This window comes from Streptomyces sp. NPDC058534, from assembly GCF_042717365.1.
GTDB lineage: Bacteria > Actinomycetota > Actinomycetes > Streptomycetales > Streptomycetaceae > Streptomyces.
The window spans coordinates 1-46,108 of the sequence record NZ_JBHXNW010000005.1 but is presented as its reverse complement, the minus strand read 5'-3'; the positions used below and the strand labels follow the sequence as shown (position 1 = coordinate 46,108).

Annotated in this window: 41 protein-coding genes and 4 pseudogenes; 18 read left to right on the top strand and 27 right to left on the bottom strand. The window is 71.7% G+C overall.

Annotation, left to right across the window (positions count from 1 at the left end; all coding sequences use genetic code 11):
• The first annotated feature begins 186 nt into the window (after positions 1–186).
• On the top strand, positions 187–1,485 hold the full coding sequence (locus ACFWR9_RS04155; protein ID WP_383835178.1) for a DUF6986 family protein: 1,299 nt from the start codon (positions 187–189) through the stop codon (positions 1,483–1,485).
• Here ACFWR9_RS04155 and ACFWR9_RS04150 read toward each other — a convergent pair.
• Positions 1,466–2,329: a hypothetical protein gene (locus ACFWR9_RS04150; protein ID WP_383835175.1), complete on the bottom strand. Its 864-nt coding sequence runs from the start codon at positions 2,327–2,329 to the stop codon at positions 1,466–1,468. The two genes, ACFWR9_RS04155 and ACFWR9_RS04150, sit on opposite strands and share 20 nt — an antisense overlap.
• A gap of 7 nt (positions 2,330–2,336) precedes the next feature.
• On the bottom strand, positions 2,337–3,413 hold the full coding sequence (locus tag ACFWR9_RS04145; RefSeq protein ID WP_383835172.1) for a LacI family DNA-binding transcriptional regulator: 1,077 nt from the start codon (positions 3,411–3,413) through the stop codon (positions 2,337–2,339).
• A 227-nt stretch (positions 3,414–3,640) separates the two neighbouring features.
• Here ACFWR9_RS04145 and ACFWR9_RS04140 point away from each other — a divergent pair, with 227 nt between their 5' ends.
• The 3 genes from ACFWR9_RS04140 (at position 3,641) to ACFWR9_RS04130 (ending at position 6,296) form a co-directional block, all read left to right on the top strand.
• On the top strand, positions 3,641–4,594 hold the full coding sequence (locus ACFWR9_RS04140; protein ID WP_383835169.1) for an ROK family protein: 954 nt from the start codon (positions 3,641–3,643) through the stop codon (positions 4,592–4,594).
• A gap of 317 nt (positions 4,595–4,911) precedes the next feature.
• Positions 4,912–5,106 carry a hypothetical protein gene (locus ACFWR9_RS04135; protein ID WP_383835166.1) on the top strand — a complete coding sequence of 65 codons (195 nt, stop codon included), beginning with the start codon at positions 4,912–4,914 and terminating at the stop codon, positions 5,104–5,106.
• A 146-nt stretch (positions 5,107–5,252) separates the two neighbouring features.
• Positions 5,253–6,296, top strand: a complete 1,044-nt coding sequence (locus ACFWR9_RS04130; protein ID WP_383835163.1) for an NUDIX domain-containing protein — start codon at positions 5,253–5,255, stop codon at positions 6,294–6,296.
• Positions 6,297–6,298: 2 nt separating this feature from the next.
• On the opposite strand, the pseudogene ACFWR9_RS04125 reads toward ACFWR9_RS04130, so the two are convergent.
• Positions 6,299–6,918 (bottom strand): annotated as a pseudogene (locus ACFWR9_RS04125) (MBL fold metallo-hydrolase).
• A 73-nt stretch (positions 6,919–6,991) separates the two neighbouring features.
• Positions 6,992–8,347, bottom strand: a complete 1,356-nt coding sequence (locus ACFWR9_RS04120; protein ID WP_383835160.1) for a dipeptidase — start codon at positions 8,345–8,347, stop codon at positions 6,992–6,994.
• Positions 8,348–8,491: 144 nt separating this feature from the next.
• Here ACFWR9_RS04120 and ACFWR9_RS04115 point away from each other — a divergent pair, with 144 nt between their 5' ends.
• From ACFWR9_RS04115 to ACFWR9_RS04105, 3 genes are all read left to right on the top strand, one after another.
• On the top strand, positions 8,492–9,736 hold the full coding sequence (locus ACFWR9_RS04115) for a geranylgeranyl reductase family protein (protein ID WP_383835157.1): 1,245 nt from the start codon (positions 8,492–8,494) through the stop codon (positions 9,734–9,736).
• Between the two features lie 206 nt (positions 9,737–9,942).
• The gene (locus ACFWR9_RS04110) at positions 9,943–11,181 is read left to right on the top strand and encodes a histidine kinase (protein WP_383835154.1); all 1,239 of its coding nucleotides are present in this window, start codon (positions 9,943–9,945) and stop codon (positions 11,179–11,181) included.
• On the top strand, positions 11,178–11,843 hold the full coding sequence (locus tag ACFWR9_RS04105) for a response regulator (RefSeq protein ID WP_383835151.1): 666 nt from the start codon (positions 11,178–11,180) through the stop codon (positions 11,841–11,843). Before ACFWR9_RS04110 ends, ACFWR9_RS04105 begins: the two co-directional genes overlap by 4 nt.
• Here ACFWR9_RS04105 and ACFWR9_RS04100 read toward each other — a convergent pair.
• The gene (locus ACFWR9_RS04100) at positions 11,804–12,088 is read right to left on the bottom strand and encodes a DUF6332 family protein (RefSeq protein ID WP_383835147.1); all 285 of its coding nucleotides are present in this window, start codon (positions 12,086–12,088) and stop codon (positions 11,804–11,806) included. The two genes, ACFWR9_RS04105 and ACFWR9_RS04100, sit on opposite strands and share 40 nt — an antisense overlap.
• Positions 12,089–12,161: 73 nt before the next feature.
• Between ACFWR9_RS04100 and ACFWR9_RS04095 the strand changes: the two genes are divergently transcribed.
• Positions 12,162–12,554: a MarR family winged helix-turn-helix transcriptional regulator gene (locus tag ACFWR9_RS04095; protein ID WP_383835144.1), complete on the top strand. Its 393-nt coding sequence runs from the start codon at positions 12,162–12,164 to the stop codon at positions 12,552–12,554.
• A gap of 22 nt (positions 12,555–12,576) precedes the next feature.
• On the opposite strand, the gene ACFWR9_RS04090 is transcribed toward ACFWR9_RS04095, so the two are convergent.
• The 4 genes from ACFWR9_RS04090 to ACFWR9_RS04075 form a co-directional block, all read right to left on the bottom strand.
• A complete protein-coding gene (locus ACFWR9_RS04090; protein WP_383835141.1) occupies positions 12,577–13,749 on the bottom strand; it encodes an MFS transporter in 1,173 nt (390 codons plus the stop codon).
• 92 nt (positions 13,750–13,841) lie between these two features.
• On the bottom strand, positions 13,842–14,669 hold the full coding sequence (locus ACFWR9_RS04085) for a carbohydrate ABC transporter permease (protein WP_383835138.1): 828 nt from the start codon (positions 14,667–14,669) through the stop codon (positions 13,842–13,844).
• Between the two features lie 6 nt (positions 14,670–14,675).
• Positions 14,676–15,581, bottom strand: a complete 906-nt coding sequence (locus ACFWR9_RS04080; protein ID WP_383835135.1) for a carbohydrate ABC transporter permease — start codon at positions 15,579–15,581, stop codon at positions 14,676–14,678.
• 11 nt (positions 15,582–15,592) lie between these two features.
• Complete coding sequence (locus ACFWR9_RS04075) at positions 15,593–16,807, bottom strand: ABC transporter substrate-binding protein (RefSeq protein WP_383835132.1); 1,215 nt, start codon at positions 16,805–16,807, stop codon at positions 15,593–15,595.
• 285 nt (positions 16,808–17,092) lie between these two features.
• On the opposite strand from ACFWR9_RS04075, the gene yicI reads away from it, so the two are divergent.
• Positions 17,093–19,363: an alpha-xylosidase gene (yicI, locus tag ACFWR9_RS04070; protein ID WP_383835129.1), complete on the top strand. Its 2,271-nt coding sequence runs from the start codon at positions 17,093–17,095 to the stop codon at positions 19,361–19,363.
• A 22-nt stretch (positions 19,364–19,385) separates the two neighbouring features.
• On the opposite strand, the gene ACFWR9_RS04065 is transcribed toward yicI, so the two are convergent.
• Both ACFWR9_RS04065 and ACFWR9_RS04060 read right to left on the bottom strand, forming a co-directional pair.
• Positions 19,386–20,591, bottom strand: coding sequence for a cysteine desulfurase-like protein (locus ACFWR9_RS04065; RefSeq protein WP_383835126.1), 1,206 nt, complete (start codon positions 20,589–20,591; stop codon positions 19,386–19,388).
• 178 nt (positions 20,592–20,769) lie between these two features.
• Complete coding sequence (locus ACFWR9_RS04060) at positions 20,770–21,705, bottom strand: NADP-dependent oxidoreductase (RefSeq protein ID WP_383835123.1); 936 nt, start codon at positions 21,703–21,705, stop codon at positions 20,770–20,772.
• 160 nt (positions 21,706–21,865) lie between these two features.
• Here ACFWR9_RS04060 and ACFWR9_RS04055 point away from each other — a divergent pair, with 160 nt between their 5' ends.
• Entirely contained in the window at positions 21,866–22,333 is a 468-nt protein-coding gene (locus ACFWR9_RS04055; protein WP_383835121.1) for a MarR family winged helix-turn-helix transcriptional regulator, read from the top strand.
• Positions 22,334–22,352: 19 nt separating this feature from the next.
• Here the strand turns inward: ACFWR9_RS04055 and ACFWR9_RS04050 are convergent, their stop codons facing one another.
• Positions 22,353–23,414, bottom strand: coding sequence for an ABC transporter permease (locus tag ACFWR9_RS04050; RefSeq protein ID WP_383835118.1), 1,062 nt, complete (start codon positions 23,412–23,414; stop codon positions 22,353–22,355).
• A gap of 118 nt (positions 23,415–23,532) precedes the next feature.
• Complete coding sequence (locus tag ACFWR9_RS04045) at positions 23,533–24,126, bottom strand: Dps family protein (protein ID WP_383835115.1); 594 nt, start codon at positions 24,124–24,126, stop codon at positions 23,533–23,535.
• A gap of 179 nt (positions 24,127–24,305) precedes the next feature.
• Here ACFWR9_RS04045 and ACFWR9_RS04040 point away from each other — a divergent pair, with 179 nt between their 5' ends.
• Complete coding sequence (locus ACFWR9_RS04040) at positions 24,306–25,175, top strand: NPCBM/NEW2 domain-containing protein (protein ID WP_383835112.1); 870 nt, start codon at positions 24,306–24,308, stop codon at positions 25,173–25,175.
• Between the two features lie 364 nt (positions 25,176–25,539).
• Here ACFWR9_RS04040 and ACFWR9_RS04035 read toward each other — a convergent pair whose 3' ends face one another.
• Genes ACFWR9_RS04035 through ACFWR9_RS04020 form a run of 4 tightly spaced genes read right to left on the bottom strand, consistent with a single transcriptional unit; the run spans position 25,540 to position 29,058 of the window.
• Positions 25,540–26,343 carry an ABC transporter permease gene (locus tag ACFWR9_RS04035; protein ID WP_383835110.1) on the bottom strand — a complete coding sequence of 268 codons (804 nt, stop codon included), beginning with the start codon at positions 26,341–26,343 and terminating at the stop codon, positions 25,540–25,542.
• A gap of 5 nt (positions 26,344–26,348) precedes the next feature.
• Positions 26,349–27,191 carry an ABC transporter permease gene (locus tag ACFWR9_RS04030; RefSeq protein WP_383835107.1) on the bottom strand — a complete coding sequence of 281 codons (843 nt, stop codon included), beginning with the start codon at positions 27,189–27,191 and terminating at the stop codon, positions 26,349–26,351.
• Positions 27,178–28,197, bottom strand: a complete 1,020-nt coding sequence (locus tag ACFWR9_RS04025) for an ATP-binding cassette domain-containing protein (RefSeq protein ID WP_383835105.1) — start codon at positions 28,195–28,197, stop codon at positions 27,178–27,180. The genes ACFWR9_RS04030 and ACFWR9_RS04025 overlap by 14 nt, the downstream gene beginning before the upstream one ends.
• Before the next feature lie 3 nt (positions 28,198–28,200).
• Positions 28,201–29,058: a glycosyltransferase family 2 protein gene (locus ACFWR9_RS04020; RefSeq protein WP_383835102.1), complete on the bottom strand. Its 858-nt coding sequence runs from the start codon at positions 29,056–29,058 to the stop codon at positions 28,201–28,203.
• 142 nt (positions 29,059–29,200) lie between these two features.
• Between ACFWR9_RS04020 and ACFWR9_RS04015 the strand changes: the two genes are divergently transcribed.
• Complete coding sequence (locus ACFWR9_RS04015; RefSeq protein WP_383835099.1) at positions 29,201–30,061, top strand: phytanoyl-CoA dioxygenase family protein; 861 nt, start codon at positions 29,201–29,203, stop codon at positions 30,059–30,061.
• Here the strand turns inward: ACFWR9_RS04015 and ACFWR9_RS04010 are convergent.
• A complete protein-coding gene (locus tag ACFWR9_RS04010; protein WP_383835096.1) occupies positions 30,058–30,804 on the bottom strand; it encodes an SDR family oxidoreductase in 747 nt (248 codons plus the stop codon). The two genes, ACFWR9_RS04015 and ACFWR9_RS04010, sit on opposite strands and share 4 nt — an antisense overlap.
• Positions 30,805–30,931: 127 nt before the next feature.
• On the opposite strand from ACFWR9_RS04010, the gene ACFWR9_RS04005 reads away from it, so the two are divergent.
• Together ACFWR9_RS04005 and ACFWR9_RS04000 are read left to right on the top strand one after the other, a co-directional pair.
• Positions 30,932–32,245 (top strand): aspartate aminotransferase family protein, encoded by a 1,314-nt coding sequence (locus ACFWR9_RS04005; RefSeq protein WP_383835093.1) that lies wholly within the window; start codon positions 30,932–30,934, stop codon positions 32,243–32,245.
• A 196-nt stretch (positions 32,246–32,441) separates the two neighbouring features.
• Positions 32,442–33,461 carry an ROK family protein gene (locus ACFWR9_RS04000; protein ID WP_383835090.1) on the top strand — a complete coding sequence of 340 codons (1,020 nt, stop codon included), beginning with the start codon at positions 32,442–32,444 and terminating at the stop codon, positions 33,459–33,461.
• A 233-nt stretch (positions 33,462–33,694) separates the two neighbouring features.
• On the opposite strand, the gene ACFWR9_RS03995 is transcribed toward ACFWR9_RS04000, so the two are convergent.
• Entirely contained in the window at positions 33,695–34,480 is a 786-nt protein-coding gene (locus ACFWR9_RS03995) for a DeoR/GlpR family DNA-binding transcription regulator (RefSeq protein WP_383835087.1), read from the bottom strand.
• A 462-nt stretch (positions 34,481–34,942) separates the two neighbouring features.
• Between ACFWR9_RS03995 and ACFWR9_RS03990 the strand changes: the two genes are divergently transcribed.
• A complete protein-coding gene (locus tag ACFWR9_RS03990; RefSeq protein WP_383835084.1) occupies positions 34,943–35,281 on the top strand; it encodes a hypothetical protein in 339 nt (112 codons plus the stop codon).
• A gap of 24 nt (positions 35,282–35,305) precedes the next feature.
• Here the strand turns inward: ACFWR9_RS03990 and ACFWR9_RS03985 are convergent.
• The 5 genes and pseudogenes from ACFWR9_RS03985 to ACFWR9_RS03965 form a co-directional block, all read right to left on the bottom strand.
• Positions 35,306–35,671: pseudogene (locus ACFWR9_RS03985) on the bottom strand (alpha/beta fold hydrolase); the annotation flags it as partial.
• Positions 35,672–36,170: 499 nt separating this feature from the next.
• Complete coding sequence (locus ACFWR9_RS03980; protein WP_383835081.1) at positions 36,171–37,706, bottom strand: sialate:H+ symport family MFS transporter; 1,536 nt, start codon at positions 37,704–37,706, stop codon at positions 36,171–36,173.
• Positions 37,707–37,783: 77 nt separating this feature from the next.
• The gene (locus ACFWR9_RS03975) at positions 37,784–38,500 is read right to left on the bottom strand and encodes an N-acetylmannosamine-6-phosphate 2-epimerase (RefSeq protein ID WP_383835078.1); all 717 of its coding nucleotides are present in this window, start codon (positions 38,498–38,500) and stop codon (positions 37,784–37,786) included.
• A complete protein-coding gene (locus tag ACFWR9_RS03970) occupies positions 38,497–39,525 on the bottom strand; it encodes an ROK family protein (RefSeq protein WP_383835075.1) in 1,029 nt (342 codons plus the stop codon). The genes ACFWR9_RS03975 and ACFWR9_RS03970 overlap by 4 nt, the downstream gene beginning before the upstream one ends.
• Positions 39,522–40,496 (bottom strand): dihydrodipicolinate synthase family protein, encoded by a 975-nt coding sequence (locus ACFWR9_RS03965; RefSeq protein WP_383835072.1) that lies wholly within the window; start codon positions 40,494–40,496, stop codon positions 39,522–39,524. The genes ACFWR9_RS03970 and ACFWR9_RS03965 overlap by 4 nt, the downstream gene beginning before the upstream one ends.
• Before the next feature lie 154 nt (positions 40,497–40,650).
• Between ACFWR9_RS03965 and ACFWR9_RS03960 the strand changes: the two genes are divergently transcribed.
• A complete protein-coding gene (locus ACFWR9_RS03960; protein WP_383835069.1) occupies positions 40,651–41,352 on the top strand; it encodes a FadR/GntR family transcriptional regulator in 702 nt (233 codons plus the stop codon).
• A 152-nt stretch (positions 41,353–41,504) separates the two neighbouring features.
• The gene (locus ACFWR9_RS03955) at positions 41,505–44,306 is read left to right on the top strand and encodes a family 20 glycosylhydrolase (protein WP_383835066.1); all 2,802 of its coding nucleotides are present in this window, start codon (positions 41,505–41,507) and stop codon (positions 44,304–44,306) included.
• A gap of 317 nt (positions 44,307–44,623) precedes the next feature.
• On the opposite strand, the pseudogene ACFWR9_RS03950 reads toward ACFWR9_RS03955, so the two are convergent.
• Positions 44,624–44,800, bottom strand: a pseudogene (locus tag ACFWR9_RS03950) (DUF4913 domain-containing protein); the annotation flags it as partial.
• Positions 44,801–44,937: 137 nt separating this feature from the next.
• Entirely contained in the window at positions 44,938–45,108 is a 171-nt protein-coding gene (locus ACFWR9_RS03945) for a hypothetical protein (protein ID WP_383835063.1), read from the bottom strand.
• Positions 45,109–45,483: 375 nt separating this feature from the next.
• Between ACFWR9_RS03945 and ACFWR9_RS03940 the strand changes: the two genes are divergently transcribed.
• Positions 45,484–45,777, top strand: a complete 294-nt coding sequence (locus ACFWR9_RS03940) for a histidine phosphatase family protein (RefSeq protein WP_383835060.1) — start codon at positions 45,484–45,486, stop codon at positions 45,775–45,777.
• 36 nt (positions 45,778–45,813) lie between these two features.
• Here ACFWR9_RS03940 and ACFWR9_RS03935 read toward each other — a convergent pair.
• Positions 45,814–46,108: pseudogene (locus ACFWR9_RS03935) on the bottom strand (MFS transporter); the annotation flags it as partial.

The following is a 46,108-nucleotide window of genomic DNA, read 5'->3' as shown; positions in this document are numbered from 1 at the left end:
GTGGTGTGTCTCTCTTTATCCTACCCCCCCGCCCCGCGCGCCCCCCCGCGGCGCCGCGCCCCCGCCCGCCCGGGGGCCTCGGTGTCTGCGCAGGATGGTGTTGACCGGCGACGAACCGCCGGATAACTTCGCTCTACGGATTATTGATTCCGTTCAGCGGAAAAGTGGAAACCAGGAGGGTGTGGGATGGGTCAGCAGGAGAAGGTGGCCACGAGCCTCGCGGGCGCCGTCGGCGAGGAGATCAGTGCCTCCCTCGCACCGGTCGACGCGGAGCTGGAGCGCCGCTACCCCGGAGACCCGGGCACCCGCCAGCCCGTCCACACCGTGTACGTCCCCGGTGACGCCTTCGCCGCGGACACCATCCGCTCCTGGGGCGACCGGGCGCTCGCCGCCCTCGACGAACACGCCCCGGACGCCGCCTCCTTCGCCGCCGTCCTCGGCCTCACCGACGACCTCGCCGAGCCCGTGTACACGCGCGTGCGCGCCAAACTGGAGCGCGAGCCGATCGAGGACCTGCGTGTCGACTTCGAGGACGGCTACGGCAATCGCACGGACGCCGAGGAGGACGAGGCCGCCGCCCGTGCCGCCCGTCTGATCGCCGAGGCGTACGAACAGGGCACGGCGGCCCCGTACATGGGCATCCGGATGAAGTGCATGGAGGCCCCCGTGCGGGCCCGCGGCATCCGCACCCTCGACGTCTTCCTCAGCGGCCTGATGGAGGCCGGCGGCCTGCCCGAGGGGCTGGTCCTCACGCTGCCGAAGGTGACCTACCCCGAGCAGGTCACCGCCATGGTGCGGCTCCTGGAGGCGTTCGAGAACGCGCGCGGCCTGACGCCGGGCCGGATCGGCTTCGAGATCCAGATCGAGACCAGCCAGTCCATCCTGGCCACCGACGGCACCGCCGCCGTCGCCCGCATGATCCAGGCCGCCGAGGGCCGCGCCACCGGGCTGCACTACGGCACCTTCGACTACAGCGCCTGCCTCGGCGTCTCCGCCGCCCACCAGGCCAGCGACCACCCCGCCGCCGACCACGCCAAGGCGGTCATGCAGGTCGCCGCCGCGGGCACCGGCGTGCGCGTCTCGGACGGTTCCACCAACGTCCTGCCGGTGGGCCCCACGGCCAAGGTGCACGACGCCTGGCGCCTGCACTACGGTCTCACCCGCCGCGCCCTCGCCCGCGCCTACTACCAGGGCTGGGACATGCACCCCGGCCACATCCCCACCCGGTACGCGGCGGTCTTCGCCTTCTACCGCGAGGGCTTCGAGCAGGCCGCCGCCCGCCTCGCCCGCTACGCCAACCACACCGGCGGCGACATCGCGGACGAGCCCGCCACCGCCAAGGCCCTCGGCGGCTACCTGCTGCGCGGCCTGGACTGCGGCGCCCTCGACATCGGCGAGGTCGCCCGCCTCACCGGCCTGACCCGCGCCGACCTGGAGGGCTACTCCGCGCCCCGGCGGGGCGACCTCACGGCGTCGGCGCAGTAGGCGGCGGGTGGGTTCCGGTGCGGGGGTCTGCGGTCCGGCCGGAGCGCACGTATTTCTCCAGGCCGGACGCCATCACGCGCCGCTCCTCGGCGAACAGCCGCGTGCCCCGGTCGCACAGGGACCGGTCGGCCCGGGCCCGTGCGCTGAACTCCTCGGGCGTCGTCCCGAAGAGCGCGCGCAACCGGGCCGACCCGCGCAGCAGCTCGGTGATGAGGGGCCGTTGCTCGCCCGGGTGCCGCCGTGGCGCACCGGTGCCGTCGTGCAGGACCCCGTGACGGTTGACGTAGATGTACGCACCGCGCAGCACCGTGCCGTCGGGCGGCTCGACCCGTACGTCGGGCGCGGGGAGCCAGGCGCGGTCGAAGTTGCCGCGGGCCATGGGCACGCCCTCGCTCGCGTCGATCACGGCGAGCTGCTCGGGGTCCAGCCACAGGACGAACAGTTCCCGTACGACGCCCGGGGCGCCCACCGGTGAGGCGGAGACGTAGCCCATGCGGCTCACGTGGGCGGAGACCCCGATGTCCAGGCCGGTGACTCGGGCCCGGACCATCGGGATCGGCGAGTCGATGCCGAACTCGGCCATCTTGTGGCGCAGCTGGCCCGGGCTCGCGTTGGAGCCGATCGCCAGCACCGGGACCCGGTCGACCCCGTCCTCGTGGACCGGCCCGTCCAGCGGCAGCAGCCGGTCGCCGTCGAGCAGCCCCGACTCCCGCGGCCACGCGCCCGGGTACAGCAGCGGCTCCTCACGGGGCACCCCGGCCAGACCGAGCGCCTCCAGCGTCCGGTCGTCGCCGCCGGCCCGTGCGGGCGCGCGGGCAGGGCCCTCGCCCACCGGCTTCGGCACGGCCGCCTCAGCCCGTCGGCGGCAGCTCGCCCGAGCCGCGGGTGACGAGCCTGGTCGGCAGTTCGATGCGGTCCGGCGCGAGGAGGGTGCCGTCCAGCTGCCGGAACAGGCGCTCGGCGGCGGTGCGGCCGAGGGCGGCCGCGTCCTGCGCGACCACGGTGACGCCCGGCTGCAGCAGGTCGGCCAGCTCGATGTCGTCGAAGCCGACGAGGGCGACGCCCGGGGTGTGCTCGGCGAGGACGCGGATGACGGTGACGGTCACCCGGTTGTTGCCGGTGAAGATCGCGGTGACCGGCTGCGGGTCCGCGAGCATGTCCTCGGCCGCCCTGCGCACCCGCTCGGGATCGGTGACGCCCAGGGACATCCAGGAGTCCTTCACCGGGATGCCCGCGTCCTCCATGGCGGCCTTGTAGCCGCGCAGCCGCTCGGCGGCGGTGTGGATGCGGGGCATGTCGCCGATGAAGCCGATCCTGCGGTGCCCGTGCGCGATGAGGTGCGCCACACCGTCGCGGGCACCGCCGAAGTTGTCGGACACCACCACGTCCGCGTCGATCTGCCCCGCCGGGCGGTCCACGAACACCGTCGCGACGCCCGCCTTCAGCTCGGGCTCCAGGTACCGGTGGTCGTCCCCGGCCGGGATGACCACAAGGCCGTCGACGCGCCGCGCGCACAGCGCCAGCACCAGCTCCTGCTCGCGGTCCGGGTCCTCCGCGCTGGACCCGTTGATCAGCAGCGCGCCGTGCGCCCGGGCCACCTCCTCCACGGCACGGCTGAGCGGCCCGTAGAACGGGTCGGCCAGATCCTCCAGGACGAGGCCGATGCTCGCGGTCCGGCCCTTGCGGAGCACCCGCGCGCTGTCGTTGCGGCGGAAGCCGAGGGCGTCGATGGCCTCCTGGACGCGGCGCTCGGTCTCCGGGGTGACGCCGGGCTCCCCGTTGACGACCCGGGAGACGGTCTTCAGGCCGACCCCGGCCCGGGCCGCGACGTCCTTCATGGTCGGGCGATTGCCGTAGCGGTTCCCGGGGAGGCGGTCTGCGCGGCGGGTCGTGTCGGGCACGATGCGGTGTCCTGTCCTGTCGTCCACGGGAGTGCGTCGGCTCCTGTCGTCCACGGGGGATGTGTCGGTCATGCGTTTGTATGAGGATGTGGCGTCGAGCATAGAGCCTGGACAACGTTGTCAGATGCGGGAGACACTGTCCATCGCACTCTCCGGTCCTCGTCCCCACCTGGGACCGGTCCACGGTGCGCACTTGTGTTCGCCTTTTTTCGCTTTCTTTTTCGTTTTCGGTCCGACGGGGAGATCCGACTCTGATGCACACCGACCTCGTGGCAGCGCTGGACATCGGCGGCACCAAGATCGCCGGCGCGCTGGTGGACGGCGACGGCCGCATCCACGCGCGCGCCCAGCGTGCGACGCCTGCCCGGGAGGACGGCGACACCGTGATGGCGGCCGTCGAGGCCGTACTCGCGGAGCTGACGGCGTCGGCGCTGTGGGGGCGGGTCACGGCCGTCGGGATCGGCAGCGCGGGCCCGGTGGACGCCTCCGCCGGCACGGTCAGTCCGGTGAACGTGCCCGGCTGGCGCGACTACCCGCTGGTCCGGCGGGTCCGGGACGCCGTCGGTGAGCTGCCCGTCGAGCTGATCGGCGACGGGGTGGCCATCACGGCGGCCGAACACTGGCAGGGCGCCGCGCGCGGGCACCACAACGCGCTGTGCATGGTGGTCTCGACGGGTGTCGGTGGCGGCCTGGTGCTGGGCGGTCGGCTGCACCCCGGCCCGACGGGCAACTCCGGCCACATCGGCCACATCAGCGTGGACCTGGACGGCGATCCCTGCCCGTGCGGTGCCCGCGGCTGCGTCGAGCGCATAGCGAGCGGCCCCAACATCGCCCGTCGCGCCCTGGACGCCGGCTGGCGGCCCGGCCCGGACGGCGACACCTCCGCCGCCGCGGTCGCCGCCGCCGCCCGCCTGGGCGACCCGGTCGCGGTCGCCTCCTTCGAACGTGCCGCGCAGGCACTGGCCGCCGGCATCGCCGCCACCGCGACCCTGGTCGAGATCGACATCGCCGTGGTGGGCGGCGGCGTGGCCAAGGCGGGCGACGTCCTTTTCGCGCCCCTGCGCAAGGCCCTGACCGACTACGCGACCCTCTCCTTCGTCCAGCGCCTGGTGGTCGTCCCCGCCCAGATGGGCACGGACGCGGGCCTCGTGGGCGCGGCAGCGGCGGCACTCACCAGGGCGACCGGCGTGCCGGCGGCGCACGTCTGAGCGCCGGCGCGCCTGGGCGACTGCGTGGCCCCTGGTCGGTGCCGGGGTGCCGGGGTGCCGGGGTGCCGGGGTGCCGGGGTGCCGGGGTGCCGGGGTGCCGGGCCGTGGAGCCGGGCTCCGGTGGGCGGCGGCGGTGGCGCACCCGCGGCGCCTGCGCAGCGGGCGAGGTGGTCGGGGCCGGCGTGCCCGAAGAGGCCCCGGCCCGGCGCGTCCTGGGCGTGGGGCGGGCGCGCGTGCACGGCAGGCCGGTGCCGGTCGGACCGACGACTTCCCGGGGCGTACCCGTGACCATGGCGTCGCCCCGTAGTTGAACGGGCATGAAGAAGCGCAGCATGCTCGCCCTCGCCACCCTCGCCACCGGCTTCGCCGTCGCGGCCGTCACCCCGTCCCACGCCGCGCCGAGCGAGCTCCCGCTCGGCCTCGACGTGCAGGACACCGTCAGCACCGTCGAGGACACGGTGGCCACCGACAGCCTGCCCCTGGACGACGACGCCCTGGGACAGCTGGGCTGACGCCCGCCGCACCACCCGCACCCACGGCGCCGGCGCCCCTCTCCCCGGGGGCGTCGGCGCCGCTGTCGTACGCCCTCAACTGGGCCTGGTTTCCGTGGCAGGGTGGAGCGGGCAAGCCACAGGGGGCCAACAGAAGAGGGGGACCTGTGACCGTCGTCTGGATCAACGGCGCGTTCGGTGCGGGGAAGACCACCACCGCACGGGAACTGATCGAACTGATCCCGAACAGCACGCTCTTCGACCCCGAGGTCATCGGCGGGGCACTCGCACACCTGCTGCCGCCCAAACGCCTCGCCGAGGTGGGCGACTTCCAGGACCTGCCGATCTGGCGCCGCCTCGTGATCGACACGGCGGCCGCGATGCTCGCCGAGCTCGGCGGGACCCTCGTGGTCCCGATGACCCTGCTCCGCCAGGAGTACCGGGACGAGATCTTCGGCGGTCTCGCCGCCCGCCGGATCGAGGTCCGGCACGTCCTGCTGGCCCCGGCCGAAACGATCCTGCGGGAGCGGATAGCGCGCCGCGAGATACCGGAGGGCCTGCCCGACGGCGAGATACGCGTGCGGCAGTGGTCGTACGACAACATCGAGCCGTACCGGTCCGCCCTCGCCTCCTGGCTCACGGCCGACGCCCACCCGGTCGACACCGGCACCCTCACCCCGTACGAGGCCGCCGCCCGGGTCGCCGAGGCCGTCGGCACCGGCGCCGTGCCGGCCTGCGAGATCGTGCAGACACCGGAGCCCACCGGTGAGACCGTCGCCGCCGGTGTCCTGCTCTTCGACGAGCGGGACCGCGTGCTGCTCGTCGACCCCACCTACAAACCGGGCTGGGAGTTCCCCGGCGGTGTCGTCGAACCCGGCGAGGCGCCCGCCCGCGCGGGCATGCGCGAGGTCCACGAGGAGACCGGCATCCGCCTCGACGACGTCCCCGCCCTGCTGGTCGTCGACTGGGAACGGCCCGCGCCCCCCGCCTACGGCGGTCTGCGGCTGCTCTTCGACGGCGGACGGCTCGACTCCGCCGACGCCGGCCGGGTGCTGCTCCCCGGCCGGGAACTGCGCGACTGGCGCTTCGTCACCGAGGACGAGGCGGCCGGCCTGCTGCCCCCGGTCCGCTACGAGCGGCTGCGCTGGGCCCTGCGGGCCCGGGAACGCGGAGCCGCCCTCTACCTGGAGGCGGGCACACCCGTCGGCTGACGTCAGACGTCCGCCCCGTAGCCCCGCGCCGACTCCCGCAGTGCCTCCCCGGCCCGGACGGTCACCGGATCCCCGTGACCGACGCGGACCAGCTCCGAGTCGAGGGCCGCCAGCCGCCCGAAGGAGGCGACGGCCCGGTCCCGGTCGGTGTTGAGCACGCCGAGGATCACCCTGCCGTCGACCGGCGACGCGGCGACGGCGTCCCCCGTGAACAGCACGCCGTGCCGCGGGAGGTGCAGTCCGATGCTTCCGTCCGTGTGGCCCGGCGCGTGGACGACGCGCGCCCCGCCGCCGAAGTCCAGAACGTCGCCGTCGGACACCTCGGTCACCCGCGCCGGCCGGTCGAAGCCGCCCTGCGGGAGCAGCCGCAGCGCGTTCTCGTGCAGCGGACGCTCCCAGTCCTCGTACACGGGCGGCGGCCCCGGTACCTCGCCGCGCACGACGGGCGCGTCGACGACACGCCGTACGCGCCCGAAGGAGGCGGCCGACGCGGCGAGGCCCGCACCCGACCCGGCAGGCCCGGCGTCGATCAGCGTCAGGTCGTCGCCGTCGCGCAGAGGTAGGCCTGGCCGACCGGGAAGCGCAGCAGGTGCAGGTGCGGCAGGAGCTCGATGACGTCCATAAGACGACCGTAGGCAGGGCCCCGCGCGGTGGCGAGGCCCCTCTGCCGACGGCAGAACCCGAGCCGCCCCGGCTCAGCCCGCCGCGTAGTTGCGCAGGAACAGCGCCTCCGCCACCGACAGCCGCTCCAGCTCCTCCGGGGACACGCTCTCGTTCACCGCGTGGATCTGCGCCTCCGGCTCGCTGAGGCCGATCAGCAGGATCTCGGCCTCCGGATAGAGCGCCGCCAGGGTGTTGCACAGCGGGATGGAGCCGCCCTGACCGGCGTACTGCATCTCCTCGCCGGGATACGCCACCGCCATCGCGTCCGCCATGGCCTGGTACGCCGGGCTGGTGGTCTCGGCGCGGAACGCCTGGCCCTGGCCGATCTGTTCGACGCCGACCCGGGCGCCCCACGGCGTACGCGCCTCCAGGTGCGCCTGGAGCAGCTTGGTGGCCTCGGCGGCGTCCACGCCCGGCGGCACCCTGAGGCTGACCAGCGCGCGGGCGCCGGCCTGCACCGACGGGGTGGCGCCGACGACCGGCGGGCAGTCGATGCCGAGCACCGTGACGGCCGGCCGGGCCCAGATCCGGTCCGCGACCGAGCCGGAGCCGATCAGCTCCACGCCCTCCAGCACCCGCGCGTCCCGGCGGAACTGCTCCTCGTCGTACGCCAGGCCCTCCCACGCGCTGTCCGCCGCCAGCCCGTCGACGGTCGTGGAGCCGTCCTCGGCGCGCAGCGAGTCCAGTACGCGGATCAGGGCGGCCAGCGCGTCGGGCGCCGCACCGCCGAACTGGCCGGAGTGCAGGTTGCCTTCGAGGGTGTCCACCCGCACGCGCACCAGGGTCATGCCGCGCAGCGTCGAGGTGACCGTCGGCAGGCCGACCCGGAAGTTGCCCGCGTCGCCGATGACGATGGTGTCCGCGGCCAGCAGCTCCGGGTGCGCCTCGGCGTACCGCTCCAGACCGCCCGTGCCCTGCTCCTCCGAACCCTCGGCGATCACCTTGACGTGCACCGGCACGCCGCCGTTCGCCTTGAGAGCGCGCAGCGCCAGCAGGTGCATCAGCACACCGCCCTTGCAGTCGGCCGCGCCGCGCCCGTACCAGCGGCCGTTCCGCTCGGTCAGCTCGAACGGCGGCGTGACCCAGCCGGCTTCGTCCAGCGGCGGCTGCACGTCGTAGTGCGCGTAGAGCAGCACCGTCTTCGCGCCCTCGGGCCCGGGCAGGTACCCGTACACCGACTGCGTGCCGTCCGGTGTGTCGAGCAGGTCCACGTCCTGGAAACCCTCGGCGCGCAGGGCCGACGCTATCCAGTTGGCGGCGCCGACGCTCTCGCCGCGCGGGAACTGGTCGAAGTCCGCCACCGATTTGAAGGCCACCAGCGCGGCGAGCTCCTCCTTCGCGCGGGGCAGCAGGGAGGAGACGGTCTCGGCGACCGGATTCGACGACATGGGCACGCTCCTTGTGGGTGCGACGTTGTACCAAGGAGTACTTGGATTGATGGGCCGATCCTCCCACAGTGGCCTGCGGCGATGGCCGCCGTAGGATGCGGGGGTCAGGTGCGGCATGCGGTTTGATCGGAGCAGTAGACCATCGTGAGCAGCGAGAACTCTTCGGCGGACGACGCGCGTCAGGTCTGGGACGTCGTCGTGGTGGGCGCGGGACCGGCGGGGGCCTCGGCCGCCTACGCGGCGGCGGTCGCGGGGCGCCGCGTGCTGGTGCTGGAGAAGGCGGAGCTGCCCCGCTACAAGACGTGCGGCGGCGGCATCATCGGTCCCTCGCGGGACACCCTCCCACCCGGCTTCGAGCTGCCCTTCCGGGACCGTGTGCACGCGGTGACGTTCTCGAACAACGGACGCTTCGCCCGGACCCGGCGCTCCCGGCAGATGCTGTTCGGGCTGATCAACCGGCCCGAGTTCGACCAGCAGCTCGTCGAGCACGCGCAGAAGGCCGGCGCCGAGGTGCGCACCGGGGTGACGGTGACGCGGGTGGAGCAGCACGGGTCGGCGGTCCCGGACCGGCGCACCGTCGCCGTCGTCCTCCAGGGCGGGGAGACGGTGCTGGCGCGGGCGGTCGTCGGCGCGGACGGCAGCGCCAGCCGGATAGGCGCGCACGTCGGGGTGAAACTAGACCAGGTCGATCTCGGCCTGGAGGCGGAGATCCCGGTGCCGGACACGGTCGCCGAGGACTGGAAGGGACGCGTCCTCATCGACTGGGGGCCGATGCCCGGCAGTTACGGCTGGGTCTTCCCCAAGGGCGACACGCTCACCGTCGGGGTGATCTCGGCGCGGGGTGAGGGCGCGGCGACCAAGCGGTACCTGGAGGACTTCGTCGGCCGGCTCGGGCTCGCCGGGTTCGAGCCGAGCATCTCCTCCGGGCATCTGACGCGCTGCCGCGCGGACGACTCGCCGCTCTCCCGCGGCCGGGTCCTGGTGTGCGGCGACGCCGCCGGCCTCCTGGAGCCGTGGACCCGCGAGGGCATCTCCTTCGCGCTGCGGTCGGGACGGCTCGCGGGGGAGTGGGCGGTGCGGATCTCGGAGGCGCACGACGCGGTGGACGCGCGCAGGCAGGCGCTGAACTACGCCTTCGCCATCAAGGCCGGGCTGGGCGTGGAGATGAGCGTCGGCAAGCGCATGCTGACGGTCTTCGAGCGCCGCCCCGGTCTCTTCCACGCGGCCCTGACCGGGTTCCGCCCGGCCTGGAAGGCGTTCAAGGACATCACGCAGGGATCGACGTCCCTGGGCGAACTGGTCCGCGGCCATCCGCTGGCCCAGCGCGCACTGACGGCAATGGACCGACGCCCCACCGACACCTCGGCGAACGAGGGGGTCGATTCCTGACCCGCCCTGCCTGTGCACCGTCGCCCTCGCACTCCTGGAGGCGCGTCGCCCTGACCCACCCAGGGGCGCGGGGAACTGCGCGCCCAGCCACCACCCACCCGCACCTGCCAACCGGCAGAAGCTCCCGGCCGTACTTCCCCGGGAGTACCCGTGATCACCACGCCGGGCTGACGCCGCCGGAGGCACCCGGCGTCTAGCGTGGCGGCATGGACGGACAGCGCGAGCGCGGGGGCGGACCACCGCAGTGGTGGCGGCACGGCCCCCCGTGGTGGGACCGGCGGGACGACGAGGAGCGCCGCCCCCGTTGGCCCTGGCGTTCCACCGCGCTGATCACCGCGTTCGTGCTGATCGGCTCCAACTTCGCCGCGCACGCCCAGGCGGGGGAGCGGGACCCCCTGGACCCGTTCGCGCGGGCGCTGCTGCTCGCCACCGGTGTCGCCCTGCTGTGGCGGCAGCGCCACCCGGTGCCCGTCGTGTTCGGCACGGCGGCCACCACGCTGTTCTACCTGGGTTCCGGATACCCGTACGGGCCGGTGTTCGTGGCCGTCGCGGTGGCCTGCTTCAGTGCCATCGTCACCGGGCACCGCCGGGCCGCGTGGGCGGCGATGGTCACGCTGTGGGCCGGGCACGCCCTGCTGTCGCACTGGCTCTACCGCTGGCTGCCGCCGTCCGGGGACGCCGCCGCGTCCTGGGGAGAGGAGATCGTGATCGCCACCTGGGTGGTGGCGATCGTGGCGCTGTCGGAGCTGGCCCGGACCCGGCGCGAGCAGTGGGCGCGGGAACGGGCCGAACGGGCCCAGGCGGCGAAACGCCGCGCGGACGAGGAGCGGCTGCGGATCGCCCGTGAGCTGCACGACGTCCTCGCGCACAGCATCTCCGTGATCAACGTGCAGGCGGGCGTCGGACTCGCCCTCCTCGACTCCGACCCGGAGCAGGCGCGCAGCGCGCTCACCACCATCAAGGACCAGAGCAAGGAGGCGCTCGGCGAGGTGCGGCAGGTCCTCGACGCCCTCCGCACCCCCGGAGACGCGCCGCGCGCACCGGCCCCCGGCCTCGACCGGCTGCCCGAACTGGTCGAGCAGGCGGCGAGCGCGGGCCTCACCGTCGAGGTCGAGGGGGAGCCGCCGCGGCTGTCGCCCGGTACCGACCTGGCGGCGTTCCGCATCGTCCAGGAGGCGCTCACCAATGTGGTGCGGCACTCGGGTTCGCGGCACGCGCGCGTGTGCCTCGACCGGGACGGCCGCACGCTGCGGCTGCGCGTCGACGACGACGGGCCGGCGACGGGCGCCGACGCGGGCGGCAGCGGCAACGGGCTGGCCGGGATGCGGGAGCGGGCGGCGGCGCTGGGTGGCACCATCGAGGCGGGCCCGCGCGCCGACGGCGGCTTCCGCGTGCTCGCCGCGCTGCCGATCGACGTGGCGCACACGAAGGAGGAGGACCGGTGATCCGCGTACTGCTCGCCGACGACCAGTCACTGGTACGGGCCGGTTTCCGGGCCCTGCTGGACGCCCAGGCGGACATCGAGGTGGTCGCCGAGGCCGCCGACGGCGAGGAGGCGGTGCGCGTGATCCGCGAACTGCGCCCCGACGTCGTCCTGATGGACATCCGCATGCCCCTGCTCGACGGCCTGGCCGCGACCCGCCGGATCACCGGGGACGACGGCCTGCGGGACGTGAAGGTCGTCATGCTCACCACGTTCGAACTCGACGAGTACGTCTTCGAGGCGATCCGCTCGGGCGCCTCCGGCTTCCTGGTCAAGGACACCGAACCCGAGGAACTCCTGCGCGCCGTGCGGGCGGTGGTGGACGGCGACGCACTGCTGTCGCCGGGGGTGACCCGGCGCCTGATCGCCGAGTTCGCCGCCCGGTCCAAGGAGCCCGCGGCGGCCGGCGAGTTGGCCCGGCTGACCGAGCGGGAACGGGAGGTGATGGCCCTGGTCGGCATCGGCCTGTCCAACGAGGAGATCGCCCGCAGACTGGTCGTCAGCCCGCTCACCGCCAAGACCCACGTCAGCCGCACCATGGTCAAGCTGGGCGCCCGCGACCGCGCCCAACTGGTCGTGCTCGCCTACGAGTCGGGGTTGGTGCGGCCGGGCTGGCTGGGCTGACGCCCGCGTCCGAACCGCACCAGCACACTCACCACCCGCACCAGGAACACCACGACGGCCAGCACCACTCCCACCGCGACGAGCGCGCCCCGCGCACCGGCCGGCAGGCCGAAGAGATACGCCGGCCCCGCCACGGCACCGAACAGCACGGCCGCCGCGAACGCCGCGCTGCACAGCGCGTAGCCGATCTCGACCGTCATGGCGTCCCGCTCGCCCTGCGTACGCCGGCCCCCGTACGTCTCCATGCCGGCAAGTCTGGCAGACCCGGCCGATCCGGCGACCGGTTCCGGCCCGTGTGGGCTCTGCTACGGTGCGCCCATGGCGGGGGACAGGTCCGAACAGGCGCTCGTCGCGCGGTGGCGCGGCATGCTGGCACTGCACGCCCGAACCCAGTGCGAACTCGACCGCGCCCTGCACCAACACAGCCTGTGCGGCAGCGACTTCGAGGTGCTCGACATCCTTGCGGGCTCGCCGGACGCCGAGGGCCCCTGCGGCTACCGCGTGCAGCAGATCTCCGAGCGGGTCCATCTGAGCCAGAGCGCGCTGTCCCGGCTGGTCGCCCGCCTGGAGAAGGACGGCCTCGTCGAACGCTCGCTGTGCGCGGAGGACCGGCGGGGCGTGCGGGTGGCGCTCACCACCGAGGGGCTGGCCCGGCACGGCGAGGCGCTCCCGGTGCAGCGGGCCGTGCTGAACCGGATGCTGGCGCGCTGATCGTCCCCGCGGGCGGCGCGGCTCAGCCCTCCACCGCCGCGCGCCGCGTCGCCACGGCGACGACTACCGCGACCGCCGCGAGCGCCGCCACACTGGTGAGCGCGGCCGGCAGGGAGAACCAGTCCGCCATGAAGCCGATCGCGGGCGGCCCGAGCAGCATGCCGCCGTATCCCAGTGTGGACGCGGTCGCCACCCCGCTCGGCCCGCCCAGCGCGCCGGCCCGTTCGACGGCGACCGGGAAGATGTTGGCGAGACCGAGCCCGGTGATCGCGAAACCGAACAGCGCCGCCCATACCGACGGGGCGAGCGAGCCGAGCAGCATGCCGGCCACGGCGGTGGTGCCGCCCGCCACCACCGTGGTGGTCCGGCCCAGCCGCTCCAGCAGGATCGTGCCCGTCAGCCGGCCGACGGTCATGGCGAGCGCGAAGCAGGAGTAGCCGGCCGCGGCCAGACCCGGCGAGGCGTCCAGGTCCTGCTCCAGGTGCAGGGCGCCCCAGTCGGCCATGGCGCCCTCGCCGTACGCCGTGCACAGGGCGATCAGGCCGAAGGTGATCACGAGGCGGCGGGTACGGCGGTCGAGGCGGGGCGGGGAGCCGTCGTCCCCGGCCGGGCGGTCGGGCGGCGCGGCGGGTTCGCACCGCAGCAGGGCGCGGCCCGCGACGACTGTGACGAGGAGCCCGAGCACGGTGAGGCCGAGCAGGTGCCGCGTGGGGGACAGCGACCCGGCGACCAGCCCGCCGAGCCCGGCGCCGACCATGCCGCCGAGGCTGAACGCCGCGTGGAAGCTCGGCATGATCGGCCGCCGCAGCACGGCCACGAGATCGACGGCGGCGCTGTTGAAGGCGACGTTGATCCCGCCGTACGCGCTGCCGAACACCAGCAGTACGGCGCCCAGGGCGAGCGCCGAGTGGGTGAGCGGGGGCAGCGCGATGCTGAGGCAGAGCAGGACCGCGCAGGCGACGGTGACGGGGTGGCTGCCGTAGCGGCGGACCAGTCGCCCGGTGAGCGTCATGGTGACGACGGCGCCGGCCGAGACCCCGAGCAGGGCCAGCCCCAGGGCGCTGGCGGAGGCGCCGGTCTGCTCCTTGATGGCGGGGATCCGGACCACCCAGCCGGCGAAGACGAAGCCGTCGAGGGCGAAGAAGGCGGTCAGGGCGATGCGCAGGCGGGTGAGATCGTCGCGGGGACCCGGCACGGCGCTGTGCGATCGGGTTTTGTTTATTAGCGGCACAAAGTCAGGCTAGGTGCCGAACGGGGATCGCGGCAAGGCACGGCTCCCGGTCCGCGTCACTTGACGGAGCCGCCGGTGATCCCGGCGGCGATGTACTTCTGGGCGAGGACGAGCAGGATCGCCGCCGGTACCGCGGAGAGCACGGAGGCGGCCATCACCGAGCCCCAGTCGCCGACGTGCGCGCCGATGTACTGGTAGATGCCCAGCGTGACGGGCTTGACCTCGTCGGTCGTGTTCAGGGTCAGCGCGAACATGAAGTCGCTCCACGCGAACAGGAACGCGAACAGCCCCGACGTGATCAGCGAGTTGCGGCTCATCGGCAGCACCACCCGCGCGAACGTCCGCACCGGCCCGGCCCCGTCGATCTGCGCGGCCTCGATCACCTCGCCCGGGATCGACACCATGAAGGAGCGCATCAGCACGATGGAGAACGGGATGCCGAGCGAGGCGTCCGCCAGCATCAGGCCGAAGTAGGAGTTGACCAGGCCCAGGTCGACGTACGAGTTGTAGAGCGCGTTGGCGATGACGATGCCCGGCACCATCTGGGTGATCAGGGTGCCGAACACGATGGTGCGCGAGCCCCGCAGCCCGAACCGCGCGAGCCCGTACGCCGCCGGCGCCGAGACGGCCAGGCAGATGGCGACCGCGCCGAGCGAGACGGCCAGCGAGGTCAGCAGGTGCCCGCCCTGGTCGCCGATCGCCTTGGAGAAGCCGGACAGATCCAGGCCGCCCGGCACCGGGTCGACCTGGAGCAGCCCCGACTCGGGCTGGAGCGCGGTGTTGAGCATCCAGTACAGCGGGAACAGCATCACGCCGAGGACGAGCACGCCGGCGACGGTGGAGCCCCAGCGGCGCCGGGACGCGGTGGGCGTGTGGGTGGCCATCGTCGGTCACTTCCCCTCGGTGCGGTTGGCCCGCAGGTAGAACACCGCGAACACGGCGGAGATCAGGATGAGTACGTTGCCGACCACGGCGCCCGCGCCGAAGTCCAGTTGTACGAAAGAGTTCTGGTACGTCAGCGTGCCCAGCGTCTGGGTGGCGTCGGCCGGGCCGCCGTCGGTGAGGGCGAGGATCAGGTCGAGGATCTTCACCGTCGACATGAAGCCCAGCACCAGCACGACCGTGACGACCGGCCTGAGCACCGGCAGGGTGACGGAACGGAAGGTCCGCCACGCCGACGCGCCGTCCAGGGCGGCCGCCTCGTGCAGCTCCTTCGGGATCTCCTGGAGGCCGCCGTAGAGGATGACCATGTTGAACGGGATGCCGATCCAGATGTTGACCAGGACGACCGACAGCAGGGCAAGCTCCGGGCTGGTCAGCCAGGGGGTGTGACCGCCGGTCCCGAGGGTGTCCAGGAACGAGTTCAGCACGCCCGTGTCCTGGTCGAGGATGCGCCGCCACACGATGCCGGAGACCACCATGGGCACCAGCCAGGGCAGCAGGATCAGCGAACGCAGCACACCGTTCAGCGGGAAGCGGCGGCTGAAGAAGACCGCGAGTGCCAGCCCGATGCAGAACTGCCCGAGCAGCGACCCGGCCGTGAAGACCAGCGTGTGCCAGAGTGCCTTGCCGAACAGCGCGTCCTGGAACACGTCGGACCAGTTGTCGGCCCCGTTGAAGGGCGCCTCACCGGTGAAGAAGGTCTTCGGCGTGTAGTGCTGGAAGCTCATCACGACGTTGCGGACCAGCGGATAGCCGAAGAACAGCAGCATGAAGACGACGGCGGGGGCGACGAACCCCCACTGGGCGAGCCGGCGCCGGCGCCCGGTCCGGGCGGTGACGGTGGACGTGGTCATGGGCCCGTACCTCAGTTCCCGCTCGTGGCCCGCTGCTGGGCGCGCTTCAGGGCGGACTCACTGGACTGGCCGGTCAGGGCCGACTGGAAGGCGCTCTGCAGGGCGAGCGACACACTCGACCAGCCGGCGCCGAGCTTCGCCGTCCGGGACCGGGCGACCGCCACCTGGTCGGCGAGGGAGTCGAGTTCGGGCACCCGTTCGCGCCAGGCGGCGGCGGCCCGGGCGTCGGCCGGGACCATCCAGCTGTTGAGCGCGTAGGTCAGCTGCTCCTTCTCGCTCGACAGACAGGCCACGATCTTCCCGGCCGTCCTCTCCCGCGCCTCGTCACCGGTGTTGGGCACGGTGAGCACGGCGCCGCCGAGCGGGCCCACCGAGTCGTGGCCGGCCTCGGGGACCGGGATCGGCGCGATGCCCCAGTGCAGCGACTTGTCGCTGTTGAGGGTCTCCACCTGCCACGGCCCGTTGATCATCATCGCCGCGTTGCCGGCCATGAACTGGTCGTTGACGTCCGCCTGCGTCCAGTTGACCGTCGACTTCGAGAGCGAACCGTCCGTCAGCAGGCCCTTCCAGTAGTCGAGGGCCTCGACCACCTGCGGACCGTCCAGATCGGTCTCGTCGCCGCCGTTGGACCACATGAACGGCATGAACTGGAAGACGCCGTCCTCCGCACCGCCCGCGCTGAGCGCCAGACCGTACCGCCCGCCCCGGGTGAGCTGCTTCGCGGCCTCCCGCAACTGGGCCCAGGTGGTCGGCACTTGCACGCCCGCCTCGTCGAGGACGTCCTTGTCGTAGAACAGGGCGAGCGTGTTCACGGACCGGGCGGCGCCGTAGTACGTCCCCTGGTACGAGCCGAAGTCGACGATGCCGTCGGGTATGCCGTCGGTACTCAGTCCGAGGGTCCTGAGGTCGACCAGACCGCCCGCGTCGGCGAACGTCGGCATCTCGGACGCGTCGAACTGCACGATGTCCGGCAACGACTTGGACGACGCCATGCGCAGCGCCTTCGTCATCACCTGCGCCGCCGGAACGCTCTGCTGCTCGATGGTGACCCCCAGCCGCTCCCCGCAGCGAGCCATCGCCTCGGCGTCCCAGCGGTGGTAGGACTCGTCGGTCGAGGAATTCATCACGGTGTACACGTCGGCGTCGCGCTGCTGTCCGCAGCCGGCCAGCGCCGCCCCGGCGACCAGCACGGAAGCGGTGGCGAGCGAGGTGAAGCGCTTCGACATGGTGCGGCCCTTGCTGTCGGTACCGTCCGGCTGTCCTGCCGGACCGTTTTGTTTGATGGGATGACTAATACGTCAGGGACCCGCTCCCGCGCTAGACCGAAGCAACCCCGGACTCTTCACTCCGTGCGGTGACGGTGTCGTTGTTTTCGGTGATTCTCCCTGTTCAAAGCGATGTGGTTGGCGTGAACTCCTCGGAACCGGGAGCTGTTCTGTGTACGATCAAAATGCTGTGAGACGGCTTCCGCGCTCCCCATCCGACAGCTCCCGCCCCACCCGAGGAAGATCATGAAGTTCACCGACGGCTTCTGGCTCATCCGTGAGGGTGTGCATCTCTCGTACGCCACCGAGGTACGCGATGTGCGCCCGGAATCGAAGCGCTTCACCGCCCATGCCGCCGTGAAGAAGGTGACGCGGAGGGGGGACACGCTCAACGCGCCGCTCCTCACGGTCGAATGCTTCTCGCCCGCCGAGGGTGTCATCGGCGTCCGCGTCACCCATCACGCCGGAAAGCGCGGGCCGGGCCCCGACTTCGCCCTCGCGGACCCGGCCGACGGCGCCGGCGCGGTGCGCCAGGACGGCACCGTCACCGAGCTGACCAGCGGCCCGCTCACCCTCCGGCTGGACCGCGCCGGCCCCTGGGGCCTGACCTTCCACGACGCGGACGGACGCGAGCTGACCCGGGCGAACGCCAAGGGCACCGCCTTCGCCACCACCGGCGACGGCGCCCACCACATGCTGAGCCGCCTCTCGCTCGGCGTCGGCGAGCAGGTCTACGGCCTGGGCGAACGCTTCACCCCGTTCGTCAAGAACGGCCAGGTCGTCGACATGTGGCAGGCCGACGGCGGCACCAGCAGTGAGCAGGCCTACAAGAACATCCCGTTCTACCTCTCCTCACGCGGCTACGGCGTCTTCGTCAACCACCCCGGCGCGGTCTCCTTCGAGGTCGGCTCCGAGTCCGTCGGCCAGGTGCAGTTCAGCGTCGAGGACCAGACGCTGGAGTACCACGTCGTCGCCGGGCCCACCCCCAAGGACGTCCTCACCCGCTACACCGCCCTCACCGGCCGCCCCGCTCTCCCACCGGCCTGGTCCTTCGGCCTCTGGCTCACCACGTCCTTCACCACGTCGTACGACGAGCGGACCGTGACGTCCTTCGTGGACGGAATGGCCGAGCGCGGCATCCCGCTGACCGTCTTCCACTTCGACTGCTTCTGGATGCGCGAGTACCAGTGGTGCGACTTCCAGTGGGACCCGGACGTCTTCCCCGACCCGGAGGGCATGCTGGCCCGGCTCAAGGCGAAGGGACTGAAGGTCAGCGTCTGGATCAACCCCTACATCGCCCAGAAGTCCCCGCTCTTCGACGAGGCCGCCGCCCTCGGGCACCTGGTCCGCAGGCCGGACGGCGACGTCTGGCAGTGGGACCTGTGGCAGGCCGGGATGGGCCTGGTCGACTTCACCGACCCCGCCGCCCGCGACTGGTTCGCCGGGAAGCTCAAGCCCCTGCTGGACCAGGGTGTGGACTCCTTCAAGACCGACTTCGGCGAGCGCGTGCCCACCGACGTCGTCTGGCACGACGGCTCCGACCCGGAGCGCATGCACAACTACTACACCCATCTCTTCAACCGCACCGTCTTCGAACTCCTGGAAAAGGAGCGCGGCCAGGGCGAGGCGGTCCTCTTCGCCCGCTCGGCGACCGCGGGCGGGCAGCAGTACCCCGTCCACTGGGGCGGCGACTGCTGGTCGTCCTTCGAGGCGATGGCCGAGTCGCTGCGAGGCGGACTGTCGCTCTCCCTGAGCGGCTTCGGCTTCTGGAGCCACGACATCGGGGGCTTCGAGGGCACCCCCGACGCCGCGGTCTTCACACGCTGGCTGGCCTTCGGCCTGCTCTCCTCGCACAGCCGGCTGCACGGCTCGTCGTCGTACCGGGTGCCGTGGGAGTTCGGCGAGGAGGCGGTCGACGTCGCCCGCCGGTTCACCCTCCTCAAGCACCGCCTGATGCCCTACCTGTACGGCGTCGCCGCCGAGGCCCACCGCACCGGCGTGCCGATGATGCGTCCGATGCTCCTGGAGTTCCCGCACGATCCCGGCTGCCGCCCGCTGGACCGCCAGTACATGCTCGGCCCGGACCTCCTGGTCGCCCCGGTCTTCACCGAGGACGGCGAGGTGGAGGTGTACCTCCCCGAGGGCGGCTGGACCCACCTCCTGACCGGCGAGCGCGTCACCGGCCCGGCCTGGCGCACCGAACGGCACGCCTTCGACAGCCTGCCGCTGTACGTCCGCGAGGGCGCCGTCCTGCCGCTGGCCTCCGACGACCGGCGCCCCGACGGCGACTGGCTGGACGCCCCGACCCTGCTGGTCCACCCGCCCGCCGGCGCCGACTACGCGACCGAGGTCACCGTGCCCGACCTGCTGGGCACCCCGGCCGCCACCTTCCGCGTGCGGCGCGACGGCGACGTCCTGCGGGTCACCGCCACCGGCACCGGCCGGCCGTTCACCGTGCGGGTCGCGGGCGGCGGGAGCGCGCGCGGCGACGGCGAGGTGACGGTGCCGCTGGTGTGAGCCCGGACGCCGGGATCCCCGGTCAGCCGGTGGTGAGAGCGGCGAGGGCCGTCAGGAGGCGGTCCACGTCGCCGGCGCTGGTGTAGGGCGCGAGGCCGACGCGGACCGCGCCCTCGTCGCCCAGGCCCAGGTGGCGTGCGGCCTCCAGCGCGTAGAAGGTGCCGGCGGGCGCGTCGACCCCGTGCTCGGCGAGCCGCCGGTACACCTCGGCCGGGCTCAGGCCCGCCACCGTGAACAGCAGGGTGGGTGTGCGCCGCGCGGCGCGCGAGTGGACGGTGACCCCGCCGAGGTCCGCCAGCCCGCGCTCGATCCGCCCGCGCAGCGCGTCCTCGTGCGCCTCCAGGGCGGCGAAGGAGGCGACGAGCCGCTCCCTGCGTCCGCCGTGCGCGTCCGGTTCCAGACCGGCGAGGAAGTCCACCGCGGCACGGGTGCCGGCCAGCAGTTCGTACGGCAGCGTGCCCAGCTCGAACCGCTCGGGGACGGCGTCGCTGGACGGCAGCAGCTTGTCCGGGCGCAGTGTCTCCAGGAACTCGGGCCGCGCCGCCAGCACGCCCAGGTGCGGACCGAGGAACTTGTACGGCGAGCAGACCAGCGTGTCCGCGCCGAGCGCCACCGGGTCGACGACGGCGTGCGAGGCGTAGTGCACCGCGTCGACGTGCAGCAGCGCGCCGACGCCGTGCGTCAGACGGGCGATGGCCGGCAGGTCGGGCATGGTGCCGATCAGGTTGGAGGCGGCCGTCACGGCGACCAGCCTGGTGCGCGGGGAGAGCACGGACTCGATGTGCTCGGGATGCAGTTCCCCGGTGGCCGGGTCGAAGTCGGCCCGGCGCACGCGCGCGCCGACCGCCTCGGCCGCCTGGATCCAGGGGCGGATGTTGGAGTCGTGGTCGAGACGGGTGACGACCACCTCGTCCCCGGGCGCCCACGCCTTGGCGAGCGTCCGGGACAGGTCGTAGGCGAGCTGGGTGGCGCTGCGGCCGAGGACGATCCCCCGCGGCTCGGTGCCCAGCAGGTCGGCCAGGGCGCTCCGGGCGTCCGCGACGATACCGTCCGCGTTGCGCTCGCCCTCGGTCGTCCGGCCCCGGTTGGCCAGCGGGTTGGCCAGCGCCTCGCCGATGGCGTCGATGACCGGCTGCGGGGTCTGGGTGCCGCCCGGCGCGTCGAAACGGGCGGAGCCGGACTTCAGGGCGGGTATCTGCGCGCGGATCGCGTCGACGTCGAGGGCCATGTGCACTCCAACCAACCGAAGGCGGAAACTCCGTCCTCATGATCGCAGCCGGGCCGCGTTCGGAACAGACGGGGCGGTCGGGCGGGGCGGTCGGGCGGGGCCGCAACGCGGGCTCGGATTCCGGGCCGCCCGCCGGCCGGGGAGTGAACGGCGGGCAGCCCGGTCCGTCCGGGTGGGGTCAGGGAGCGAGTACGACCGTCTTGCCGGGCAGCCGCCCGGCGCCGGCGTCCGCGTGCACGGCGGCCAGCTCGGCCACCTGGCGGCGAGCGGCGACGTGCAGCCGGAGCTTGCCCGCGTCCACCTTGGCCACCAGTTCGGCCAGCTGGGCTCCGTCGCTCCGGACCCACAGGCTCGCGCTGCGCACCCCACGGGCGGGATCCTCGGGAATCGGGCCCGCGGTGCTGGCGGCGGCCCCGCCGTCGGCGACGTAGTCCGTCAGCCGCCCCAGCTCCTCCGGGGAGACGCGGACATGGTTCACCACGGCCTGGAACGGACCGCCTACGGCGGCCGGGCCCGCGGCGAGGTCGAGGGGGCCGACGACCCGGTCCGCGCCGTAGCCCCGAAGGCGCTCGGCGTGCGGCGGCGCGTCCACCGCGGTGACCTTCGCACCCGCGTCGACGGCGAGCTGCACCACGAGGCTGCCCACCGCGCCGCCCGCCCCGTTGACCAGGACGGTCTGACCTGGCTTCAGCTCGGCGAGTTCGAATGCCGTCTGCCAGGCCGCCAGACCGGTCAGCGGCAGCGCCGCCGCGTCGGCCAGCTCGCTCGTCCGGGGCGCCGGGGCCAGGGACCCGGCCGGGGCGAGCACGTACTCGGCGGCGCCGCCGGCGGAGTCGAGGGGCAGCATCGCCACGACCCGGTCGCCCACCTCCAGGCCCGTGACGTCCGCGCCGAGTTCGGCGACGGTGCCCGCCACGTCGATCCCCGGCACGTAGGGGAGCGTGATCGGGATCATCTCGGCCAGGACACCGGCGCGAATGTGGTCGTCGACGGGGTTGAACGACGTGGCCGCCACCCGTACCAGCACCTGCCCGGTGCCCGGGACCGGACGGTCGACGTCCTCGTAGCGCAGGACGTCGCTGCTGCCGAACTCGTGGAAACGTATGGCCTTCATGGCACTTCCTCAGGGTGTGTTGACGTCTTCGCCAGGACGGCATCGGCTTCTTCACTTGCCCAAGCAAGTATTTTTACTTGCCTGTGCAAGTTGGAAGCTAACCCATGGGGAGTTTCCCAGGCAAGTGATTCAGGTTGCCCGGGCAAGTATGATGAGGCTCATGGACACCCAGTCACCCTGGCTCGACGACGACCAGCAGGATCTGTGGCAGGCGCTGCGCACGGTCGTCATCGCCCTCCCGGCAGCCCTCGACCGCCAGTTGCAGCGCGACGCGGGCATCTCCAACTTCGAGTACGGGGTGCTGGCCCAGCTGTCCATGGCCGAGGAGGCCACGATGCGGCTCAGCGACCTCGCCCGGGTCAGCGACAGCACCCAGCCCCGCCTGTCGAAGGTGATGGACCGCTTCGAAGCCCGCCACTGGGTCACCCGCCGCCCCGACCCCGGTGACGGTCGGTACACCCTCGCCACCCTGACCGACGCCGGCCGTCAGAAGCTCGTCGAGAGCGCGCCGGCACACGTCGCGCAGGTGAAGCGGCTCGTGTTCGATCCGCTCACCGCCGCTCAGCGCCGCCACCTCGGGGCCGCGCTCACCCGCATCGCCGCGACCGTGCGCCAGGAACTCGAATGAGGCCCGGGGGACCCCTGCCTCAGGACTCCTCCTCCGCCGCCACCTTCTCGCGCCCGCCGGGGTGCCGGTGACGCCAGACCCAGAAGACCGTGCAGGACAACAGGGCCCATCCGCCCAGCACGAGGAACGGGAACACGTGCTGATGGCCCTGGAAGTACACCGCGGTGTGCTGCGCGTTGACCGAGGCGCCCGGCGGCAGCCACTGACCGATCACCCCCAGCGGGGACGGCAGCAGCGGCCATGACACCGCGCCGCCGGACGAGGGATTGCCGAGGAGCACCATCAGCCCCCAGGTCGGCAGCATCGCCCAGCGCCCGAACAGGGTGTTGAACATGGTGAAGACCATGCCGGAGGTGAAAAGGGTGAGCGCCAGGATCAGCCACGACTCGGCGAACGGCAGGTCGAGCGCGTCCAGCAGCCAGTCCACCGTCGCGGCGATGGCGAAGCCGCCGAGCAGCGCGTAGGCCATCGTGAACAGGATGCGCTCGAACGGGATCAGCGACCGCGCGTGCACGCTGAGCTGGATCGCGCCGACGAACCCGATGATCACCGCGGCCAGGGAGATGTAGAAGATGGCCAGCCCGCGAGGGTCGCCCTCCTGGAGCGGGTTGATGTCCCGGACGGTGACCTGGACCCCCGTCTTCCGGCCCACGAGCGGTGCCGCGTCGGACAGGACTTCGGCGACCGAGGCGCCCGACGCGCTGGACAGGTCGAGGACGGCGGTCCGTCCCCCTTCGCGCAACTCGAAGATCGCGAAGACCTCCTGGTCCTCGAGCGCCCCGACCGCCGCGGACCGGGTGTCGTAGGTGTGCACCTTCACCGAGGCGTTCAGCGCCTGCTCCAGGCCGTCCAGAAAGTCCCGGCTGCGGGCCTCGTCGTACGAGCCGACCACCGCTGTGGGGATCGAGCGCGGCGTCGGGTCCGCCATCGAGTAGGTGTACGAGCCCGCGAAGAGACCCGCCGCGGCGGCGAGGATCAGCACCAGCACCGTGGCCGGCCAGAACGGCGACTGCCGGAACGTGGACCAGCGCCGCCCGCGGGTCGGAGGCCTGCCGTGGGCGCCGTGGGACATGTGGGCCATGGTCCGGACGCTTCCACAGCCGGGCCGAAGGGGCACCAGGAGCGCCCTCGCCCGGGGGTGCACGGAGCGTGAGGACCGTGGCCCCGGGCACGCGGGCGCGGGCTTCGGCGGAGCAGGGTCAGACGTGCACGAGGGGCGTGTCCACCAGGTGCTCCGCCACGAACCACGCCTGGAGTTCGTTGGTGCGCACGACCTCGGACACCAGCAGGTCGTTGGTGCCGTCGTCCCCGAGTTCCTGGGTGCGGGCCGCCGCGTCGTGACACTCCGTCAGGATCAGCTCGTGCGCCTCCAGCAGCCGCGACAGCATCGCCGGCACCTCTTCCACGCCGTCCGGGGGACGCGGCACGGTGGTGATCTCGGCGACGTGCCGAGGATCGCCCACCGCCACGCCGCCCAGCGTCTGGACGCGTTCGGCGAGGGTGTCGATCAGTTCGAGCTGTTCGCCCGCGTGCTTGTCCAGCAGCAGGTGCAGTTGGTAGAACGTCGCACCGCGCATCAGCCAGTGGTACTTCTTGTACAGATCGTGCAGGATCCGGGTGTCCGCAAGGACCTTGTTGAGCCGCTGGCCGGAGTAGAGGCGGGTCTCCATGGTCAGCGCCACGGGGAACTGCTTGACGGTGCCGAACTCCTGGATGATCCGGCCCTTCTGGTGCAGCCAGGGCTGGCTGCCGTCGGACCGGTGCTCCACGGACGACGACTTCGGGGAACTCACGCGTGGACTCCTTCCGGAGGGGACTGCGCAGTGGACCGGCACACCGGCGCCGGCTTCGATTGCCCCCCCCCCCCCCCCCCCCCCCCCCCCCCCCCCCCAACCCCCCCCCCCCCCCCCCCCCCACCACAGGGCACTTCAGCGAGCGGGTCGTCGCCGGCTGCGGCGACGTGTGGACCGGATTGAACAAGCTGCCCGGCGCCCCCGGCAACGCCGACTTCGTCCTGGACAACTTCACCGTCACCGACCTGGGACCCACCGATGAGCGGCTCGCCTGCGCCACACTCGGCCTGGCGTCGCAGAACGGCGCCCTGGAGCCGGGACAGCCCAACAAGGTGACGGCCACCTTCACCAACCACGAGGCGAAGGCGGCCAAGGGCGTCGAGGCGACGCTGGACGTGCCAGAGGGCTGGAAGGCCGAGCCGGCCGGCGCGACGTCGTTCGACTCCGTCGCCCCGGGCGAGCAGGCGGCCGCGTCGTGGAACGTCACGCCGCCCGTCGACGCCCCGTACCAGAGCTACTCGCTGAGCGCGAAGACGTCCTACCAGGTGGGCGGCGAGGACAGGTCCGTCGGCCGCGACCTCCTCATCCGTACACTGGCGCCGCCGCCGACCAAGGACACCTGGGTGAGCGACACCGACTGGGTGTCGGCCGAGAACGGCTGGGGCCCCGTGGAGAAGGACATGTCCAACGGCGAGGCCGGTCCGGGCGACGGCCGGCCGATCAGCATCGGCGGCGTTGACTTCGCCAAGGGCCTCGGCATGCACGCACCGGCCGACGTGAAGTACTACGTCGGCGGGAACTGCGAACGGCTGACCGCTCAGGTGGGGGTCGACGACGCCCAGCGGACCGCGGGCTCGGTGAAGTTCAGCGTCCTCGCGGACGGCAAGAAGGTGGCCGAGTCCCCGGTGCTCAAGGCCGCGGACAGCGCGTACGAGCTGAACGCCGACATCTCCGGCGCGAAGTACGTCCAGCTCGTCGTCTCCGACGGTGGCGACGGTGTAGGCAACGACCACGCCAGCTACGGCGGGGCCAAGTGGCTCTGCGGCTGACCGTCTGACACACCCACCGGGCCCCGCACCGCGGCACGACGCTGTGAGTCCATGAGGGAGTCCCGACTTCGCCCCGTCGATCACCCGATCGGCGGGGCGAAGGGCTGCAATGGGGCTGGGTTGCCTGCTCCTTGGCATTGATGCAGGGCCCCACACACGTCCTGGGTCCTGAGCCGTCGGCCGGCCTCGTTCCGTCTGGCGCGGCCCCTGAAATCCGGCAGTGCCGAGAAGTCGAAGCCCGCATCGTCGAGGTCCAGCTCCGAGGGCGCTTGAAGTGCCGCGAACTGCTGGTCGGTCAAACAGGGCCCTGGCTCGTACCGACAGCGTCCAGCGGTGAGCGAGGGGCCCGGTGGCGTGCGTCCGCTCAGCCCGCGCCCTGGTACCGCTTCAGGCCGGCGCGCCAGACCAGCCGGGCCGCCAGCGCGGTTCCCGCGCCGCCGAGAACGAACAGCACGACTCGCCCCGCGCGTTCCAACCCGTCGCTCTCCAACGCCAGGGCCGGGTAGTAGCTGAGAAGACCGAAGGGAAGAACGAAGGTGAAGGTGAACCGCACGGCGGAGTCGTAGAGCGTGAGCGGGAACTTGGCCATCTCGGCGGTGTTCCCCACCAGCAGCGAGATGTTGTTGTGCTCCGCTCCGTCCCAGAACACCAGGCTGTTGGTGGCCAGATTCAGCGAGCCCACGACCACCACGCCGTTGAGCACGGCGACGACGAGCACGGCGACCGAGGCAGCGGTCACGGGCAGCGCGCCGTGCCGGGCCGCGAGGACCAGCAGGGTCAGCCCGAGGGCGACGTCCCCGGCGCCCGCCGGGTTCGCCCGTAGCGTGCACAGTTGGAGCAGCGGGGAGACCGGACGGGTGAGCAGTTGGTCGAACTCGCCCTTGACGACCAGATGGCGCAGCTCCCACATGCCGTCGAGGAACATCACGCACAGTCCGCCCGGGACGATCGCCAGCGCGTAGGTGACGGACAGCTGCCAGATCGTCCAGCCGGCGATGTCGGGCACCTGGCGCAGGATGAGCCACACGGCGCCGAATCCGGCGCAGTGCAGGCACAGCGCGCCCAGGACGCCGACGACGAAGTCCGCCCTGTACTCCAGTTGGGCCTGCATCCTGAGCCGGTACAGCCGGGCGGCCGAGGCCAGGTACCGGGCGCCGGGGCTCGTCATGCCTGTCATCCTCCGTTGACCGTGAGGTGGTGGCGCGCCGTGCGCCACAGCACGACCGTCAGGGCCCCGAGGGCCGCGACCCAGCCCGCCTGCCGTACGAGGGCGAGAAGGGCCTCGTCGCCGGAGATCCTGCCCAGGTAGATCTGGACGGGCGTGGAGACGATCGCGCTGAACGGTAGCCACTCGGCGACCGTGCGCAGCGGTCCCGGGAAGAGGGCGAGGGGCACCATGGTGCCCGCAAGGAAGGTGGTGACGGCCTGGCGCGCCAGGATCAGGCCGTAGGCGCTCTCGGTCCAGAAGCAGAGCAGGCTGGTGAGGAAGCAGAGCATCAGGTTCACCGCGACGCCGGCCACCGCGGTGGCGAGGAAGAGGAGCGCCGCTGTCACCGATGCCGGGGGCAGCACGTGCAGGACCGCGCCGCCGACAGCCAGGGCACCGGCGAGGGCGCCCACGGCCTCCGGTGTGCCGCTACCGAGTGCGCGGACCAGCTGCATGGCCGGATAGTTCACCGGGCGGACGAGGTCGACGGCGACCTGTCCGGAGCGGATGTCCCGGTGCATCTGCATCTCGGCACGGAACGACACGAGTTGGCCGAGCACGTAGGAGAGCAGCACGTAGGTGCGCATCTGCTCCCACGAGTAACCGCCGATGCCGGGGCTGTCGGCGAAGACCGAGCGCCACAGGTAGTAGAGGACGGCGGCCCAGACGGCGTTGCCCGCGAGGTCGATCAGGGCCGCCCGGCGGTGGGCCATGACCTGCTGGAGGGAGGTGAGGTAGAGGGCTGCGTACGGGGTGCGGACGGCGGGGCGGACGGAGTGGCCGGGGGCGACGGCGTCAGCCGACGGCATGGGCGCCCTCGTACAGGTCCCTGATGATCTCCTCGATGCCCGGTGTGCCCACGTGTATGTCGTCGAGGGGGAGGTCGGTGAGTGCGTACGAGATGACGTCGGCGGTGGCGAGGGAGGTCTGGTCGTAGCTGATCAGGAGGGTGTGGGCGTCGTGCTGGGCGATGACGGCCCGGTCGCCGTAGCGGGCCTCGAAGCGTGCTCCGCCCGACGACGACAGGCGCTCGCGGCTGCGCACGGTGACGGTGCGGCCCGTCCCGTAGGTGGCGAGCATCGTGGAGACGGGCATGTCCAGCAGGATCCTCGCCCGGTCGATCAGCACGATACGGCCGCACAGGGACTCCACGTCGCCGAGGTCGTGCGACGTGAGCACGACGGTGACACCCCGTTCCCGGTTGAGGGTGCCGAGGAACTCCCTCAGCCGCGCCTTGACCGAGACGTCGAGACCGATCGTGGGCTCGTCGAGGAACAGGACCGGCGGGGCGTGCAGCAGCGCGGCGGCGACGTCGCACGTGACCCGCTGGCCGAGCGACAGCTGGCGCACGGGCCGCTCCAGCAGTTCCTCGATGCCCAGGAGCGCGACCAGTTCGTCCAGGCGGCGCGTGAAGTCCCGTTGCGGTACGAGGTAGATGTCCGCGAGCAGCCGGAAGGACTCCCGCACGGGCAGATCCCACCACAGCTGGGTGCGCTGCCCGAAGACGACGCCGATGTTCCGGGCGTTGGCGGTGCGGTCCGCGTAGGGGACGACACCGGCCACGCTCAGGTCGCCGGACGTCGGCGTCAGCACGCCGGTGAGCATTTTGACGGTCGTGGACTTCCCGGCGCCGTTCGGTCCGACGTACGCCACGCTCTCGCCCGGCGCGACGCGCAGGTCGATGGCGTCGACGGCGGTCCGCTCCTCCCACTCGCCCCGCAGCAGATGACGGACCGCCCCGCGCAGGCCCGGCCGCTTCCTCGCGGTGCGGAACCGCTTCGTGAGGGCGCGGGCCACGATGATGTCGTCCGTCATGGATCAGCTCACGGCGCCGAAGTCCGTGCTGATGTCCTCGCCCCTCAGGGTGCGCGCACGGTAGGAGAGGTCGAAGATGGCGTGTGGCGTGCCCGTGGCCAGTTCGGCGTCGACGTCCTCCCCGGCGAGGATGCGCTCCGCCAGCTTCTGGGAGGCGGCGTCGTAGACCTCGGGGTGGTGGGCCACGAGGGTGGCGCGCAGGACGAGGTCGTGGCCGCGATGCCGGGCGAACATACCGTCGGTGCTGGTGCGGTAGTGGAGCAGCGGTTCGGCGACCCGTGTCATATGGCAGCCGTGCTTGCCCAGGGCGATCCAGAAGTTCCAGTCCTCGTAGGCTGGCATGCCCTCGTCGTAGCCGCCCGCGCGCTGCCATGCCGTGCGGCGGAACAGGGCGCAGTACGGCGCCTGGTTCACCGAGGTCGAGGCGTCGAAGTCGTACGCCGGGTACTCCCAGATCCGTTGCTCCACGCCGAAGGACTGCAGGAAGGGCCGGGCAACGTCGGCGGACGGGTCGCTCTCCAGCGCCGCCGACAGCTTCTCCAGCGCGGTGGGGGCGAAGTGATCGTCGGCGTCTAGGCAGGTGATGTACTTTCCGCGGGCCACGGATATGCCGAGGTTGCGGGCCCGGCCCAAGCCGCCGTTGCGGGCGAAGAGCAGGGTCACCCTGCGGTCGGGGTGGGCGTCGGCGAAGGTCTGGGCGACCTGGCGCGAGGAGTCGGTGCTGCCGTCGTCGACGACGATCAGCTCCCAGTCGCCCTGGGTCTGGACCAGGACGCTGTCCAGGGCCCGGGGCAGGACGGTCGCGTAGTCGTAGGAGGTCACGACCACCGAGACGAGGGGGTCGGCGGATGAAGGGTGCATGTGGGCTTCCAGGCTGCGTCGGTGACGTCACGTCGGTTTCGGGTCATGCAGAACTGATAGCAGTATGCATGAACCTGATTGAACATGGCTGAACCCGATGAGTTTTGTGCAGTTTTCCGCGTGCGACGCTATCGTTTCGGTCATGGGGAACAACAGGTTCGACGCAGCAGCGGGCAGCGGCACGGCGGTGCCCGAACTTGGCGCCGCCGACATCAAGCAGTTCGACGAGGACGGTTATCTCGTCCTACCCGGCTTTCTCCCGGCCCCGCTCGTGGAGCGCACCAAGGCGGAGGTCGACCACTGGGTCGACTCGGGCCTGCGGGAGCGGTCGATAGCCTCGGCCGTCTCCCCCGAGGCACACGGCATACCACCCCTGATGGAGCTGGAGATGGAGGCACACGGCCGGCTGCTGGTCCATCCGCCGCTGCTTGCCGTACTCGCGCAGCTGCTCGGGCCGGCCTTCGCCTTCCATCATCTGCACAGCGACCGGCGCCCGCCGGGCTCCCCGGGCAAGGACTGGCACCACGACTACGAGCAGGAGCCGCAGGGGGAGCGCACCCATGTCATGGTCCACGCCCTGCACTACCTCGGCGGGCTGAACGCCTCCGTGGGCGGGCTCGCACTCCTGCCGGGCTCGCACCGGCAGACGGCCGAGAAGACGGCACGCGCGCATCTCGGCACGGTCGAGGTGCCCGGCGAGGTGTTCATCGGGGAACTGCAGCCCGGATCAACGGTGCTGATCCACTCCGCGCTGTTCCACACCCGGCGCGCGGCACCCCGGGGCGAGTCACGCGAGCGCTACATGGTGGACAGTTCGTACGTCCAGGGCGGCGTGCGCTGGCCCCCGGCCAAGCCGTACTGGCGCCACATGCTGGGGCGGGCACGGGAGCTCGGGCTGGCGGGCGACCGGTGGCCGGACCTCTTCGCCGAGCACCACTTCACGGAGTACCGGCCCGCCGGACCCGCGTCCGGGGCCCGGCAGGGCCCGGAAGCCGGGGCCTAACCGCGGCCGACGTACGGCATCGCGCTGGGCATCACGGTGACCGACTGGATGTTCACGTCCACGGGTAGGCCGGCCATCGTCAGGACCACGTCGACGACGTGGCGCATGTCCATGGTCGGCTCGACCCGGAGGCCGCCGTCGGCCTGGCGGACGGCGGGCTGCGGCCGGTCGGCGGGGGTCACGTTGCCGATGTCGATCTGGCCGCAGGCGATGCCGTGGCGGCGGCCGTCGAGGGACAGTGAGCGGGTCATGCCGGCGACGGCGTGCTTGGCGGCGGTGAAGGCGATCGAGTCCGGGCGCGGCACATGGGCCGAGGGGGCGCCGTTGTTGATGATCCGGCCGCCGCGCGGGGTCTGCTTCTTCATCATCCGGAAGGCCTCCCGCGAACACAGGAAGGTGCCGGTCGCTATCGAGTCCATCACCCGGTGCCAGTCTTCGGCCGAGACATCCTCCGTGGGGGTGTACGGCATGGTGTCGGCGGCGTTGTTGAAGAGCAGGTCGATCCGCCCGAAGCGCTCGCCTACGGCGGCGAACAGGTGGACGACGGCCTGTGAGTCGGTGATGTCCGCGGGCAGCGGAACGGCCTGGTCCGCACGCTCGCCCGCCAGCCGCGCGGTCTCCTCCAGCGCGGCCCGCCGGCGACCGACCAGCCCCACCGTCCAGCCCGCGGCGATCAGTCCGAGGGCGGTGGCACGCCCGATTCCGCTGCCGCCGCCGGTGATGACGGCCACCTTCTCGACCATGTGTTTTCGCTCCTTCTCGACGCACTCGGATCTGCTGGCCCGGAATCTCCAGTCCCGGATCCGGGCATGAAGTCTGACTTTCGCCCGTAACGGTGTCAACGCCTAAAAAAACACAAAGCAGGAGAAAATGATGGACCATCACAAGAGTCGCGAACTGTTCGAGCGGGCGCAGCAGTCGCTGGCGGGCGGGACCAGTTCCTCGTCCCGCATCACGACGACGGGTACGGAGCCCCACCCGCTCTACATGGAGAGCGGCTCCGGGGCTCACATCCGAGATGTCGACGGCAACACCTACGTCGACTATCTGCTCTCGTACGGAAGCGCCGTGCTCGGGCACGCCAACCCGCTGCTGACCGAGGCCCTGTCCGCGGTGCTCGCGAGCGGCACGATGTTCGGCACCTGCAACGTTCCGGAGGTCGAACTGGCCGAGCGGATCTGCGCGTCGGTGCCCTGCGCCGACCTCGTGCGCTACGCCAACTCCGGCTCCGAAGCAGTCCAGGGCGCCGTGCGGGCGGCACGGGGCTTCACCGGCCGCTCGGTCGTCGTCAAGTTCGAGGGCCACTACCACGGCTGGACCGACACGCTCGCGGTGTCCGCCAAGGCGCCCGAGGCCGAGGTCGGCCCATACCACTCGCCCGCCGTCCGGCCGCACTCGCGGGGCATTCCGCAGGGCGTGCTCGACGACGTCCTGGTCTGCCCCTGGAACGACGTCGACGTGCTGCGCTCCGTCCTCGACGCGCACCGCGGCCGGATCGCCGCCGTGATCTGCGAGCCGATCGTCGCCAACAACGCCTGCACCATGCCGCTTCCCGGCTTCCTCGAAACGCTGCGCGAGGAGTGCACCGACCGGGACATCGTGCTGATCTTCGACGAGGTCTGCACCGGCTTCCGCACCGGTCCGGGCGGGGCGCAGGCGCTCTTCGGCGTGGTGCCCGACCTCGCGGTCTACTCGAAGGCGCTCGGCGGCGGGATACCGCTGTCAGCCTTCGCCGGCCGCCGGGACATCATGGAACAGGTGGGCGACAACCGGATCAAGCACGGCGGCACGTACAACGGGTCGCCGCTGTGCGCGACCGCCGCGCTCGTGACGGTGGACCGGCTGTCCGATCCCGCGGTGCAGCGGAGTATCGACGAGGCCGGCCGACGCGTGATGGAGGCCATCCGCAGGGCCTCCCGCGACCACGGCATTCCCTGCGCCGTGCAGGGGGTCGGCGCGATGTTCCAGGTCGTCTTCTCGGCCGACGGCTCCCCCACCCGCCACTACCGCGACCTGTTCGCGGCCGATCTGGCGCGCTACCAGCTGTTCCGCCACGAACTGCTGCGCCGCGGGATCCACGTCAACGTCTACGGCCTGGCCTGTTGGTTCGTCTCGGCGGCACTCAACGAGGACGACATCGACCGCACCTGCACCGCGGTGTACGAGGCCTTCGCGGCGCTGTGAGCCAGGAGGGCCGGTCAATCCTGACGGTGGGGGACGTCCACGCCGTTGGGTGCGTGGCGCACCCGTAAGCGTCGCCGAAGGTGCGCATTTGCGTGGAACTGTAGAAAATAGGGGTTATGGAATCATTATGATGCAAACAATTGACTCGTTCGCGCAGCCCTCCCCTGCCTCACTCCGGCTTCCAAGGAGTTCACGCATGCCTGACCGTGACAACGAGTGTGTGATCGCCCTGGACGTGGGAGGCACCGGTATGAAGGGGGCACTCCTGGACTGTCGCCTGCAGCCGCTACTCACCCAGCGCCGACCGACACATAGGGCCGCCGGACCCGAAGCGGTGGTCGCACACATGGCAGCCGCACTGGAGTCGCTCGCCAAGCAGGCGTCGGCCATGGGGCTCACCGCTCTGCGGGCGGGGGTCGTCGTACCCGGCATCGTGGACGAAGACAGCGCCCGCGCCGTCTACTCGGGCAACATCGGTTGGCGCGACCTGCCGCTCGGCGCCATCCTCGAACAACGCACGGGCATCCCCGTGACATTGGGGCACGACGTACGTGCCGGCGCTCACGCCGAGCGAGTCCTCGGTGCCGCTCGCGCTGCTCGGGATGTGCTTTTCGTCCCCATCGGAACCGGCGTCTCCGCGGCAGTCATCAGCGACGGTAGACCCCTGAGGGGCGGGGGCTTCGCCGGGGAACTCGGGCACATCGTTGTCGATGCCAACGGTGCCGAGTGCGTGTGTGGTGGCCGCGGGTGTGTGGAGACGGTGGCGACCGCAGCGGCCATAGCCACCGCGTTCACTGTCCGGTCCGGCCGCCCTGTCGAGGGTGCCGACGAGGTGGCGGCCCTCGTGGCACAGCGAGACCCCCACGCACTCACGGTCTGGAACCGGGCAGTCGACGCCTTGGTGACGGCTTTCACGACCGCGGTGACGCTGCTGGCCCCGGGGCTGATCGTGGTGGGCGGTGGCCTCGCAGAAGCGGGCGACCTCCTCCTGGACCCGATCCGGACCCGCCTGGCCGAACGGCTGACCTTCCAAAGACGTCCACGCCTCGTGCGCGCGGAACTGGGTGACCAAGCCGGGTGTCTTGGGGCCGGACTACTTGCCTGGGAGCACATGATCGAGCCAACAGACGACACAGGTGAATCCGCGTTCCCCGCCACGCGTTCACGGTCATGGACGGCAAGGGCCACGCGAGATGAACCCCGGCCGTCGCGGTGACGTGAGGGTCATACGAGGCTGGAAGCGGAGTGACGACCGTGCCAGGGACCCTGAACTTCGGTTCCTCTGGAAGGAGGTGATGGCACCCCGGGCGTGCAGCATCTCGCTCAGCCCTCGGCGTACCGGAGGAGGAGACGGTTGCTGTGGTGGCGGCCGGACCGACCGGCGAACGGCAGGCCTTCCTCCTTCCGCACACGCAGCCGGCTCGGTGTGCTGTCAGTGAGGCGGGCGCGTTACACGCACAAGACTTCGATCCCTCGGCTCGAAATCTCTTCGACGAGCTCCGTGGGAGCCTCCTTGTCCGTCACGAGAACCGAGACGGTGCTCATCTCGCAGACCAGGGCGAAGGCCCGGCGACCCAGCTTGGACGAGTCGGCCACGAGGACAACCTTGCTCGCGCAATCGGCCAGGGCGCGGTTGGCACCGGCCTCCGACTCGTCGTGAGTGGCTGCTCCCAAGCGCGGGTGAACGGCATCCACGCCCAGGATCGTGTAGTCCAGCGCCAAGCCATGGAGGACGGAATTGACCAGCGGGCCGACGAGTTCGTAGGAGTTCGGCCGGGCCACTCCGCCAGTGACGACGATCTTCACATGCGGACGGACTGCCAACTCGTTCGCGATGTTGATTGCGTTGGTTACAACGGTCAGTGTGGTACCGCCGCTCTCGTCGCCGGAGTCCGGTCGTACAGCCAGTTCCCGAGCCACCTCCGATGCCGTCGTACCCCCGTTGATGCCCACGGTGGAGCCTGACGGGATCAGCGCGGCGGCCGCCTTGGCGATGCGCAGCTTCTCATCCGCTTTTCGGGCCACCTTGTATCGCAGCGGCAGGTCATAGGCCACAGAGCTGACCACCGCACCGCCTCGCGTACGCGTCAGCAGGTTCTGCCGGGCCAGCTCGTCCAGGTCCCGCCGGATCGTGGCAGCAGAACATCCCAACCGCTCAGCAGCGTCGAGTACGTCGACGTGACCCTCGTTGCTGAGCATCTCCAGCAGCTGAGTCCATCGGGAATGTGCCGCCACCTGTTCCTCCTCGCTTTTGCCGAGCAGTCTACGCGCACGGATTTTTTGCGCGCAGAGCCTCGTCAACGCGTGGCCCTTGTGCGTTCTGGCGCATGAATTCCGGACCGGACGGACCGGAGAACGATTCCTCCGTTCTCCATCTCCGCGGACGCGGTGGCAAAGCGAGCCGGTCGAGTGGCAGCACGTGGTCGGGGCCCGGACTGCTCGTTCGTCCCCCGACCACGTGTCGTAGGCCGCGGCCGGGATGACGCCGTGTCGGGCGAACCTGCCGGTCGCGTCGGCACGCACTGTGCTGAGTGTCTTGCCGTCGATGTGGATGTCGACGTAGCCGGCGCGAAACCGGCCGGCTTCAGCGGAACCCACGTGCCCGCCTTCACCTGGTCCGCTATCTAGAGCTCCGGAGCGGCGGAGGTCCGGTCCTGGGCGTGCGTGTCGGCCGCCCGGACGCGGACGGACACCGGCATGGCCGGCTCGCGCAGCTACCGCATCCCGGCGTTGCTGACCCTCGAGTCGGGTGTGGTCATCGTCGGCGCCGACCAGCGTGTCAGCATCGCCAACGACAGCCCCAACGACATCAACTTCGTCGTGCGGCGCAGCCTCGACGGCGGCCGCAGCTGGGAGCCTGTACGTACTATCCTCCGTTACCCGGGCAGCGGCTGTCTCGGAGCGTCCGTGATCGACTCCGTGATCGTCCAGGACCGGGACAGCGGCCGGGTGATCGTGCTGATCGATCAGTCCCCGGCGGGTACGGACAGCCCAACGCACAGGCGGGCACCGGGTACGACGACCGCGGGCGGATGATCCTCACCAACCGGGACGGCGCCGTGTCGTCCATGAGTCGAGCCATCCGCCGATGTCCATTGGGCCGTTCGGGTTCGGGCCGCCGGGGGCCGGCCTCGACGAGCACGAGCGCGCGGACGAGCCCGGGATGTGGGGCGGCGGTGAGCATGGCCGTGTGCCCGCCCAGCGACTGGCCGACCAGGACGGGCCGCGGCAGCGCCAGCTGATCGACAACGGCGATGACGTCGGCGACGTAGGCGCCCGGGAGACGTCCCGCGGGTGGCGCTCGCTGTCGCCATGCCCGCGGTGGTCGACCGCGACGACGCGGTACCGGGAGCTCAAGCTTCGTGCCAGCACGTCCCATTCCTGCCGCCCGCCCCACGTCGGGATCCGGGTGCGGAGGCGCGGCAGGCGGTTTCCGCCATGGCGCCACACGCCCTTTTGATTTCAGGATGCGATTCGCAGCGAGCAGACCAGGCTGGCAGGATCGAAGAGGTGTCCTTGGATGGGGTCGGTGCTGCCTGTCCGTCCAGAACTCGTTCTGGTCCGGTCACCTTTGTGCCCGTTGACCCGTCGACCCGCCGGCTTCGGGCGCTCCTCCGTGGCGAAGCCCATCCGCACCTTCGCGGACGCGCTGCCGTCGGCGGGGACGGTCGGCGTGCCCGCGAGGCCGCCGTCGGACAGGCGAACCGCGAGGCCCGGAGTGTGGAGCAGTCGGGGAGTGCGCCGAGCGTCGGCCGCTGGGACGAGCCGGGCACGCGTGGGGTTCTACGTGGGGTTTCTCCCGCCGCTGCTCCAGCAGGCTGGTAGCCGCGGCAACCACCTCTCACGCTTGCCCCTGTACGAGCGGCGCCGGCGCGGAACCCGGTGCCGGTGTGCAGCACCGGTGGCTGCACACCGGGCGAGCCGATCAGCTGCGGTCCCCGGAGCCTCCCGCGGTCGGCTGCCGCCCCGCCGGGGTGTCGCCGGCCACTGCCGCAGCAGCGAGCGGTTCCGGTGCCGTCCGGCTCTCGTCCGACCCGCCGTCGGCCGCCAGGTGATCGCGCGGTGCGTCCGGGTTGATCACGCGGTTGAGACGGGCCGGGACATCGAAGCCGACCAGAAGCACCACCAGGATCGTGCCGGCGAAGGTCAGCACGGCCAGTGACGTGCCCAGGGACTTGCCTTCGGCGAGCTGGGCGCCCAGGACGGGTGCCACCGCGCCGCCGAGTGCGCCGACGTTGTAGGTGAACCCGAGCCCCGAGCCGCGGCTCTCGGTGGGGAAGTGGCCGCCGATGTAGCGCGGCAGCAGCCCGGAGATGCCGAAACTCAGCGCCTGCAGGGCGAAGATCAGCACGCCCATCAGGAACAGGTTGTCCTGGGTCGCGAACACCGGGAAGATGAACGCCAGCGAGGCGATCAGCGTGAAGGCGTACGCCTTGCGGGTGCCGATCCAGTCGCCCACGAAGCCCGCCAGGACACAGCCGGCGGCCGTGCCGAAGCCCGCGAAGTACAGGACGTTGGTGACCTGGTCGGGGGAGTAGCCCAGATCGCTCTTGAGATACGTGGGCAGCAGCGCCTGGATCGGCCAGGTGTACAGGAACGCCACGAAGACGGTGACGATCAGGGACAGGTACAGGAGCCAGCCCTTGCGGCCGCCGAGCTGCACGGCCAACGCGACCAGGCACGCGCCGGCGAGCACCGAGAGCAGGGGGACGGCGTCGGCGCCGATCGGTGTGAACACCCCGAACAGGGTGATCGTGCCCAGCACGACCAGGGCCGTGTTGACCGTGGCCAGGGTGCGGGTGGCGAACAGCGGCCGGAAGGGGTTGGGGCGCTCCTTCTGCTCGCCGACGGAGGCGCTCCACTCCTCCGCCTCGGGCAGCGCACGGCGCACCCACAGGGCGACGATCACCGGAAGGATGCCGAGGTAGAACATCCAGCGCCAGCCCAGGCTCGGCACGACCCACTTGTAGGCCTCGGCCGCGAGCACCGAGCCGATCGAGAATCCGGAGATCAGGAAGCCGGAGGCGCGATTGCGGAGCCGTGCCGGCCAGCTCTCCAGGACGTATGTCGCACTCGCGCTGTACTCACCGGCCATGCCCATGCCGATGAGCAGCCGGGCGGTGAACATGCTCGTGTAGTCCCACGCGAAGCCGCACACGAAGGTGCCGACGGAGTACAGCAGGATGCTCGCCACCATGGACGCCTTGCGCCCGAAGCGGTCTCCCATCGCACCGAGCACCGCGCCGCCCAGCCAGCGGGTGATGAACGCGCCGGAGATCAGACTGGCGGCCTCGACCGTGCTCAGGCCGAACTCGTCACTGATCTCGGTGAGGACCAGTGTGATGAGAACGAAGTCGAATCCGTCCAGGACGTAGCCGATCCAGGCGGCGAAGAACGACTTCCATTGCGTGCGGCTCACTTCCCGGTACCAGGGGAGAGTCGACTTGGGCTTGCTTGTCACGGTGTCTCCAGGTTGCACTCTTCATCGAGTGCGCGGCTCGGTGGGGCGTTGCCCCAGGCGGTCGGAGGTGGCGGTACTCAGGCCGCCTGCGGGTCGGTCGGGCCCTGCCGCAGTGTGGCGGAGAAGCGGGCGGCGATCGCTCCGGGCGCGGTGATCGCGGTGCCCACGACGACGGCGTGTGCCCCGGCGGTGAGCGCTGCGGCAGCCTCCTCGGGGGAGCCGATACGGCCCTCCGCGACCACGGGCACGTCCAGGGCCCGGGCCAGTGCGGCGACCAGCTCCAGGTCGGGGCCGTCCTGGTGCGGGGAGTCGGGCGTATAGCCGGACAGAGTAGTGGATACGTAGTCGGCGCCGGCCGCCTGCGCCGCGCGGCCCTCGTCCAGGGTGGCCACGTCGGCCATGACCAGCGCGCCCGCCGCGTGCACGGCCGTCACGGTGTCGGCGAAGGACGCGCCGTCCGGGCGGGGACGCAGGGTGGCGTCGACGGCCACGATCCGGGCGCCGGCGTCCGCGATGGCCACCGCGTGACCGGCGGTCGGGGTGATGTGGACGCCGGTGTCGCCGTCCTTCCACAGCCCGATGACCGGGGTGTCGGGCAGATCCCGCACGAGGGCCGCGACCACATCGGCGCCGTTGGCGCGGATGGCCGCAGCACCGCCCTCGGCGACAGCGGCTCGTGCCATGCGTACCAGGGTGTCGGTGTCGCGCAGCGGGCTGCCCGTCGGGGCCTGGCAGGAGACGATCAGACGGCCGTGCGGTGCGAAGGCGAGGCGGTCGTGGGAGTCGGTCGTCATGAGGCGTGCTCCTCGGCCGGCGCGGCGGCGGCCACGGGTATGGGCAGGGGTGTTGCGGCGGCCGGTGGCCGGTGCAGCGGCGCGATGTCGGCCAGGGCGGCCGCACCGAGCAGCGCGGTGTCCGAGCCGGCGCGCGGAGGACGCGGCACGAGACCGCTCAGGGGAGCCATCCGCTCGGCGGCGAACGCCGCGCGCAGCGGCACCCAGTAGCGCTCGCCGATACCGGCCACGCCTCCGCCGACGACAACGGCATCGGGCCCGAACGCGTTGGCGAGGCCACCCAGGACCCGGCCCGCGGCTCGGGCCCCGGTCTCGATGGCCTCGGCCGCGAACGCGTCGCCCGACTCGGCACGGCGGACCACGGTCTCCAGCCGGTCGGCGCCGCGCCCGGAACGCCGCTCGTACAGGGCCGTGATCCCCGGGCCGGCGGCGACGGCCTCCAGGTGGCCGATGGCGCCGCAGGTGCACAGCAGCCCGTCGGCCTCGGGTACCGGAAGATGCCCCAGGTGCCCGGCGATCCCCGTGTGACCGTGCAGCATGCGCCCCTCGACGGCGACCGCGCCACCCACGCCGGTGCCCACGAACAGCAGCAGGAACGACGCGGAGGGTGAGGCGAGCGAGGCCGGCTCGGCCCCGGCCGCGGCCCGTACGTCGTTGTCACAGGCCACCGGCAGGCCGGTACGGGCGGCCAGCTCCGGTCCCAGCCGGGTACCGGTCCAGTCCCGCAGCTGTGTGGTGGCGGCTCGCACGGTGCCGGACACCGGGTCGACCACTCCCGGGGAGGCGACCCCGACGGCCCGGACGGCGTCGGTGGAGCGGCCGGCCGCGGCGATGGTGTCGGCGACGGCGTCCGTCAGGGCGTCGAGCACCGCGGTCGGGCCCGCCGATCCGGGCGTGGGACGGGTGCTGCGGCCGGACAGAGTGCCGTCCGCAGCCACAAGGGCCGCCGCGATCTTGGTGCCGCCCAGGTCGAGCGCGATCACCGGGCGACGCTCGGCCGGTGTGCCGGGATGCGGCGTGCTCATCGCACGGGCTCCAGGCCGGCCGCCGCCACCAGCTCCCGCACCCGGGCGACGGCGTCCTCGCCGAGCGGGAGCTGCGGGAAGGCCGTGAACGGGTGGTCGATGACCCCGCGCAGGTACAGGGCGGCCTTGAAGGCGCCCAGGGCGGAGGAACTGCGGCTCATCTCGGCCTCGGCCCCGACGTCGACCATCGAGAAGAGGGCGACCAGGATCTCCTGCTCCTTGGCCGCCAGGTGCCAGTCTCCGCCGCGGGCCGCGTCGTACAGGCGCACATAGCCGGCCGGGTCGACATTGCCGATGCCCGGCACGACGCCGTCCACGCCCGCCAGCAGCGCCGCGTCCACCGTGAGTTCGGAGCCCGTGAGGATCGAGAAGCCGGGGGCCGGGCCGGAGCGCCTGCCCTCGCGACCGCCGAGTTCGACGATGAGACGGCGCAGCCCGCCCTCGTCGCCGCTGCTGTCCTTCAGACCCGACAGGGTGCCGTCCTCGGCCAGCTCCCGCACCAGCGGGGCGGAGAGCTTGCTGTGCACGGAGACCGGGAGGTCGTACGCGAACAGCGGCATTCCGGAGTCCGCGCGCAGCCGCCGGAAGTGCCCGGCGATCTCGGCGGGATGGGTACGGGTGTAGAACGGCGCGGTCGCGACCAACGCGTCGGCCCCCAGGTCCCGGGCCGTGCGGGCGTGGTCGAGGACGCGCGGCGTGGTGGTGTCGATGACTCCGGCGAGCACCGGCACCCGGCCCGCGGTCGCGTCGACCACCGTCTTGAGAACCAGAGCGCGCTGGGCGTCGGTGAGGTAGGCGACCTCGCTGGTGGAGCCGAGTGCGAAGAGACCGTGCACGCCGCCCGCGATCAGGTGTTCCACGAGTCGGGTGAGCGAGGCGGTGTCGATGTCGCCGTCTGGGGCGAGAGGCGTGCAGACGGGCGGGACGACGCCTTGCAGGGGGCCGGCGGGCAGTGGGGTGCTGGCGGGCATGGTGACTCCGGTGGGTGATGCGTGGTTCACTAGATCTGACGTAAGACGTGGGATGTCCAAGGTCTGCGCCACAATACGCACGGCAGACCGGGACCGGTCAAGGCCCCTTGGGTCCGCAGCGGTGGGCGGGCCCGCAGAAGACGGGAGAGCGAGTGTGGCGCGAGCAACGCGGACCGAGGACGTCCAGGTGCAGATCAAGCGACTCATCCTGGAGCGAGGGCTGGCCCCTGGTGACCCCCTGCCGACCGAGGCCGAACTCGTCGCGCTCATCGACGTGAGCCGCAATTCGGTGCGCGAGGCACTCAAGGCGCTGCAAGCCGTGTGCATCGTCGAGATCCGCCACGGATACGGAACCTACGTCGGCTCGCTCTCCCTCGACCCGTTCGTGGAGGGCATGGCCTTCCGTGCGGCGGTCCGGCAGCGCCTGGGCGAGCCGAGCCTGTACGAGTTGATGGAGGTGCGCGAGGCTCTTGAGGCGGGATTGATCGCGCAGGTGGCGCGCGTGATACCGCAGGAGGACATCGCGGTCCTCTCCGGCCTCGTCGCCGAGATGGAGCACGAGGCCGAGCGGGACGGCCGCGTCAGCGCTGCCACGGACCGGGCCTTCCACCTCGCCCTCTACCGCCCCATCAACAACCACCTGCTGAGCGAAGTCCTCGACGCCTTCTGGGCCGCCCTGCGCCGCGTCCGCACCGAACTGGCCGACGACCACCAGGATCCGGAGGTGACCTGCCGTCAGCACCGGGCGATCGTCGACGCCTTCGAGGCCAGGGACGGCGAGCGCGCCGCCGAGGCGATGCGGCATCACTTCGGGGGGATCCGGAAGCGGTTGACGGAGAACGCGACGCGGGGGTGAACGTCCTGGGGGACCGCAAAGGGACTAGACCACTTCGACGCGCGGCGCTATAGTGCTCAATCCTGCAAGAAAACCACGCTCTTCATGCAAGTACGTGCACCAGCGATTACCCCTAGGGAGTATCCGTGCGTTTGCGGAAGAAGAGAAGTCCCGTGCCATCCAGGCGTTGTAGGCCGTATCTGCTGTTCGCCGCGGTTCTCGCGACCGTCGTCGGTCTGGTGAGCGCACCCTCGGCCAGTGCCGAGCAGGCCCCGACCGCCGCGGCGCCGGGCGGGACAGCCCTGGTCCCCCGTCCGGTCGTGGTGCAACAGGACGCCGGCGAGCGGCCGTTCGTGCTGCGTCCGTCCCTCAAGGTCGTCGCCCGCGGCGAGGCGGCCGATGTGGGTGAACAGCTCGCCGGGCAGCTGCGCCGGGCGACAGGATTCCGGGTGCCGGTACGCAGCGACGGCCACGGCAACGCCGTTGCCATCACGGTGGACCCGAAGGCCGACTACACCGTCGACGGCGCGGCGCCCACCGCCGAGTCGTATGTCCTGGACGTGAACAGCCGCGATGTCTCGATCACCGCGCGCACCGCGCACGGAGCCTTCAACGGTGTCCAGACGCTGCGTCAGCTGCTGCCCGCGTGGGCCGGCTCCGCGACCCCGGTCGTCACGGACTGGCGCGTGCCCGCCACGCACATCGAGGACGCGCCGCGCTTCTCCTACCGGGGCGTGATGCTCGACGTGGCCCGGTCCTTCCAGGAGGTCGACGAGGTCAAGCGCTACATCGACACCCTGTCCCGGATGAAGATGAGCGTGCTGCACCTGCACCTCGCCGACGACCAGGGCTGGCGGATCCAGATCACCAACGACGGCAAGGAGCCGGGTGACCCGATCGACTACAGCGCGCTGCACCGCGTGTCCGGCACGACCGCGATGAACCAGCGGGGCCACCGCGACGAGCTGGGCCGCACCGGCTACTACACGCAGGAGCAGTACCGCGACATCGTCGCCTACGCGAAGGAGCGGTTCGTCACCGTCGTACCCGAGGTCGACGTGCCCAGTCACACCAACGCCGCGCTGCACGCGATCCCGCAGCTCAACACCGACCGGTCGCTGCCCGCGCGCGACGCCAAGACCGGTGTCGTCGACTGGAACGGCAGCGGTGACGTGGGGTACTCGGCCCTCGACGAGCGCCACGACCTCACGTACACGTTCGTCAAGCACGTCTTCCGGCAGCTCGCCGAGATGACCGGCGGCCCGTACGTGCACATGGGCGGCGACGAGTCCCACGCGATGGGCCACGAGCGCTACGTCGACTTCGTCACCCGCGCGGTACCCGCCGTCAAGGAGGCCACGGGAACCGGCATCATGGGCTGGTCCGAGTACGCGGAGGCCGGGCTCTCCCAGCAGCCGGGATACTGGGACGGCTCGGTCGTGCAGTACTGGGTCGGCTCGGGGGACTGGGTACGCGACTTCATCGACAAGGGCGGCAAGGCCGTGGTGTCCGCCGCGGGTGGCTCCTACCTGGACCAGAAGTACACCCCTGACACCCCGATCGGCCTGACCTGGGCCTGCGGCGGCACCTGCGACTTCCAGCGCTACTACGACTGGGACCCGACGACCACCGTCTCCGGAGGTATCCCCGAGTCGGGTGTGCTCGGCGTCGAGGGTCCGCTGTGGTCGGAGACGGTACGGGGCGGCGACCAGGCGGAGTTCCTCACCCTGCCGCGCGCCGCCGCGATCCTGGAGACCGGCTGGACGCCCAAGGACCAGAAGAACGTCACCGACTTCGGTGAGCGTCTCGCCCGGCTGGGCTCACATCTCACCGTGGCAGGCGCCAACTTCTACGAGAGCCCGGGGGCGGGGTGGGCCGCCACCGTCGCCGGCACCGACGCGACCGCGCCGCGAGCGGTGACCTCCCGGGTCGGGCTGGGCCGCGTCGCCGCCCCCGGCACCAAGGTCTCCGAGGACGGCACCCGGATCGTCCCGGACACCGTGTCGACCGACGGCGACCCCGCCTCGGCCAGCGCCCTGACGGAACCGCTGACCGCGACGGCCACCTGCGGGAAGCGGGACCTGCCCGTGACGTTCACCCAGAGCAGGGCACGCGACTCCCTCCACTCCGCCGGCGTCTACACCGCAGGGGTGAAGGCGGCGTTCACCCGGCCCACGACCTGCGTGCTGACCCCGTCGGTGGGAGACCCGGTATCCGTCCGCGTCCGTCCGGCCGCACCGCACACCGAGGACCGCACCCCCGCCGCTGCGCACGCTCCGAAGCTCTCGATTCCGGACGACGTGAAGGCGGGGACATGGGTCCCGCTGAAGCTGGCCGGCTTCGCGCCCGGATACGTCGAGATCCGCATCGACGGCAAGACCGTCTACACGGTGCGCGCGGACGCGTCCGGCGCGTTCGACCGCCACGGCGTCATCCCGGCCGGGACCTACAACGGCGTGCGTGAGGTCAGTGCGGTCCAGGGCGACCGTGTGGCGCGCCGGTCCGTGTCGGTCGACTCCGAGGTACGCCCGCTGCCCGATCCAATCGACCAGTCCACGCTCCGCGTCCACGACGTCGACAGCGAGGAGACCACAGGCGAGGACGCCGCCGCGGTGAACGCCGTCGACGGTGACCGGAGCACGTTCTGGCACACCCAGTGGGCGGGCGGGGCGCCGGACTTCCCGCACCACATCACCCTGGACCTGGGGAAGCGGTACGACGTCACCGGCCTGCAGTACGTGCAGCGGCAGAACGCGCGCAACGGCCGGATCAAGGACTACCGGGTCGAGGTGTCCGAGGACGGCGCCACGTGGACGCGGGTGGCGACGGGCTCCTTCACCGAAGCGCTCACACCGCAGAACGTCGAGTTCGGCGCCGAGCGGGGCCGCTACGTGCGCCTCACTGGCCTCGACTCCCACGCCGGCAACGCCTTCGCCGCTGCCGCGGAACTGAATGTCGGGGGCCGCCCCGTGTGATGGTCTGCGCTGCCAGGTGCTGGGCCAGGGCGTGGCCCAGCACCTCGGGGGCGGCGGTCGGGGTCATGCGGCTCGTCAGGTTCGTACGCGGCGCCGATCACCCGCGTTGCGGCCGCGGTGCGGACGGCCGTCGGCTCCAGTGCGCTGAACGTGAAGTCGAAGCTGTGGGAGCCGTTGGGCGTGGTGTGGTGTTGGGACGGCGCCGTCAGGTCACCGGACCAGAACATCTCCACCGCCTCCTCGGAGGCGGCACCGGCGGGCGCGAGTCCGTCGAGGTCGAAATCGAAGGCATCGTTCACCCCGCCACCCCGGCTGCTCGGCCTCGGGGTGACCAGCACGCGATGGTTGGGGCGGATCGCGCTCGTCGTACACGCCGCGAAGGGTCCGTCGGGCGCGCGCAGGTGCACCAGCGCCTGGTCCAGGTGGTCGCGGTGGCAGGCCGACGGATCGGACAGGCCGGCCTCTGTATCGGTGAATTGCTGCCACGCGAGCCATCAACAACCTGGCCGGGGCCGGGAAGGTGCGTGTCTGTCGCCACAGTCGGTTCATCGGGTGGCTCCTGCGAGTTCGTGCCCGGTGTCCTGGGCGCGCCGGTGGTGGCCAGGGGGTCGGTGACATGGGTGCAGCGCGTTCAGCGGTCCACCTTCCGGTCTCCCGGGCGGGCGATCTCGTCGGGGACGTCGGCGGGCTGACAGGCGAGCAGGCCGTGCTCGCGGCAGTAGGTGTCGTCGAAGGCCGTGCCGACGTAGCGCTGGGGCCCGTCGGGGAAGACATGCGTGCTCCACTCGCCATCGGCCCCCACTGTCCGATGGGTACGCACCACCGGGCACGTCTCCCGGAGCCGAGACCGGCAACCGCCAGGTGGCGGGGCTGCTCCAGTTAGTCGGCGGGACGTTCCGGACGCGTGCCGGATGGGCTCACGAGCGACCCTGCCCGAGCCTGGAGGCGGCCGGTGGTGTCATTTACCACCACCGGCCGAGTCCTTGATCAACTGTCGCGGACGTATCCAGTCGCTCCGTCACATTCAGCACTCAGGCGATTCGGTCGCATCACGTCGTCCTTGCCCTCTGCCAGGTCCGCCAGGCAGAAAGGAGATCAGCCGGATGTCGATCTGCCTGACATTTCTCTGCGCTGTCGCCGAGGCGACCCGAGCCGGCCGATCTTCGGGGAGGTGGCCATGAGCAGGTGCGGCCCGGCTTGCGCGGGCGCCATCGGAGGAGTTCTGCCCCGATGCTCCGCGGTTGTCCGGGCTCCTTCCCCCCGCTGCGCTCGGACTGCTCGTGCTCTCGCCCTCACGGCCGAGGTTGAGCCGGCGCTGCGCACCTTCGACTACGGCAAGTGGCGCGACCGCACCGCCGCCGAAGTCGCCGCCACCGATCCGTACGGGCTCTCCACCTTTCTGACGGACCCGGATGCCGTACCCCACGGGGGTGAATCCGTGCGCCAGCTCTGCCAACGCATCTCGAACTGAGCAGCCTGCCGTCACAGAGGGGGTGCGCAGTGGCGATCACTGAGCCGTACGATGGGCGCGTGACCAGGAGCACCCGATCAAGCAGCAGCAGAGCGTGAACGCGTCGGTGAATCCGTCGGCCGATCCGCTCTCGAAACCGGGGGCCGCGACGGTGGAGACGACCGCCACGCCGATCGAGCCGCCCACTTCGTGGAAGGTGTTGACGACACCTGACGCCAGCCCGGCCTCGCGGTGCTCGACCATGGCGAGTGCCGTGGTGGTCGCGGTGACGAAGACCGCGCCCAGGCCGAGGGAGGCGATCACGAAGCCCGGGAGCAGCCCGGTGTACACG

Excerpts from the sequence above, each read along its gene's own strand:
- ACFWR9_RS04120 (WP_383835160.1), bottom strand. The coding sequence starts at position 8,347 with ATGTCGTCGAATCCGGTCGCCGAGACCGTCTCCTCCCTGCTGCCCCGC.
- ACFWR9_RS04155 (WP_383835178.1), top strand. The coding sequence starts at position 187 with ATGGGTCAGCAGGAGAAGGTGGCCACGAGCCTCGCGGGCGCCGTCGGC.
- ACFWR9_RS04140 (WP_383835169.1), top strand. The coding sequence starts at position 3,641 with ATGCACACCGACCTCGTGGCAGCGCTGGACATCGGCGGCACCAAGATC.
- ACFWR9_RS04000 (WP_383835090.1), top strand. The coding sequence starts at position 32,442 with ATGCCTGACCGTGACAACGAGTGTGTGATCGCCCTGGACGTGGGAGGC.
- ACFWR9_RS04020 (WP_383835102.1), bottom strand. The coding sequence starts at position 29,058 with ATGCACCCTTCATCCGCCGACCCCCTCGTCTCGGTGGTCGTGACCTCC.
- yicI (WP_383835129.1), top strand. The coding sequence starts at position 17,093 with ATGAAGTTCACCGACGGCTTCTGGCTCATCCGTGAGGGTGTGCATCTC.
- ACFWR9_RS03970 (WP_383835075.1), bottom strand. The coding sequence starts at position 39,525 with ATGAGCACGCCGCATCCCGGCACACCGGCCGAGCGTCGCCCGGTGATC.
- ACFWR9_RS04035 (WP_383835110.1), bottom strand. The coding sequence starts at position 26,343 with ATGACGAGCCCCGGCGCCCGGTACCTGGCCTCGGCCGCCCGGCTGTAC.
- ACFWR9_RS04055 (WP_383835121.1), top strand. The coding sequence starts at position 21,866 with ATGGACACCCAGTCACCCTGGCTCGACGACGACCAGCAGGATCTGTGG.
- ACFWR9_RS04025 (WP_383835105.1), bottom strand. The coding sequence starts at position 28,197 with ATGACGGACGACATCATCGTGGCCCGCGCCCTCACGAAGCGGTTCCGC.
- ACFWR9_RS04135 (WP_383835166.1), top strand. The coding sequence starts at position 4,912 with ATGAAGAAGCGCAGCATGCTCGCCCTCGCCACCCTCGCCACCGGCTTC.
- ACFWR9_RS04075 (WP_383835132.1), bottom strand. The coding sequence starts at position 16,807 with ATGTCGAAGCGCTTCACCTCGCTCGCCACCGCTTCCGTGCTGGTCGCC.
- ACFWR9_RS04085 (WP_383835138.1), bottom strand. The coding sequence starts at position 14,669 with ATGGCCACCCACACGCCCACCGCGTCCCGGCGCCGCTGGGGCTCCACC.
- ACFWR9_RS04100 (WP_383835147.1), bottom strand. The coding sequence starts at position 12,088 with ATGGAGACGTACGGGGGCCGGCGTACGCAGGGCGAGCGGGACGCCATG.
- ACFWR9_RS04015 (WP_383835099.1), top strand. The coding sequence starts at position 29,201 with ATGGGGAACAACAGGTTCGACGCAGCAGCGGGCAGCGGCACGGCGGTG.
- ACFWR9_RS04110 (WP_383835154.1), top strand. The coding sequence starts at position 9,943 with ATGGACGGACAGCGCGAGCGCGGGGGCGGACCACCGCAGTGGTGGCGG.
- ACFWR9_RS04030 (WP_383835107.1), bottom strand. The coding sequence starts at position 27,191 with ATGCCGTCGGCTGACGCCGTCGCCCCCGGCCACTCCGTCCGCCCCGCC.
- ACFWR9_RS04060 (WP_383835123.1), bottom strand. The coding sequence starts at position 21,705 with ATGAAGGCCATACGTTTCCACGAGTTCGGCAGCAGCGACGTCCTGCGC.
- ACFWR9_RS04080 (WP_383835135.1), bottom strand. The coding sequence starts at position 15,581 with ATGACCACGTCCACCGTCACCGCCCGGACCGGGCGCCGGCGCCGGCTC.
- ACFWR9_RS04065 (WP_383835126.1), bottom strand. The coding sequence starts at position 20,591 with ATGGCCCTCGACGTCGACGCGATCCGCGCGCAGATACCCGCCCTGAAG.
- ACFWR9_RS03965 (WP_383835072.1), bottom strand. The coding sequence starts at position 40,496 with ATGCCCGCCAGCACCCCACTGCCCGCCGGCCCCCTGCAAGGCGTCGTC.
- ACFWR9_RS04095 (WP_383835144.1), top strand. The coding sequence starts at position 12,162 with ATGGCGGGGGACAGGTCCGAACAGGCGCTCGTCGCGCGGTGGCGCGGC.
- ACFWR9_RS04010 (WP_383835096.1), bottom strand. The coding sequence starts at position 30,804 with ATGGTCGAGAAGGTGGCCGTCATCACCGGCGGCGGCAGCGGAATCGGG.
- ACFWR9_RS03940 (WP_383835060.1), top strand. The coding sequence starts at position 45,484 with ATGAGCAGGTGCGGCCCGGCTTGCGCGGGCGCCATCGGAGGAGTTCTG.
- ACFWR9_RS04050 (WP_383835118.1), bottom strand. The coding sequence starts at position 23,414 with ATGGCCCACATGTCCCACGGCGCCCACGGCAGGCCTCCGACCCGCGGG.
- ACFWR9_RS03975 (WP_383835078.1), bottom strand. The coding sequence starts at position 38,500 with ATGACGACCGACTCCCACGACCGCCTCGCCTTCGCACCGCACGGCCGT.
- ACFWR9_RS04005 (WP_383835093.1), top strand. The coding sequence starts at position 30,932 with ATGATGGACCATCACAAGAGTCGCGAACTGTTCGAGCGGGCGCAGCAG.
- ACFWR9_RS03990 (WP_383835084.1), top strand. The coding sequence starts at position 34,943 with ATGGCCGGCTCGCGCAGCTACCGCATCCCGGCGTTGCTGACCCTCGAG.